The sequence below is a fragment of the Hyunsoonleella aquatilis genome, assembly GCF_014270105.1.
GTDB classification, from domain to species: domain Bacteria; phylum Bacteroidota; class Bacteroidia; order Flavobacteriales; family Flavobacteriaceae; genus Jejuia; species Jejuia aquatilis.
Map to the genome: position 1 here is coordinate 805,535 of NZ_JACNMF010000001.1, position 53,252 is coordinate 858,786.

Here is a 53,252-nt window from a genome sequence, read left to right on the forward strand (position 1 = left end):
GGTCTTTCTTTAATTGTGGGACTGTTCTTCTTTGTATTTTCGAGATATTTGAGTACTTCTGTTTTAAAGGACGATTCGCTCAGGTTTGTTTTTAAATATTTAGCCATTCTTTTACCGTTGATTTCATTAAGCTTTTTAATGGTATATATTGCCAATGGTCTGCAAAAGTTTAGGCTTTATACCGCTTTGATTACCATTTCCAACCTTCTAAATGCCGGACTCACATTTGTTCTGATATATTTTTACAATTTGGAAGGCGCGCTCATGGCCAGTATTGTGGTGCCGAGTTTGAGCTTTATTTCAAGTTTGTTTTTTAAGGATATTAGGGATGTATTCCTGGAAGCAGTTGCAAACTTAAAGAGGTTTTCGTCAAAATTTATGAAGTCTATCGGAACGTATGTTGCAATGGCCACCTATTCCTCAATTTTGCTAAGTTTGGTATATCTTTTTATTCGGAACAAAATTATTGCTGACATTGATACGGATACTGCTGGCCTTTGGGAAGCCATGAACAAAATATCATCATTTTATATGATATTCTTTTCATCCTTATACACCTTGTATTTGTTACCACAGTTATCAATAAACAAAACTGTTTCAGGATATTACGGCATAATGAAAACCTATTTTAAGTATTTGATACCGATTGTTTTGGCATTGTTTTTAGGTTTGTTCCTCTTTAGGAATTTGGTCATACAGATATTTTTAACGGATGCCTTTAGCACCATTGAACAATTCTTTTATTTGCAGTTAATTGGTGATTTTATAAAAATTATGGCCTTTTCGATTGCATACCAATTTCATGCAAAAAAAATGGTGAGGTTTTATGTGATAACGGATGCCATTTTATACCTGTCGTTTTATGTGTTAAGCCTGTATTTTATCAATTTGTACAGCCTCCATGGTGTGTTTTACGCCTATATTTTAAGTACAATACTGTATTTGGTTGCTGTAGCCCTTTCTGTATATTTTAACAATTCAAAATACCTTAAAGCCCATGTTTAAAAAACACCACAGCATTTTGATTTTGGGAATGCCAATGTTACTTAAATATGCATTCCAACTGTTGTTTATGGATTGGGCTTTGTTTGATGTTGAGGATATTATTGAAGATGTATTTTTCTTTTGGGTGATTCTTTTTCTGCTGTACAGCAATCTGGTTAAAAAACAGTTCTATAAGGATTTAATTTGCTTTGTTTATGTCCTGTATGTCGTTTTGGAAACCACTTCGTATTTAGCCGTATCATCCAATTTTTCGTCGTCCTTTATGTACTTGCTGTTGGAGTCTAATCCTCAGGAATTTAGCGAGTTTACAAGTTCTTATGTGAGCGTGCCCATCGTTCTTTTCATTGTTTTGAATATTATTTTGTTTTTCGTTATTCGAAGGCATAGTTTCAGAGCATATCATAAATATCACAAATTGATGGGAGTTTTAGGAGTTCTTTTAATAACGGCTGGCTTAAAGTTTACCGGTGCAATTGAAAGCAACGCCTATCATAATACTGTAAGGGGCATTTACGGTTATATCGATCTGCAAAATAGCATGCAGTTTAGTACGACGATTAAAAAAGAAGATGTCATTATAAGTTCGGATAACGAACTGCTGGTATTTGTGTTGGGCGAATCCACTGCTAGGGGTCACATGCAATTGTATGGACATCATAGGGAAACTACCCCGCTATTGAGTGCAATGAAAGACAGTCTGTATGTTTATAATGAGGTAATTTCCACCGACGTGCTTACGTTGAAATCCACGCCTAAAATAATTAGTTCACTTGATATAGATTCGAAGGATGAAGAGTTGATCCATATTGTAGAATTGTTCAATATAGCAGGATTTGATACCTATTGGCTGTCCAACCAACGAGCCATTAGCTATCACGATAATGCCATTAGTAAAATCGCTTCAGCTTCAGATTGGTTTAAGTTTTATAATCATTTGATAGATAAACACACGCTGGTTACGGATGATGTATTGTTGCCCGATTATACAGAAATTTTAAAAAAACCAGGTAAAAAATTGATTGTGCTACGGTTGATTGGGACACATTTTGATTATAGCAAACGATATCCAGAAAAGTTCAATGTTTTTGCCAAAGAAACTGAGGGGCTTTCCGAAGCTGAATTGGCTAATAGATATTACGACAATGCAGTACTGTACAACGATTTTATCGTGTCATCTTTAATTGATAAGCTGAAACAGGAACAACAAAAAAGTGCCCTATTTTATATCTCGGACCACGGCGAAAATATTTATGATGAGGGTACCGATTTTTTCGGACGCTCCGAGGAGATTTTGACTAAGCCGATGTTTGAGATTCCATTTTTGTTGTGGGCTTCCAATGCTTTTGAATTGCCTTCTGATTTTGAATATGTACCGAATAGGAAATTCATGGCCGATCATACCTTTGAAAGCATTTGCCACGTTTTTGGAGTGTCCCATAAGAGTACGGATTTAAAACGGAGCATCTTTAGCGATAGTTTTGTCGAAAGAAAAAGAACGGTCCTGGACAAAGTAGATTTTGATACCTATTTCGAAAGCAATCCTTAATATGAAAATTTGTTTACTTGCCGATTGTTTAAGTTTAGGGGGTGCCGAAAAAATGGCTGCGAATATGTCCGTTTCCTTAAGCAAAAGAGGCTATGATGTTTGGATTGTTTCCATGAAGGATGAAATAGATTACGAATATGCCGGGACACTCTATAATTTTGGAAAAGTAAAGGCGCAACATAATAGATTTCAGGCCTTTTTAAAGTTTAGAGCTTTTTTTAGGCAACACCAGTTTGACGTGATTATTGACCATAGAGTGCGGGACAAATTTTTAAAGGAATTTTTGTTTGCGAAGGTTGTATTTAATGGTTTAAAAGTTGTTTATTGCTGGCACAATGATTCCCAATACCTGTCTGTTTCAAATATTTTTTTGGCGCGCCAAACCATGGCAAAGAAAAATAAAATTGTAGTTGTGAGCAAGGATATAAAGCAACAAATAAAGCAACTATATAATTTTGAAAGCGATGTCATTTATAATTATGTAATTCTAAAAAAGAAGAGGCTCGAAATTGTTCCTGAGCATAATTACGCAATAGCAGTTGGCCGGTTGGAAAAAGTAAAGCAATTCGATGTACTGATTAAATCCTATTTTAATTCTTCGCTGCGTGAAAAAAATATAAAGCTACTTATTTTGGGTGAAGGTTGTGAACGGAAATATTTAGAGCAACTTATCTTAAAGTTGAATTTGCAAGACTATATAGAACTTCTTGGCTTTAGAAATGATGCCGATACATACATACAATATTCTAGAGCATTGATAATGTCTAGTAAATCTGAAGGCTTTCCGATGGTGCTGATTGAGGCTTTGGCTTTAAAAACACCAGTAATATCTTTTGATTGCAAAAGTGGCCCCAGTGAAATCATTCGGCACAATATTAACGGCCTTTTGGTGGAAGACCAAAATAGTGAAAAGCTAACGGAAGCAATGGACAAAATGATTTTAGACAAGGATTTTTACGCGTCTATCAAAGCAAATTTGGAGGAAAGGCCAAATCCGTTTTCAGAAGAAAAAATTATAGCTCAATGGGAGCAGTTGTTTTGAAATAGTCCATTTTAGACAGTTTTCCTTGGCTTAAAGACCCCTGCGGCATTTAGCTTAAGTTTTGTTTTAATGTTGAACAAGATTTTGAGCAATCCAATAGGTAGTTTGATTAATGTGCGCTGCACTAAAGTTAGGTTTTTAAAATCAATATCATGTAGTAGTTCCTTGGCTAACTTTTTATTGGATGACAGTTTTAGGTAGATATAATTAGAGAACCTATTGTAGTCCAAAAACCGTTTTAAATGAGGGTCTTTTGACTCTTCTTGCTTATAAGCATGCAACAATTTGGGGATTTCTTTTTTTTGCGAAAAATTGGACATGTTGTCTTCCATGGTTCTATTGTATATAGCCGTAACCATAGTGTCGTCTAACGCTACTTCATATTTCAGTGCTATCCTTATATATAAGTCGGTGTCCTGTTCTGAGTAGATTTCAGTATCATAATCACCAACATCATCAAACACTCTTTTAGGTATCGCAATAGAATCCGTTAAAGCGATACAACTTTGGAGCGAATGTTTAAAAAAATTAGGGACTATGCCTTTAAAGTTATTTGGCAGACCATTAAACTGAGCTCTATGAGAAATGGTGTCGGATTTTTTCAAGGTATAGCCAGAAGCGTAGATTCCCATATTTGGGTATAGCTTAATCAAGTCGTAAAGTTGCTCTAAATGTCTTTCTGTCCAGAAATCATCGGCATCAATAAAAGTAATGAAGTCGGCCGAAGCATTTTTTATGCCCGTATTTCTGGCTCCAGAAAGCCCCTGGTTTTTTTGGTTTATTAAAATGATCCGGTTGTCCGAAAAACCATCTACTATCTGGACACTGTTGTCCGTACTCCCGTCGTTGACAATGATTACCTCAAAATCCTTAAAGGTTTGGTTTAAAACTGTTAGGAGGGTGTCTTTGATGTAGTTTTCCTTGTTATACAAAGGGATTACAACCGAAAAAAAAGGCATGATTGTTCTAGTTTAATTGGGTAAAATATGATTAGTTCTATATAGTATTAAAAATTAGCTTAGCCGAGCAGGCAAATGTTTTCAAAGATCTATTGTGTAGCTGTACGATATTGATGGCGGATATTCAATTCAACTTTGATCTATACGTGCATTAGCATTTTTTTTATAATGGTCGAATAAGCGTTTAATGCCTTCGTCTAAAGGCAATAATTCCCTTTCCAAAATAGTTTTCATTTTGGAGGTATCGGGGCAACGCCTGGCCATATCGCCTTCTTTCAATGGTGGTCTATGTATTATTTCACTTTTGGAGTTTGTGATCTTTAAAATATGTTCGGCAAGCGATAAGATAGTCTGTTCTTTGTCGCTTCCAACATTGAGCACCTGATTTTTGCACTCGATGTGATCAATGGCCTTTATACAAATGTCTATCGTATCATCAACAAAACAAAAAGTCCTGGTTTGGAGGCCATCTCCATTGATATACAATGGCTTATTTTGCATAGCGGATCTTAAAAATCTTGGCAGTACGAAATCTTCACTCTGGTTGGGGCCATATGTATTGAAGAATCTAAAAATAGTGTATTCTAATCCATATTCTCTGTGGTAAGATTTAAAGAAGGCCTCACCTACATTCTTTACAATAGCATAGGGCAGTCTTGAATTTAAGGGTGTGGTGTTTTCATTTTGGGGAATTTCAAAAGGTTCTCCATAAACTTCAGAGGAACTTGAATAAAACACGCGCTTTACCCCAGTATTTTTGGAAAGGGACAATATGTTTTTTATGCCTTCTATATCCTCCAATACACCTATTGGGTTTTCCAATGTACGAGAAACACCTACCAAGGCCGCAAAGTGAAATACATAATCAAAATCAAAACGAGAAAAAACTGGAGCAATGTCTTTATAAAAGTTTACATTGGTTTTGATAAACTTGATGTTGGGGTACTCTGGTACTTTCCGCAAAGAACCCGTAGATAAGTTATCTGCAATGACCACAAAGTTGTTTTCATCCTTAGCCAAGTTCAATGCAAGACAACTTCCTATATTTCCCGCTCCACCGGTAATTAGATATGTTGTTTTCAAAATTTTAATTTTTCAATCATGTTGTGGTTCAATTGTGGCAATTTACTATAATCTAAATTAAAATAAAGAAGAGTGGCGGTATTTTATTTTTTCGTTTTAAGGGTGCTAAAGTATCCCAATCTATAAAAATCATAAAGAAAAATCAACGGGTATGATGAGTTGAAGTTTTGGATTAATAAAGGCTTGGCTATCAAAAATAATTTTGAAATTAGACCAACTAGCCCCAATTTGAAAAACCAAAGGAAAGTTTTCGCAATTCTGTGGTGTTCCGCTTTTGTATCATTGTTTTTTATTGAAAGCATTAAATTGTCTAGTGCAGAATTCGTTTTTAATAAAAAATCATTGGCATCATCATTTCCTAAGTGTATTACCGGGTTTTTAATGGTATTAATTTGTATCCCCATCCGTCTTAGCGCATTGAAAAAAAACACATCCTCATACCCATAGGACTTCAAAGATTCGTTAAATTTATTCTGAACTATTAATTCTTTTTTTATCAAAAAATTGGCAGAGGTAATTTCGGAGCGTTCCCTTTTTTTTGTGTAAAGCCAACGCAACCTTTTAGGTTTTTTTGGTGGAGTTTTAGTTTCAACAATCCTGCCAGAAACAACATCCATCTGCTTGCAATTCACATAATTTTGTATGAAATTACTGCTCTCAGGCAAAACATCAGAATCAAGGAATAATAAATTTTCGAACCTGGAATGCTTTGCGAGTAAATTTCTTATGGCACTTCTACCTATGTTTTTTTCTAGGGACTTAAACTCACAATTATTTAAATTTTTAATGCTTTTGTTTTGGGAGTTTAAACTCGAATTGGAGCCGTCATCAAACACCAATATTTCAAATTGAATGCTACAATCGACGCATTGCTGATAAAGCTCTTCTACAAGTGCAGTAACGTCATAATTGTATGTTGGAATTAAAATTGATAGCATAATTATGCCTTCCGTTGCACCACTTCATACACTTGATTCTCATCACACTTCAAAGTTTTGCTCGGGTACTTTAAAAGTAATGCATAGTCGTGGGTGGCCATAAGAATGGTATTGCCATTTTTGTTGATATCCTGCAAAACTTCCATAACCTCTACACTAGTTTGGGGGTCGAGATTTCCCGTAGGCTCATCAGCAAGAATAAGTTCAGGGTTGTTTAGCAAAGCTCTTGCAATAGCTACGCGTTGCTGTTCGCCACCAGAAAGTTCGTGTGGGAATTTAAACCCTTTAGTTTTCATTCCCACTTTGGTCAGCACTTCTTCTACACGGGTATTCATTTTTTTCTTGTCTTTCCAACCCGTAGCTTTTAGCACAAAAAGCAAATTGTCGTTAACGGTTCTGTCAATCAGTAATTTAAAATCCTGAAAAACCACTCCCAATTTTCGTCTTAAAAAAGGGATGTCTTTTTCCTTTAAGGTATGTAGGTTGTAATCCACGATTGAACCTTCTCCCTCGGTCAATGGCAAATCGCCGTAGAGGGTTTTCATAAAACTACTTTTTCCTGTGCCTGTTTTTCCAATTAAGTACACAAATTCACCTTTATTAATCTCCACATTCACATTGGAGAGCACTAAATTTTCACCTTGATAAATGGAAGCATCCTTTAATTGTAAAATGGTTTCAGGCATGGAAAAAAGTTTCAGGCTACAAGTTTAAAGTTAAAAGCACGAAGTTCCAAATTCCAACTGCTAAATTCCAAATTATAAAAGTTGGCAAATACCATTCTTATTTCTTTGCTTAACGTATCACATTTGGAATTTAGTTTTTGTGTTTTTGGGATTTTGTAATTCTGTTTATAATTCTAGCACGATTGTTGCGTTATGGATATGATATTAAATTATCTTTGAATTTTTTCATACAAAAATTAAATACTAAATGAGTCTAAAACGTAGTATTTCAATCCTCACTTTTTGTCTTTGTCTTCAAGTTTTTTCGCAACAATCTGCTGTATATACGAATGATTTGGTGGACTTTCAAAAAGCTTTGAGTCTCTATAACAATCAGCAATATTTGGCGGCACAATCCCTTTTTGCCCAAATCAAAAAAACGGCAGAAAAGGAAAATTTAAAGTCAGACTGCACCTATTATATTGCCAATTGTGCTGTGCGGTTAAATCAACAAAATGCAGATCAATTGATTAACGATTTTGTTGATGAATACCCTACAAGTACCAAGCGCAACACGGCCTTTGTGGATGTTGGGGATTATTATTTTGCTAATGGCAAATTTGCTTATGCCAGAAAGTGGTACGATAAAGTAGATGAATATGCACTGTCCAAAAAAGAACGTGAAAAATTCTATTTCAACAACGGCTATACGGCTTTTGTTACCAAACAATATAAAGATGCAAAAAAATACTTGGCAAAGGTGGAAGACTCTTCTAAGTATGGTTCGCAGGCCAAATACTACATAGGTTTTATGGCTTACGAAGGCGATGATTACGATAGGGCTAACGAATATTTTGAACAGGTTGAAGACCAAGAGCGCTACAAGGAAAAATTGTCCTACTACCAAGCGGATTTAAATTTCAAGCTGGGAAAATTTGAAAAAGCCATTGAATTGGCAAAGGCACGATTGGATTCTAGCGATGATGAGGAAGTGTCTGAACTGTCGAAAATCATTGGAGAGAGTTACTTCAATTTAGAACAATATGCCGAAGCCATCCCATACCTGCAGGCCTACAAAGGGAAAAAGGGGAAAAGAGACAGAACTGCAAAATGGAACAATACCGATTTTTACCAATTGGGTTATGCCCATTACAAGCAAGGTGATAATGAAAATGCCATTTCTGAGTTCAATAAAATCATCGGGGGCAATAATAGTATCGCACAAAACGCCTATTATCATTTAGGTGAAAGCTACATCAAACTGGATAAAAAACAGGAAGCTTTAAATGCTTTTAGAAATGCGTCCCAAATGGATTTCGATTTAAAAATTCAAGAGGATGCTTGGTTGAATTATGCCAAGATTAGTTATGAAATTGGTAATCCTTATCAATCCGTACCGCAAGTGTTGGCAGGATATTTGGATAAATACCCGAAAACACTTTACAAAGAAGAGGTTGAAACGCTTTTGATCGATTCGTATATCACCTCCAAAAATTATGAGGAAGCACTAAATCTTTTGGAAAAAAAGAAAAGTTTTGAAAACAAAATGGCCTATCAAAAGGTTGCATTTTATAGAGGATTGGAATTATTTGCCGAAAACCAATATTTGGCGGCTGAATCCCTTTTTGATAAGTCTTTAAGTGAACCGAGGGACGAAAAATTTACGGCGCGCGCTACGTATTGGAAAGCCGAGGCAGATTATAATTTAACGAATTATGACGATGCGTTGGTAGGCTTTAAACAGTTTGTGCAACAAGCGGTCGGGATGAATCTGCCCGAGCAAGGCAACATTGATTACAATTTGGCGTATACCTATTTCAAATTGAAGAATTACGACCAAGCTTCAAAGTATTTCAACCAATTTATATCTAAATCAAAGGACGATAAAGTTCGCCTGAACGACGCTTATTTGCGTTTGGGAGACGGTCATTTTGTGTCCAGTAAATATGGTCAAGCGATTGATGCTTACAATAATGCGATTCGATTGGATGAGGTAGAATCCGATTATGCATTCTTTCAAAAAGCAATTAGTACGGGCTATGCCGGAAACCCTTCAAAAAAGATAAAAGAACTAGAAACGTTTATTGCCGAATATCCAAAATCCAAACTTCGAGATGATGCTTTGTACGAACTTGGAAACTCCTATGTAAAAGCTAATCAAACTGAAAAGGCCATGGCGAGATACGATAAGTTGAACTCTGAATACAGAATGAGTTCCTTTGTGCCAAAATCCCTATTGCGTCAAGGTTTGATACACTATAATGGCGGTAAAAATGAGATGGCTTTAAAAAAGTTCAAAAATGTGGCTAGCGATTACCCCGGTACTCCGGAAGCTGTGCAAGCAGTTTCTACGGCAAGATTGATTTATATCGATTTGGGCAGAGTGGACGAATATGCCAATTGGGTAAAGCAGTTGGATTATGTTGAGGTGACCGATGCCGATTTGGATAATACTACTTACGAGGCTGCAGAAAAGAAATATTTGGATGGGGATACCGATGTGGCCATCAAGCAATTTAATGGTTATTTGAATAATTTTCCCAATGGTATCCACAATTTGCAAGCCCATTTTTATTTGGGGCAACTTTACTACAGAAAGGATTTAATTGCCAATGCAGCGCCTCATTATAAGTATGTAGTGGAGGCTTCGCAAAGCGAGTTTACAGAGGAAGCATTGTCGCGATTGTCTCAATACCATTTGGAAAATAAAAATTGGAATGAGGCGATACCGTTGTTAAGACGATTGGAGGCTGAGGCTAACTATCCTCAAAATGTGGTGTTTGCCCAATCCAATTTAATGAAGGCCAATTATCAGTTGGAGCAATATGATGACGCCGTAGCCTATGCCGAAAAGGTGTTGAAAAGCTCAAAAATTGATAATAAAATCAAAAGTGATGCACACATCATCATTGCCCGTTCGGCCATAAAAACGGGTGATGAAGCCAAAGCCAAATCAGCATATAAAAATGTACAAAAAGTGGCTACCGGTGAGACGGCGGCGGAAGCACTTTACTTTGACGCTTATTTTAAACATGAGGACGGAAAATTTAAAGCTTCCAATACAGCGGCACAGAAATTGGCAAAGGATTACTCGGGTTATAAATATTACGGCGCCAAAGGCTTAGTAGTAATGGCAAAAAACTTTTATGCTTTAGACGATGCCTATCAGGCAACTTACATTTTAGAAAGTGTGATAGAAAACTTCGGTCAATTTGATGATGTGGTGGACGAAGCTCGAACAGAATTAAATCGAATTAAAAAGGAAGAAGCCAAGACGAATTCATCAATCGTACCTCAGGATTAGTAACAGTAAGCAGTCTCAGTATACAGCAATAAACTGATGTCACACTGAGCGCAGTCGAAGTGCAATAAAATTGTTTTAATAATAAAAAGAAAAAATAAATCAAAAATCGTAAATCAAAAAATCGTCAATCGTAAATAAAAAAATATGCGAAAGCAAATCAAACATATCCCAATTCTACTTTTAATATTTTGCAGTTGTATAGCCATGGCGCAACAGAAAGGTAAAGATACCCTCAATACTGGAGTCATTGATGTGGTAAAACCCTATACGCCCTCAATTTCGGATGCCTTTAAGGTAAAAGAGGTTCCTTCGACCGAAGATGACGAGGAGATCCAAAAAAAGGAGATACAATACAATATTTTCTCATTTCCTGTGGCTTCAACGTTTACCCCGGCAAAGGGAAAGGCGGCAACGGTTGAAAAGGCTAAGCCAGTAAAGCTGTTTGATAACTATGCCACATTGGGTGTGGGAACGTATACTACCATTTTGGGCGAAGTGTATCTCAACCATGCCATCAACAGAACCGAAAGTGTGGGCGGTTATTTTAGTCATCATTCCTCTGGTGGCGGTATTGATGAGGTGCAGTTTGATGATCATTTTTCAAACTCCAAAATCAATATAAACTACGGGTCTCATCAGCGTGATTATTCTTGGAATGTTGAGGGTGGTTTTCAGTACCAAATTTATAATTGGTATGGTGTGCCAGCATCCCAAACGGCTCAGGCAATGGCGGATGCTTTGGATGTGGACCATGCTTTTTCTACCGCACATTTTGGCGGGGATATCTCCTTTGAGGATACTTATATTAATTCGGGGGGCTTTGTTTTTAGGCGTTTTAGCGACAATCAAGGTTCGGGGGAAAATCGATTTGTGGCTAAAGCCAAAGTGGATGTGCCTATCAATGACGAGGAGATTTCTACCGAATTTGTATTCGATTATCTTGGCGGTGCTTTTGATAGAAGTTACAACATAAATAGCGAACTCAATTATGGGAATTTTATCATTGCATTATCGCCGACGTATCAGTTAAGACAAGACGATTTAACAGTAAATCTTGGTGCGACGCTCACCTATTTAAACGATAATGAAGGCGGGAAGAATAAGTTTTTTATCTACCCGAATGTTACGGCAACCTATAGACTTGTGGATGAAATTTTAATCGCCTTTGGAGGTGTTCAAGGCGGACTAATACAAAATTCCTATCATGGATTTGCATCTGAAAACCCCTTTGTGTCTCCAACTTTAATGGTGACGCCTACCGATCAATTGTATAATGCATATGTGGGGCTAAAAGGAAAGCTATCCAGCAATATGAGCTACAGCGTTAGCGGTATGTTTAAGGCAGATAGGGATAAAGCTTTGTTTCGAAATAATGACATTACTTTGATGACCGATCAGCACTATTCCTATGGGAATTCCTTTGGAATTGTATATGATGACGTCAAAACCTATGGTGTGGCCGGGGAATTGAATGTGGACGTAAACCGAAATTTCACCTTGGGCATTAAGGCGGAATATTTTGGCTATAGTACCGATGATGAGGCTGAAGCTTGGAATCTACCGGATATAGTCGGTTCCTTGTTTTTGGATTACCAAATTGACGAACATTGGTTTGCCGGTGCCAATCTGATTTATACAGGCGAGCGCAAGGACCGTATGTTTGTAGTAGACCCTTTTGTGCCGACAACCCCGGTTACGGTAAACTTGGATAGCTTTTTTGATGCCAACGCCCATTTGGGGTATCATATTAACGACCAGTTTTCGGTATTCGCCAAGGCCAACAATATTGCCAATAATGCCTATCAGCGTTGGCAAAATTTCCCAGTACAAAGTATTCAGTTTTTGGTTGGGGCTACTTATAAGTTTGATTTTTAAATGAGATTTTTTGTCGTCACTTTTTTAGCATTCCTTTGTTTTAGTTGTTTTGCAAGAAAGGATAAAAACAAAATGGTTGCTTTCTCATGTGAGGAAGGTGTACGTGATGCTGTTTTAAATGCACATAAAGGAGACTATCTTTTGATTTCTTACGGTTTGGTAGTAACTATTGGAAATAACCCAGATAACGAATTTTATGATTTTAAAAATCGCTATTTCAGGGAAAAATATGGAGTTCAATTTGAAAGTGGAGGTTGTGTAAGTACTCAATATGATGAATGCTTTAAGAATAAAACAAAAGAGCTACTTGCCATAAGGTATGGTGATAGTATCCTTGAAAAAGCTAAGCAGGAGGCTATCGATGGATTTATAAAGACAGAGATTTATAAAAAGGAATATAAGAAGAGGGTCGAATCGGATAGTATTTTTTCTACTTATCGGGTTCACGAATACCCTAAATTCAAAGGTGGTGTAAAAGCATTAGAAGATTATTTAGGAGCGAGCACCAACCCTTACCAATTTGAATGGGGCACAGAATATTTTATCACGTATTTTGTCATTGAAAAAGATGGTAAGGTATCAAATGTTCGAATAAAGCGTCCTGAAAAAGGTCAAATGATTACTCAAGAAGTAAGGGATAAGATTTTGTATTTATTTGATAAAATGCCTAATTGGAAACCTGCGGTTTATTTTAACCAAAATGTAAGAACGTCAGAATCTATAAGTGTTGTTTTTGAACCTTAAGCTACGCGCCAAGTAATCAAAATGTACCCTTCCAAAAACCGAGCTATGTGCCAAAATCTTTCCGGTATGGAATTTTAATTTTTAGGACGAACTATTTTGGAGTAGGATTTTTAACTATTCAAAAAGCTTTACCTTATATTTGAATTAACATAAGTGAATCCGTACATGAAAAACTTTATATTCCTCCTATTTTTGGCTTTTGCAATTCATAGTGGCTGTGCACAAAGTAAGGATTGGATAAAAGCTAAAATCTATTTAAAGAATGGGGAAATCCTCGACGGGCATGCTAAAGTGTTTATTTCTTCATCGAATCAGGATGGTTTTTTTAATCCATCGGGAAAAGATCATTTGCGATATATTAATTTTGATCTAAAACAAAAAAAGAGCAAAAAAATTTCCCCTGAAGAAATCATTAAGGCCATTTTGGATGAAAGCTACAGAAGTAAAGGCAGAAGATTAACAAGAAAAACAACTTACATACCGGTAATTGTTCTAAAGAAAAAAAAAGGTAAAATTGGGTCTTGCGGAACTGATAATTGATGGACCAATTCAATTAGTTGAAAGGCCCGTTGTAAGTAGATCTACCAATGCTATTTATGGTGGGGAATTTGTTGTAAGGGCTAATGAAGCAGTATTTCTTTTATTTAACAATGGGTTTAAGCCGTTTAAAAAGAGAGCTTCAGAGTATTTCAAGGATTGCCCTAGTTTAGTTTCTAAAATTGAAAACAAAAGGTACACGAGAAAAGACGTAAAGGCGATTGTAAATTTTTATAACGACAATTGCGTCAAATAATCAAAATGCGCGCCCTCTAAAACTAATTCACATTGTAAACTAACCGTTTCGCAAGCTAGTTTTAAAGTCTGAAAATCCAAATACAACCATTTCAGTGGAATTTCTTTTTCACCTTTATAGCTGATAAAATAATCGAGCTCGCCATAATAATTGGCATTGGCGTCTATCCAATCCCGATAGCTATCGGGACCACCGTCTTCATCCCGATAGCTATCGGGATCATACATATATTTGATATCTGAAGAATCAATTAGTATCTGTCCGTTTGGGTTCAATATTGATTTAAGATGTTTTAGGTATTTGGAAACTTGTCGTAATTCCTGAAAAATACCAGTGCCGTTCATCAACAATAAAATGGTGTCAAACCTTTCGGTTTCTTCCAAAATATTCAAAACTTCAGTACGCAAAACACCTCTTTGTTTGGCTACTTCAATGGCTCCCTCTGAAATATCGATTGCTTTTGCTTCAAACCCTTTTTTCTGCAGATATAAACTATGGCTACCAGCACCACAACCAACATCCAAAACTTTGCCTTTGCACAATTCCAACGCTCTTTGTTCCAATTTAGGCATTTCGGAAAAGTCCCGAAACAAATAGGGAAGGGGCAATATATCTTCACCGGAAATACTGGTAGAGGTAATGATATCCTCTGAATAATTTCCGTTATGGTAATCCAATAATGCTTTTCCAAAAATATCTTTCAAAATTGCGTGTATAATGTCATGTTGAGCGCAGTCGAAACATCTCAATTTTTAAGATTCTTCACTTCGTTCTGAATGACAAAGTTTGTGTATTTTTAAGCCATGCAAGATGTCATCAAAAACCTCCCAAAGCTCGCCAAAGATAAACATAACGAGAACAAAAAATTCTTTCAGAAATTAAAAAAGAAACCGCCAAAAGATTTGGATTACATGATGCAGGACCTGCATGAGCAAGAATTTAAACGGACCGATTGTCTAGAATGTGCCAATTGTTGCAAAACCACTGGGCCATTATTTACGGGTAAGGATATTGAGCGCATTTCAAAATTTTTCAAACTAAAACCACAACAGTTTATAGAACTATACCTAAGAATGGATGAGGATAACGACTATGTTTTGCAGAGTGTGCCGTGTACATTTTTAGGTGCGGATAATTATTGCTCTATTTACGAAGTTCGTCCCAAGGCCTGCCGGGAATTTCCGCATACGGACAGAAAGAAGTTCCAGCAGATTTCAAACCTAACACTGAAAAACGTAGCCATTTGCCCAGCGGCTTTTAATATTGTTGAGGCTATGAAACAACGGATTAAAATTTAGTTTACAATCTCAGTCTCAGTTATGGGTTTCTCGACTTCTGACGATTTTCCTCTGCGTCTTCGCGCCCCTGCCTACCGGCAGGCAGGTTTGCGAGAGATTACACTTTTCTTTATCTTTAAAGGAAAATTTCACTTTGGAAAACCTACTAAACTACTTCGAAACCATCCCGTCCCTTCACCGTGGCCTGCTCATCGTTGGAGGCCTCATCTTTTTTTGGTTTTTGGAAGGGATTGTGCCATTGTACGGTAAGCCCTATAAAAAATGGAGGCATGCAGTACCCAATATATTTTTTACTATTACCACCATACTGATAAACATTCCTTTAGCCTTTCTATTTGTGGCCTCATCAGAGTGGGTAATGGCAAACAATTTTGGGATTTTAAACTGGTTGCCCGAAACGCCCATGTGGCTATACGTTATAGTTGGTCTATTTCTAATGGATTTAATCGGAGCGTACCTACCCCATTTAATCGAGCATAAAGTAAAACCTCTATGGATGATTCACCTGGTCCACCACACCGATCACAATGTAGATGCCACCACGGCCAATCGTCACCATCCCTTTGAAAGTGCAATTCGCTTTGTGTTTACCTTGGCCGGAATATTTATTGTTGGCACACCTATAGCCCTGATTCTTTTGTACCAGGCACTGTCTGTCAGCGTATCGCAATTCAGCCATTCCAACATTAAACTGCCAAAACGCATAGATACCATGTTAAGTTACGTTGTTGTTTCCCCCGATATGCACAAGGTACATCACCACTATAGGCTACCCTATACGGATTCCAACTATGGCAATATTTTTTCCGTTTGGGATCGCTTGTTCGGTACTTTTATGACCATGAATACCGACGATATAGTTTACGGCATTGATGTGTTCCCAGATGAAAAAAAGAATGGTAATATTGGCGAATTGTTGAAACAGCCTTTTCAGAAATATGAAAAGCCCACTATGGGGGCTGAGAAGTAAATTCTGTTATTTTATTGGGGCGTTACCCAAAGGGTCGGGCTTTCGGCAGTCGCTCTCTCCTACGTCGAGGAGCTTCAACAAATGCCTCAATCCCTAACGCAAAGCCTATTATGGGTAAATCAAATATTTTGTTCTAATAAGTTTGAAAGCTTCCAAATCCTTCTGCCAAGTCGCTTTAATATCCGTTTCAGACATCCCGGATTCAATTTGCTTTTGAAGCTCTGTTGTGCCGGCGTGTGTAGTGAAATTATCGGTATTAAAAAATTTTGATTTGTCTTTTGAATTTTGGTAAGCTTTAATTATCCATTTTAAGGTCATTTCACCATTAACGACTTCATTTTGTAAATCTTCACCATAACAAAGTGTCCCTTTGTGTTTTGGGTATTTTGCTCCAAAATTTGCAACAGGAGTATAGGTAAAAGACATCTCATTTTTATCTAAAAAAGGAGCTCCGTAACGCTGAAATTGAAACTCCGTACCTCGGCCTGCATTGATATTCGTGCCTTCAAACAAACCTAGGCTTGGGTACAATTCAATAGACTTGTCATTGGGTAGGTTAGGTGAAGGTCTTATCGGTAAACTATAAGACGTTTGATGCGTATAATTTTTAACGGGAATTACAGTTATCTCGCATTGCAAATTATCAGCTAACCAATTTTCACCATTAATCATTTGCGCATATTCCCCAATGGTCATCCCGTGCACTAATGGGATGGTATGCATTCCTAAAAAACTTCTGTGTTCTGGTTTCATTGTTGGTCCATCGATATAATGCCCGTTCGGGTTTGGCCTGTCAAAAATTAAAACAGGGATTTTAGCTTCAGCACAGGCCTCCATTACATTGTGCAACGTAGAGATATAAGTATAAAATCTAACCCCCACATCTTGAATGTCAAAAAGAACAATATCCAAATCTTTCAACGATTCTTGTGTGGGCTTTCTGTGCTTTCCATGTAGCGAGACAATAGGTAAATTCGTTCTGGTATCAACACCATCCTTAACGTGTTCCCCAGCATCCGCTTTTCCCCTGAAGCCATGTTCTGGAGCGAATACTTTTACAATGTTTATACGTTTATCACTATTCAGAAAATCAACTAAATGATAGCTAGTTTCAGTCCTTATTTCCGGGTTATCAATATTCTGTAAATTCCTTGTAACAATAGAAGTTTGGTTTGCAACAATTCCAACGCGTTTTCTAGACAATAATGGCAGATAAACATCAGTTTGGTCAGCACCAACTACCAATGCGCTATCACCCTGTCCCGAAAGCTTTCGGGATTGTTTCAGGGTCTCATCATTCTTGGCAACTTCCGTCTTCCGTCTTCCGTCTTCCGTCTTCTTCCCATTCTCACAGGAAATCATCACGAAAACAAGCCCAATTATTATCGGGAAAACCCTATTTTTGAAACAGCTAAATCGCATAAAAAAGTTTGAATTACGAGTATTTTATAGCTAAACGCATTATTGGCAGTAAAGCGTATAAAAGTAGCATTTCGGCACCAATAATAAAAATTGGAATCATGGCCATTGCCATCGGCATGGTGGTGATGATGATTTCCATTGCGACAGGCATTGGACTTCAGCAAAAAATACGTGATAAGGTGGTGGCATTTAACGGCCATGTTTCTATTACCAACTACGATAGCAATGCCTCCCAAGAAAGTATAGTCCCCATTGCTTTAGATGAAAAAACCGAATCGTTCTATCCTAAATTTGAAACGGTTGACGGTGTAAAACACATCCAGGCGGTGGCTACAAAATTCGGGGTAATCAGAACAGAAACCGATTTTGAAGGCGCTGTATTAAAAGGAGTGGGGAGCGATTATAATTGGCAGTATTTTGATGAATTTCTGGTTAAGGGACGAGTACCAAGTTTTGATACCAAATGGAGTGAGGAAGTGTTGATTTCAAAATATTTGGCTGACCGATTGGGCTTTGCTTTAGGCGAAAAATTCCAAATGTATTTTTTAAAGGATGATACCGAAAAACCACCGAACATTGTAAGTTTCGAAATCGTGGGCATTTACAGTTCGGGGTTTCAGGATTTTGATGCTACCTATTTGGTGGGGAATTTAAGACATATCCAAAGAATGAACCGCTGGAAGGAAAATGAAGTTGGAAATTTTGAAGTGTTTATTGACGATTACGATGACATTGAACGGATGGGCATCGAAATTTTCCAAAATACACCGTCCACTTTGGATGTTAATACCATCGACCAAAAATTTGCCTCCATCATCGAGTGGGTCAAGATTTTTGATAAAAACATTTACGGCATTATCGGCATTATGATTTTAGTGGCGGGCATCAATATGATTACGGCACTGCTAGTTTTGATTTTGGAGCGTACACAAATGATAGGGATTTTAAAAGCCTTGGGCAGTTCCAACTGGAGCATCAGAAAACTGTTTTTATACAACGCTTCCTACTTGATTCTTTTGGGCCTATTTTGGGGCAACGTTCTGGGATTAGGTCTTCTTTTGATCCAAAAATATTTTAAACCCATCGCGATGAATCCAGATACCTATTATGTGACCGAAGCTCCGGTGTATCTAAATTGGACTTATGTGGTTGGCCTTAATGTGGGAACGTTGCTACTCTGCTTGTTGATGCTTTTGGTGCCATCGTATATTATTACCAAGATTTCTCCTGTGAAAGCTATTCGGTTTGAGTAGGTTTCGTTACCGGTGTAGTATTAAAATAGTAACGGGTTTCTATAAACTAATTTTTCGGATTACTACAGACTCTAAATTTATGTAATCCACGTATTGTGGCATCTGCTTTTGAGATGAAGCTTGTGAGTAATGATTATGATTTTTACGATGGCTACAGTCTTCATTTGTTGTAAAGAATTCCTATTTTCAAATTTCAAATCAATTATTTTCCTAAGCCTTCCATTATAACGGCATTGAATACTCCGGATGAATGTCTTAGTGCTTTTAATGTTTTATAATCGTCAGAATCGTACCATTTATTGGCTTGTTCTAAACTAGGGAATTTAATCATTACCAGAGATTGAGGTTTCCATTGGCCTTCAAGAGTTTTTGGATTTCCTGCAACAATGTATTTTCCACCAAATTTCTCTACGATAGTGGATACACTTTTCTCATACGTATCAAATTTTACAGAATCTGTAATTTTTACATTTTCGAATAAACAATACACAGGTTTTGATGTATTTGAGGTACATGAAGCTAACATTATAATAGTACTTATAGCAAATGGGACGAAAAAGAAGCGGAAAATAGTTCTTAAATTCATAAATATAGTTTTTGATTATCTCTATCTTATTTATCATTTAAAACTTGTTCAAATAGATGAACCTTATCGATCAATTCTATTTTTAATCCGACATTGGTAATTTGATTTTCTAAAAAGTTTTCATAAAAGTTGGGCAAAGAAAAATCCGCGACTACCTGTCCTCCTAAAAAAGAAAAATAGGTTTTAGCAGATTCTAAAACAATAGTTCCACCTCTAGCACCTGGAGAAGTTGCTAAAAGCAATATGGGTTTATCTTTCCATACTTTAATATCAATTCGAGACATCCAGTCTAGGGCGTTTTTGAAAGCGACCGTGTAAGAACCATTATGCTCTGCTAATGACATAACTAACCCATCTATATCTTCTATTTGATGACTTAGTTTTTCTGCATTTTCAGGAATTCCATGTTCTGTTTCATAATCGATTCCATAAAGAGGTAATTCGAAATCGTTTAAATCGATACTACTTACTTCTGCATTTTCAATTTTGTTAGCCACATGAATAGCCAGTGTCTTATTTATAGAGTTTTTACTATTACTTCCTCCTAAAGCTATTATTTTTTTCATCTTATTTGTTGTTTAAGTATTTTAAAATTTGATTATCTACTGAAAGTTTACCTGCGCCATTTATTACCGCAGTAATTGCTAATCCAATAATTAGGAGCGAGTATTCATAACCTTCTCCTTTTTGGGCACCAAACCAATTCATGAAAAATCCATGCTCAAATTGTGCTGTAAAAATGATACCTATGAATAGAAACACTATCGCTAATGACCAGACTCTGGTAGCAAAACCTAGGATTAAGAGAATTGCTCCAAAAAACTCTATTATGATAACCAAAAATGCTATGATTGATGGAAGTTGCATTTGATTGGTTAAAGCATCCATAGTTGCGGTATATCCATATCCTCCAAATAGCCCAAGCATTTTTTGTGCACCATGAGGAAATAGGACGAAGCCTAGTGTTAAACGAGCAATTAATTGCCCCCAATTTTCATTTGTTTTTAAAATTTCACGTATCATTTTTATGAGTATTTATGGTTTGTTTATAAATAGTTTTCTAACAAAAAGCGCTATCGAGGTTTTTGTAATTGGTATTTTGCCGTATTGGTCAAAATCAACAGCTAAACCGAATTGTGTTGACTTAAAGGAAAGTCCAGTTCTTACTTGTTGAAAACTTCTGGCGTGTATTGAAAATTTATCCCAGTGGGTAAGCGCAAGAGCACTCAATAATGCGTTCCAATCATTTTTTAAAGGTTGGGTAAATTGCATTTGAAGAAACAACTCTCCATTAATAAAATTAGTTAACTCCATATGAGCGATAGAAGGAATAGCAGCTATGGAAAATCGTTTTGTTTTTGTAGAAAAGAATACAGAGATTCTTTCAGAAAAACCTGCAACACTATTATAATATAGAGAAGGACCTATTGCTATGGATTTACTAAAATTCCATAGTGCAGTTGTTTGCACACCCAGCTCATCAAAAACTTCATTTTCTTTTTCATGGTACTTTTGAAAAAAAGCCAATGTTGCGATAGAAAATGTTCTCTTATCGTCTATTGGTCGAATTGAAAAAGAAGTAAAATCGGTTTTCGCAATTCCAGAAGCAAATTCTATTTGTGCGATTTGGGCGCATATCTTTTGACTAAAAATCAAAAGAAAGAGCATTAAAACAGCATTTGTTTTTTTCATACTACAAAGAACATACTACTTGTAGTAGAGAAAAATAATGTACATTAAGAAAATTACATCGAGGCCATTTTTTTTCGCAGTACACTCAAAAATTCTGGAGTAACCCCTAAGTATGCAGCAATGTTTTTTTGAGAAATTCGATTAATTAAGGTTGGATATTTTTTAATGAAATTACGATAACGCTCTTCGGCGTTTAATGAAATATTTTGATCCAATTGTTGGATGTATGAAACTAATGATCTTTGGTATAAAATTCTATAAAAACGCTCAAACTTTGGTATTTTTTCAAATAGTAAATCAAAATTTTCTTTTGACATTAATAGCACTTCAGAGTCTTCAAGTGCTTGTATAAAATAATTCCCTGGTTTTTGGGTTAAGAAACTTGCCATATCTCCAGACCACCAGTCCTTAATGGCAAACATAGAAATATGTTCTGAGCCACTATCGTCTATTTTATAGATTTTTAAACAGCCTTTAGTTGTAAAGTAGTCATATCGTGCTATTTCTCCTTGTCTTAGTAAAAACTCTTTCTTCTTGAGTTTTTTCCTTGTCAATAAAGAAGTGTATAAGGCTTCTTCTTCTGTATTTAAATCTATAAACCGACTAATGTTTTTTAAAATTAGTTCGTATTCCATATTTCTTTAGAATTTCAATGCTTGGCTTGAACTTGATTTTTTCTAATTGTTGCTTACAATGAGATATTTGCCGTTTTAAAGGCTTATAGCTGACAATAATTTACGCTTTAAATGAGGTAAATTAAACTACTTCCCCTCAATATCACTAATATGATGCTCCAGAGCCTTTACTGAAATCTGGATTTCCAAGATCAAAAATCCCAAAGAGGCAATCAGCAAAATCAGCGCAATACCAAATACCCAAACTGCAATAACCTGTTGCTCGATATAAATAAGAAACATAGTGAGCACACAAAGTAACAAGCTTGAAATGCCCAAGATCTGCATGGAGCGCGTCAAGTACAATCGCTTTTTCAAGTTTTCAATCTGGGCAATCAGTATGGAATCTTTGTTTTTAATATACTTATCATGCAAATTTCTAATAGTTGCGGCATAGGCTATAAATCGATTGGTATAGGCCAGCATAATTAATGAAATGGCCGAGAACAACAATGCGGGAGTGGTTAGGGTTAGTGCTTCCATGGGTTACTGTTTTGTTAGTGGTTGGGATTTTTTAATGTCTTTTCTGTATTTGAACCAAATTTTTATCAAGTGGTACGGGACATTCAAAAAATGACGCTTTTTTATTTTTGAGCCTTTGATGCCCCGCCATTCTTCAAGAGGGTGTTCTAAAATCACATGGTCTGGCTGGCCCGAAAATAGTATCTTGAATCTTGCAATGAGCTCTACATCAAAAAGCCATTTACTTATAAAGGCTTCTTCAAAAAGTCTTGGGGCAACGGATGTATGAATAAGTTTTGCACCACATTGTGTGTCAAATAGGGATTCATTAAGTACAAGCCCGGCCAGGTTTGCAAATATGCGACTAAGATAATAGCGGATTCTGTTTTGTTCTATAATGGCACCAAGGCGTATCACACGTATGCCCAAAACAAATTTGATATTTTCGAGTAGCGCGATAGCTGAAATAAAGTTGTTGATTTCAAAGAGGGGCGTAGAAAGATCAGCGTCCAAAAAACCTATAAAATCATATTGGTCCAGTTCGTTTTGTGCAAATAAAACACCCTGTCTTACTGCTTCGGCCTTACCTCGGTTCGCATCAAAGCTTATATAATTCAAGCTGTGGTTTTCTTGGCACAGATCCCGCAATATTTGGGCTGTATTGTCGGTGCTACCATCGTTTACAAAAAGAAAATGGATATTCGGATTGTCTATAGAGAATCTTAAAAATGCCTCTGTTTTTAAGCGATGCTCCTCATTGAAACATGGCACAACGATGAGTACGGCAATGTCTTTTTTCCTATTCATTCGCCTCTAACGCTTTTGAAAATTCTTTGGCTAAGATATCCCTTAAATTAATAACGATTTCATTCTCCATACTTTTGTCAAGACTTTCGTTGTAAGGCTCGACGGATACCGAAAAATTATGAATGTCTCCATTTTGGATAATGCCTTCTTCTTTTAATATCTGATAGAAAAAATGATTTGGTACCCAAATCCTTGAGCTTGAGGTTTGAACAAACTCCCCCATATAGTCTTTTTGATAAAACCCCTTATTGATCAAAAAATGTTGCTCTGGAATTTTGAAGATGATGTTTTTATACTTGTTGGTGTTAATAGCGCCCATCGTTCCTCTTAAAACAGTGTATTCCTTGTGCTGAATATTACAGATGTAGTGGTTTAAATTTACATATGAAAGGCTTACCACAACCGCAAAACCTGCCAAGGCTAATGCTTTATATATTTTGCTGTTTTCGTATAACTGTTTTATAAAGTAAAATTGATAGAAAAAAATAATTACCGCAGTAGGCCCTAGGGCTCTATTGCATAACCAATTTGAAGCGGATAACAAATTTGGTAAATAGCTCAAAGGAGCTACACTAATAAGAAATATAAAGAGCAGGATTTTTCCATGTTTTGCCTCTTTGAAAAACAAATACATAAACCCTAAAAAGGGTATGGATCCCAACAATAAAAAAAGTTTGGACCAAAGTATGATCCCACTGGCTTTAACTAATGCGAAAATTTCTCTAAAATAAAACTTGACAAAGCGGTATGGTAATTTTATGGGACTGATTTCCGTCCTGTTATGAGCCGGTATTTCAGAGAAAAACAGGTGCAGTTTAAAAATTAAAAAGTATAAGCCAAATGAAGCTCCTAAAAACAGTAAAATGGCAATAAAGTTTCTTTTGGATAAGTACCTTGTAAGAGTTGCTTTAAATACAAATGGAAGTAGAAAGGCCGTTCCTGCAGTTTGATAGAGCATCAACGACGCTATCACTAATACCAAAGGAATGACACTTGATATAATCCTTTTACTTTCCTGCTCAAAAACCTTTACTAAAATGACTCCAGACAGAAAGGACAGGTTGGTGGCCAACGTTACCTGATACGTAGCACTCCAACCAATATAAACAGAAAAAGAAGGCAAAGCCAAAATAGAAAAAGAGAATAGGCTAGCTTCTATTGCCTTTAATTTCAGCTTCAATAAATACCGAAAAACCTGTACTGAAAATAACACTGCCCAAAACATCGAGAATAACCGCATCCACTTTAAATCGGCAATGGTATCAGAAAAAGTGCCATACGCCAATTGATTTAAAAACGCATAAAATGGTCGGCCGTGTGTTATGAATTGGTGCTGAAAATTCGGGTCGTAATCTGCAGTCCAAATAAACTCATAGGAATCCGCAAAAGCATAAGTTTTAAAAATACCGTGGTACAATGCCAAACAGCCCACAAACGCCAAAACACTATAAATTAAAGTGGTTTTTATCGAAACCGATGGACTAATTACTGATTTTTGCATTTACGCCTGTGCAATAGTTTGGTAGATAAGGCAAATGTAAAATTTTTTTACGGAGGCAAAAGATGTGTACGATTTATTTTATATTTTCGGGAGGTGCAAGAGGACTTCCTACATTACATTTGGAAATACAGAAAATACGAGTCTCAGGATTTAATGACTTCTGATATGCAAAACATTGATGTTGTTGCAACTGGAGAGCACAACCTGAATGCCGGCCCGGATTTTTTCAACGCACAAATCAGGATCGGCGAGCAACTTTGGGCAGGCAATGTGGAAATACACATCAAATCCTCGGATTGGTTTTTGCACAACCATGAACTGGACAAAGCTTACGACAATGTGATTCTGCACGTGGTTTGGGAACATGATGCCGAAGTATTCCGAAAGGATAATTCTGTTATCCCCATTTTAGAATTAAGAGATTGCGTATCGCCTTCATCTTTAAATAATTATACGAAACTACTCAATGGCAAACAGCAATGGATTAATTGTGAAAATGACTTTCCAGAAATGGATGGTTTTACGATTCAAAATTGGTTGGAGCGTTTGTATTTTGAACGTTTAGAGCGAAAATCTATCGAAATTTTCAAATTGTTGGAAATCTCTAAAAATGATTGGGAAGCTGTGTTGTTCAAAATGCTGGCCAAAAATTTTGGGTTAAAAGTGAATGGGGAATCCTTTTTGAGTTTGGCCAACTCCTTCGATTTTTCGGTTTTAAGAAAATCGCAACCTAAGTTGGAACAAATAGAAGCTTTGCTGTTCGGTCAATCCAGAATGTTGGAAACGGCAGTTGAAGAGCCTTATTTTCAATCCCTTCAAAAAGACTATCAGTTTTTAAAACAGAAATTCAAGTTGGAAACTGCTATGGTTTCACCATCATTTTTCCGCCTGCGACCACCAAACTTCCCAACCATTCGATTGTCTCAATTAGCCAATCTATACCATAAACACCAAAATCTATTTTCAAAATTAATTGATAGTGGTTCTATTGATGATATTTACCAACTGTTTTCAGTTGAAGCTTCTGCCTTTTGGAAGAGGCACTACACGTTTTCAAAAGCTTCAAAGGTTTCAAAAAAGAGGCTTTCAAAAGCGTTTATCGATTTGCTGATTATCAATACTATCGTCCCGCTAAAGTTTAGTTATGCCAAACACCAAGGAAAATCTTCCGAAGAAAGCATCATTAATTTGCTTGGAAACATCTCGTCGGAAAATAACAGTGTTGTTAATAAATTCAATGCATTACAAAAGGTTTCGGAGAACGCTATGCAGTCTCAGGCATTAATTCAATTGAAAAATGAATACTGTGATAAAAATTTGTGCTTAAAATGTGCCATTGGCAACAAACTTTTAAACCGTTAAACTTTTAAACTAAAAAAGTAAAGTTTAAATTGCGCTTATGAACGCATTTTACAAAATCCTCTTGTTTTTACAGAAGCATGGCTACCATGTATGCCAACGGATTGCGGACAGAATTGGGATTCGTGCCAAGGTGGTACGCACCTCGTTTATGTACCTCACATTTGTAACCGTAGGTTTCGGTTTTGCGTTGTATTTGTTTCTCGCATTCTGGATGCGTATTAAGGATTTAGTATACACCAAACGCTCCTCAGTATTCGATTTATAGCCTATGAATCCAATTGTAAGACTCTTTAGGTCAAGAATATACACCGCAATGCTTTTGCTGGTTGTCATCATGCTAATAGGTGTTTTTGGCTATCGATTTATTTCGGATTATTCATGGGTGGATGCGCTTTACATGACCGTGATTACAATGACAACCGTTGGTTTTGGAGAGGTTATGCCACTGGATGAACAATCCAAAATATTTACTATATTTTTAATATTGGCCAGTGTAATTATTGTGGGTTATGCGCTGTCCATCATTACGGAATATATTTTGAGCAAAAACGATATTGAAGAATTAAAACAAAAAAAGATGCAAAAGAAAATTGACAGCTTTAAAGACCATGTGGTCATTTGTGGTTACGGACGAAACGGTAAACAGGCCGCTCGCAAGTTGCAGGCCCACAACAAATCTTTTGTAGTTATAGAAAGGGACAAGGAAGTAGAAGAACGTCTAAAACACGACGACGTATCATACGTTATCGGGAACGCCAATGAGGATGAAACTTTGCTTTTGGCTGGAGTGGATAGGGCTTCGAGTTTTATTTCGGCCTTGCCGGATGATGCCGATAATTTGTTCGTGGTATTGTCTACAAGACAGCTAAATAGCAAGATTAATATCATCAGCCGTGCATCACAGGAGTCGTCTTATGAAAAGTTGAAGTTTGCTGGAGCCAACAACGTGATTTTGCCCGACATGATTGGAGGCGACCACATGGCATCTTTGGTGGTGGTGCCCGGTTTGATGGAATTTATTGATAATCTCGCTATCGTTGGCGATTCGAATATCAATATTGAAGAGGTTGCTGTTGAAAAATTGTTTGATACAAATAAGAAAAAGAAGCGCACCATCAAGGATTTGGATTTAAGGAAGAAAACAGGTTGCACCGTGATTGGCTATAAGGACGAAAATGGGGAATACACCGTAAATCCAGAAGCAGAATTACCGCTAGCACCAAAATCCAAGATTATCGTTTTAGGCCGACCTGAGCAAATTGAAGAACTAAATTCTGAATACGATATCGAGCTAGAGGAATAGGCATATTTGGGGCATTATGTTTTAAAAACCCGTTTTTTTTTAGCATCTTGCTGACTTCTTATGACAATTTTTCAATAAAAATTAACGAACACTTACAATTATGAAGAAATATCTTCTAGGATGTCTTGCATTGATTTTGCCGATTTTTACCTTTGCCCAAGACGCACAGCAAATGGGGATTGACCAAAAGATCGATCAGGTTTTTGGTGATCTGACGGGATGGTTTGTTCAAGCGATATTTTATCAAATTCCGTTTACCGATGAAGTCAGTGTTTACTGGGTGCTGTTCCCCTTAATTTTTGGAGCCACCTATTTTACCTTCTATTTCAACTTGATAAACTTTAAGGGATTTTTTACTTCTATTAATATTGTTAGAGGTAAATATGACGATTTAGAGGGTAGAAAAGATCATAAGGTAGAAATGGCAAAATTACCTTTTACTGATGAAGAAGATAACCCTGATACCATTCGAGTTGAAGGGCATGAAGGAGAAGTTTCGCATTTCCAAGCTTTGACGGCAGCTCTATCTGCTACCGTTGGTTTAGGGAACATTGCCGGTGTGGCCATTGCAGTTTCCATTGGTGGCGCCGGTGCTACATTTTGGATGATTGTTGCAGGATTTTTAGGCATGGCTTCAAAATTTGTGGAATGTACTTTAGGTGTTAAATATAGGGATATTGAAGATGATGGAACAGTGTATGGAGGTCCGATGTATTACTTAAGAAAAGGATTGAAGTCCAAAGGATTGGAAGGCCTGGGAAAAGTATTGGCTGTGCTATTTGCCATTTTCGTTATTGGCGGTTCTTTCGGTGGCGGTAATATGTTCCAAGTGAACCAAGCTTTTCAGTTGGTTGAAAATATTACTGGTGGAAGTGAATCTTTTCTTCATGGAAAGGGCTGGTTGTTTGGAGTAGTAATGGCCATTTTAGTGGGTATTGTGATTATAGGAGGTATAAAATCTATCGCCAAAGTAACAGATAAAATTGTGCCGTTTATGGTGGCAATTTACGTTGCGGCTTCGTTGTTTGTGATTTTTGCCAATCTAAGTATGGTTGGTGATGCATTTGCACAAATCTTTAATGGGGCGTTTAGTCCTGAAGGAATTGCCGGTGGTTTCGTAGGCGTTTTGGTGCAAGGGTTTAGAAGAGCGGCATTTTCAAACGAAGCCGGTGTAGGTTCTGCATCTATTGCCCATTCCGCGGTAAAAACCAGATACGCTGCCAGCGAAGGAATGGTAGCATTATTGGAGCCCTTTATTGATACGGTTGTGGTGTGTACCATGACGGCTTTGGTTTTGATAATTACTGGAAATGTGACTTCGGCTAATGCAGGTTTGGATAATGCGCAAGCCATTCTTTTAACGTCTGGAGCATTTGAATCCGTGATTTCGTGGTTCCCCTATGTGCTTACTATTGCCGTAATATTATTTGCCTTTAGTACGATGATTTCTTGGTCCTATTATGGATTCCAAGGTTGGGCATTTTTGTTCGGAAGATCCAAGAAAATGGAGTATGCATACAAATTGTTGTTCTGTCTGTTCGTTGTCGTTGGGGCGGCCGCAAGTTTAGGCGCGGTTATTGATTTTTCAGATGCTATGATCTTCGCCATGATGGTACCCAATATGATTGGTTTGGTATTATTGGCGCCTAAAGTGAAAGACGAGCTGAATAAATATATGAAAGCCATTAAAGAGCTTAAAGCATAAATTACCATGCGTAATTTGAAATCCCATTTTGTGTTTACGAGAGAACAACGAAATGGGGTTTTTTTGTTGCTGTTCATTATTGTCGTGTTGCAATGCATATATTTTTTTGTGCTCCCTAAAACTAGTGAAACGGTGGAAATTGATGATGCCGAACTAAAAACATACCAAGCCGAAATCGATTCATTGAGGCAAGTGAAAATTGCCAATAGTCAACCCAAAATCTATCCTTTCAATCCAAATTACATCACCGACTACAAAGGCTCAGTTTTAGGGATGAGCAATGAGGAAATCGATCGGCTATTAGCCTTTCGGAAACAAAATCAATGGATCAATTCCGCAAAGCAGTTTCAGGAAGTCACCAAAGTTTCAGATGCTTGGCTGGATAGTATCAGCCCGTATTTTAAGTTTCCTGAGTGGGTGACCAACCCCAAGCCAAGGTCTTCATTTTCCAATTCATACAATAATGCCCCAAAAACATTCGCTCAAAAAAAGGATTTGAATACAGCCACGGCCCAAGAATTACAAAAGGTAAATGGCATTGGAAAAGTACTATCGGAACGTATCATAAAATTCAGAAACAGCACCAAGGGTGGTTTTATAGCCGATGTACAATTAAATGACGTGTACGGCCTATCGCCCGAAGTGATTGAAAATGTCACCAAACATTTCACTGTAAAGACCCCACCAAAAATCACCAAAATCAATTTGAACACGGCTACGGTGGACGAATTGGTCACCATCCAGCATATCGACTACGAAATTGCCCATCACATTATAGAATACCGTCAGTTGCACGAAGGCTTTCGCTCTTTGGACGAATTGAGCAAAGTAAAAGGCATTCCGCTGAGCAAAATCGAGATAATTAAATTATCTTTGTCGCTTGATTAGAATTGCACATTAAAATTTCCTGCCGAACAAACCAAACCAATTTTAATGTTTATCAAATTATTGCATCTATGACGAGTATGTATTTTACTGAAGAGCACGAGCTTTTTAGAAAAAGCCTTCAACATTTTTTAAAGAAAGAAGTGGTCCCATATATCGATACTTGGGAGAAAACAGGCGAAATTGATAGGTTTATTTGGAAGGAGTTTGGTGATATGGGTTTTTTCGGCATCAACTACCCGGAAGCCTATGGCGGTATGGATTTGGATATTTTTTATACCGTAATTCTTTTGGAGGAACTACAAAAAATTAATTCTGGTGGATTTGCGGCGGCTATTTGGGCCCATGTCTATTTGGCGATGACCCACATCAATGCCGAAGGCGACGAAGCCATCAAGCAGCATTATTTATCAAAAAGTATAACCGGCGAAATGATCGGTTGCCTTTGCATAACGGAACCTTTTGGAGGAAGTGATGTGGCAGGTATGCGCACCACCGCGGTAAAAAAGGACGACCACTACATCATCAATGGTTCAAAAACCTTTATAACCAATGGGGTGAGTAGCGACTATTTGGTGGTAGCGGCCAAAACCACGCCCGAGTTGGGCAATAAGGGCATCAGTATGTTTGTGATTGATAGGGATGCGGAGGGTGTTTCGGCCACCAAGCTGGATAAGTTGGGCTGGCGTGCTTCCGATACTGGAGAAATTGCATTCGATAATGTAAAAGTACCGTTGGGTAATTTGATGGGAAACGAAAACCAAGGCTTTTCCTATATTATGCAACACTTTTCTTTGGAACGCCTGATTATGGGGATTAATGCCCATGCGCGTGCAGAGTTTGCTTTGGAATATGCCCTGCAATATATGAGCGAGCGCCACGCCTTTGGAAAAAGCATCGACAGATTTCAGGCCTTGCGCCATAAAATATCTGATTTACACGCGGATTTGGAACTCTGCAAAACCTTTAATTATGCTGTAGCACATGCCTTAGGCAAGGGCGAATACGTGGTAAAGGAAGCTACCATGTCCAAGCTAAAATCCACCAAAATGGCGGACGAAGTGGTGTACGAATGCCTACAATTTTTGGGCGGTTATGGCTATATGGAAGAGTATCCTATGGCTCGCCTGTTTAGGGATAGCAGACTAGGGCCAATTGGCGGAGGTACTTCTGAGATACTTCGTGAAATTTTGGCCAAGATTATTATTGATAAAAAGGTTTATAAGCCGGCGACTTAATTTAAGTCCCTGTCACTTCGTTTGATTTCGTCCCGATAACTACCGGGATTCATCGAAATTGTATTGAGAAGTTGGGCGTTACCCACAAGGGGTCGGGCTTTTACTACTCAATCTTTTTTAAAGCGTCATTGCGAAGGAGGAACGACTGTGGCAATCTCCTAAATTTAGTTTCCTAATAAACTTAAGAGGTCTTATAGTATTAAAAAAGGATTTCAAACATGTCGTTCAACCCCTAACGCGAGTTTGTTTGTTGCATTTGGGACGGGGCTCAATTCTTTTTGTATGTATAGATTTCTTTGTCTTTTAAATATTCAATACTTAGCTGATTGCTATTAATATTTCTTATTTCATACAAATTCACTTCACCATCACTTTCCGTAAGCTTTAGGCTTGTTGAATTAGTCAATTCAAAAGTTCCATTTATAGTACCGTCTTCAATACATCCGTTATTTGGATGCAGATAATAAAATTTTTCCAGAAATGCGCCATTGGCAGTGAACTGGATAAAACGGTTTTGCTCACATTCATTTGCAAAATACTCCTGCTGTCCTTCGGGCAGACGCAAATCTTTAGATTCAATAAAAAACCATTGATTAACTAAAAGTTCAAGATTGGGGGTAACATTTTCAAACTCTGAATCATTTGATGAACAGGAAAATACTAGAACCAATGAAATAAGTAGTAAGGTGTTTTTCTTCATAATATTATTTGGTTCGCAAATCCTTTGAAAGCGCATTAAGTTGTTAATGATATGTGAAAGTTATTCCAAAAACAGACATTTTTTCTCACGAATTCAAAAATGTTGTTTTATTAAAAATACTATAATGAAAAAGGTTTATCTCTAAGTCGGGTAAAAAATCCCAAATCTTAAATCGTAAATCAAAAATTGTTTTATATTTGCACCCGAAAAATTCTAAAAGAGAGGAGGTTAAGACACTATGTTAATAATTCCAATAAAAGAAGGAGAGAATATAGATAGAGCGCTAAAGCGTTTTAAAAGAAAGTTTGATAGAACGGGAACAAAGCGTGCATTGCAGACTAGAAAGCAATTTGTAAAGCCTTCCGTAAAGCGTCGGGCCCAAATCCAAAAAGCGCAGTATATTCAAAAACTTAGAGATGCAGAAGACATTTAATTGTTTTGCAACCAGATATAAAGTCTCGCAATTTGCGGGACTTTTTTTATGCGCTCTTATTTTGTCATTTCGCCTGGAAGGAGAAATCTCATTATTTATGCTTTTCATTATGTGATGTCTCACTTCGTTCGACATGACTTAGGCTTTGTTATTTAGGCATTGGATTGGTTTTGTAAATTGCATGGAGGTTTTAAGGTTCGCGGAATAAATCGTATATTCACTTCAAGCTTCGGGCTTAAAACTCCAAACTCAAAACATGCCTTTCAACAAATTTACAGACTACCTGTTTTTAGAAAAAAACTACTCCAAGCTTACGGTGCAGGCCTATCAAAAGGATTTGGAATCGTTTGAGGCATTCATTTCTGAGGAATACGGTTCAAAATCCATTAAAAAAGTCAACTACGCGCAAATTCGAACGTGGATTGTCGCTCTAGTAGAATCGGGACTGACCAACCGAAGCATCAACCGTAAAATATCTTCTTTAAGTACGTATTATAAGTTTCTATTGAAAGTGGGGGACATTGAGGTGAATCCCCTGGCCAAACACCGCGCCCTAAAAACCAGTAAAAAAGTGCAGGTGCCGTTTTCTGAAGCCGAAGTGTCCACGGTATTGGACAAATTGCATTTTGAAGATTCCTTTGAAGGCTGGCGCGATAAGCTCATCATCGAACTGCTGTATTCCACAGGTATTCGCCGTATCGAACTGATCGAACTAAAACGCTCCAGTTTCGACATGGGCAATAAAACCATTAAAGTTCTTGGAAAAAGAAATAAGGAGCGCATTGTGCCGTTGTTGAAATCGGTGGAACAAACCTTGCAAAGGTATTTGGAAAACCGCAACCAGCTGGAGAACATCCAAGATTCCGAACATTTATTGTTGACGAAAAAAGGCGTTAAAATATACGAAACACTTGTTTACAGGCTAATAAATGACTATTTTAGTCAGGCCTCCTCTAAGGTAAAAAAGAGTCCGCATATTCTCAGGCATTCCTTTGCGACCCATTTACTGAACCAAGGGGCCGATCTTAACGCTGTTAAGGAGCTTTTGGGCCATACCAGTTTAGCAGCAACACAGGTATATACGCACAATAGTATAGCCGAGCTTAAAAAAGTACATTTAAAGGCGCATCCCAGAAGTAAAAATTAGCGCTTTTAAATCAATGTCTAACCAAAAAATTAGAATATGGAATAAGCCTTGAATGAAAGTGAGTTATACCAATCCTAATTAATCAAGGCGAATTTTATACTTGCACGAAGTGTAGCTGATTTTTTAAAAACCTAAAAAACAGATGAAAGTAAACCTGCAATCCGTTAATTTTAATGCTGACCAAAAATTGATAGACTTTATTCAAAAGCGTATGGACAAGTTGGATATGTTTTATGATAAGGTCATCAAATCCGATGTGTATTTAAAGGTTGAAAATACTAGCGACAAAGAGAATAAGATTTTTGAGGCTAGAGTAAGCGTTCCGGGAGACAGCTTTGTGGTAAAAAAGCAATGCAAAACCTTTGAGGAAGGCACGGATACTGCCGTAGCATCCTTAGAACGACAGCTCTTAAGGCGAAAAGAAAAGTTAAGAACGCATTCCTAATAATTTTTTTCAAAAAATGTTTTGAATAACTAAAAATATCTATACATTTGCAGTCCGTTAGAAATAACGGGCTTTTTTTATGTGGAAAAAGGTCAAAAAAAGGCCGATATAGCTCAGCTGGCTAGAGCAGCTGATTTGTAATCAGCAGGTCGTGGGTTCGAGTCCCTCTATCGGCTCTTTAAAAGGAAAATACTAAGTTCTTTAAAATACTGTATTTGTTTGGAATTTTGAGTTTATAACTTGGGATTTCAGACGGTTTGGGAAGATACTCAAGCGGCCAACGAGGACAGACTGTAAATCTGTTGGTTTTCACCTTCGCAGGTTCGAATCCTGCTCTTCCCACATATGATTTCTAATAAGGAACTGTCAAAAGTTCACTTTTGTAAGGTTGCGTTTAGAAATTATTTGGATTGGGTCACCAATCCAGGATCATCGAGCAAAGCGAGATAATCCTTAAAAACCAAGCAAGTTTTTAGACTTGCAAAACGCGGGAGTAGCTCAGTTGGTAGAGCGTCAGCCTTCCAAGCTGAATGTCGCCGGTTCGAACCCGGTCTCCCGCTCAAAACTATTTACGAGTTACGATATGCGAATTACTAATCGTAAATCTGGAATCGGCAATCGTAAATAAAATTGCCGGTGTAGCTCAGGGGTAGAGCGTTTCCTTGGTAAGGAAGAGGTCACGGGTTCAAATCCCGTCATTGGCTCTAAAAAATTGAATAGAATACACTAATATTATTATATAACTAAGATTTAAATTATTTAAAACATGGCAAAGGCAACTTTTGATCGTTCAAAACCACACTTAAATATTGGTACTATTGGACACGTAGATCACGGTAAAACAACTTTAACTGCTGCTATTACTAAAGTATTAGCTGATGCAGGTTTATCAGAGGCTAAGGATTTCGACCAAATCGATAACGCTCCAGAAGAAAAAGAAAGAGGTATTACAATTAATACATCTCATGTAGAATATCAAACAGCTAATCGTCACTATGCTCACGTTGACTGTCCGGGTCACGCGGATTACGTAAAGAACATGGTAACTGGTGCGGCTCAAATGGACGGCGCTATCTTGGTTGTTGCTGCAACTGATGGTCCAATGCCACAAACTCGTGAGCACATCCTTTTAGGACGTCAGGTAGGTATTCCTCGTATCGTTGTGTTCTTGAACAAAGTTGATATGGTGGATGATGATGAGCTTTTAGAGCTTGTTGATATGGAAGTTAGAGATTTGCTGAACTTCTACGAGTATGATGGAGATAACGGTCCTGTAATTTCAGGTTCTGCTTTAGGTGCACTTAACGGTGAGCAAAAGTGGGTGGATACTGTATTGGAATTGATGGAAGCTTGTGATACTTGGATTGAAGAGCCAGTTCGTGATATGGACAAGCCTTTCTTGATGCCTATCGAAGACGTATTCTCTATAACAGGTCGTGGTACTGTTGCAACTGGTCGTATCGAGACTGGTGTAGCTAACACCGGAGACCCTGTAGAAATCATCGGTATGGGTGCTGAGAAGTTAACTTCTACTATCACTGGTATTGAGATGTTCCGTCAAATATTAGATAGAGGTGAAGCTGGAGATAACGCTGGTATCCTATTAAGAGGTATTGAGAAAACTCAAATCTCAAGAGGTATGGTTATCACTAAGCCAGGTTCTGTAACACCACACGCCAAGTTTAAGGCTGAGGTGTATATCCTTAAAAAAGAAGAAGGTGGACGTCACACTCCGTTCCATAACAACTACCGTCCACAGTTCTACGTTCGTACAACTGACGTTACTGGAAACATCGCGCTTCCTGATGGAGTTGAAATGGTGATGCCTGGAGATAACTTAACGATTACTGTTGAGTTGATTCAGCCAATTGCAATGAACGTAGGTTTACGTTTCGCTATCCGTGAAGGTGGTAGAACAGTTGGTGCTGGTCAGGTAACTGAGATTTTAGACTAAACACTAGTTTAATATAATATGACTCATAAGGTATTACGCTTTTGGCGTGATGCCTTTTGACTTATATTTACGGGTTTAGCTCATCCCGATAGTTATCGGGAGCTAGAGCACCAACCCAAACACGGGTTTAGCTCAGTTGGTAGAGCACAGGTCTCCAAAACCTGGTGTCGGGAGTTCGAGTCTCTCAACCCGTGCTAAGAACATTTGGTATTTTTTACCTTGATAGATAAATCAGGTTAACTCCTGAAAAAAAGAAATAAAATGGCTGGAATCGTAACATACGTAAAAGAATCGTTTGAAGAACTAAAGAACCATGTGTCTTGGCCAACTTGGGCCGAAGCGCAGAATTTAACAGTTATCGTAGCTGTGTTCTCCATTATCTTTTCATTGGCTATTTGGGGAGTAGATACAGTTTTGAGCAAGGTTGTTACACTTTACTTTGATTGGATTAACGGATAAAAGCAAGCGGTATATGTCTGAAGTAAGTGAAAAAAAATGGTACGTTGTTAGGGCTGTAAGCGGTCAGGAAAACAAAATCAAAACCTATATCGAGAATGAAATTGCTCGTTTGGGTATGCAGGATTATGTAGACCAAGTGCTGGTACCGACTGAAAAAGTGATTCAAATTCGGAATGGAAAGAAAATTCAAAAGGAAAAAGTATTCTTTCCGGGATATATTATGATTCAAGCGAATTTAACAGGTGAAGTACCACATATTATCAAAGGTATAACCAATGTTATCGGTTTTTTGGGTGAAACTAAAGGAGGAGATCCTGTGCCATTGAGACAATCTGAAGTTAACAGAATGTTAGGTAAAGTGGACGAATTGGCTGAGGATGATAACATCCATGTGGCTATTCCATTTACAAAAGGCGAAACCGTAAAAGTTATCGATGGGCCGTTCAACGGGTTTGATGGTACTATCGAAAACATAAACGAAGAAAAGCGTAAGCTTGAGGTGATGGTTAAGATTTTCGGAAGAAAGACACCATTGGAACTGAGCTATATGCAGGTTGAGAAAATTTAATAATTGTTACATATACCAGATAAGTTTAGAGCTTCCAAAACTAAATCTTATCACATTTAAATTTTAAAACATGGCAAAAGAGTTAGGAAAAGTAGTTAAGCTACAAGTTAGGGGAGGTGTTGCGAATCCATCGCCACCGGTCGGACCCGCTCTAGGTGCTGCTGGGGTAAACATTATGGAGTTCTGTAAGCAATTTAATGCTAGAACCCAAGATAAACAAGGTAAAGTATTGCCTGTGGTTATCTCCGTTTACAAGGACAAGTCTTTCGATTTCGTAATCAAGACACCACCAGCTGCAGTACAATTATTAGAAGCGGCCAAGGTGAAGAAAGGTTCAGGCGAGCCAAACCGAAAAAAAGTAGCTAAAGTATCTTGGGACCAGGTAAAAGCAATAGCAGAGGACAAAATGCAAGATTTGAATGCATTTACTGTTGAATCTGCTATGAAAATGGTAGCTGGTACGGCAAGATCAATGGGAATCACTGTAACAGGGAAATTCCCTTCTTAATCTATAAAGACATTAGAAAATGGCAAGATTAACAAAAAAGCAAAAAGAGGCTTTAGCTAAAATTGAAAAAGGGAAGCTTTATTCTGTTGATGAAGCGTCTGCACTAATCAAAGAAATTACCAATACTAAATTTGATGCGTCTGTTGACTTAGCTGTGCGTTTGGGAGTTGATCCTCGTAAAGCAAATCAAATGGTGAGGGGTGTTGTATCGCTTCCTCATGGTACTGGTAAAGACAAGAAAGTATTAGCATTAGTAACACCGGATAAGGAAGCCGAAGCTAAAGAAGCTGGAGCGGATTACGTTGGTTTGGACGAATACCTTGATAAAATTAAAGGTGGGTGGACCGACGTAGATGTTATCATTACAATGCCTGCCGTTATGGGTAAATTGGGGCCTTTAGGACGTATCCTTGGACCTCGTGGTTTAATGCCAAACCCTAAAACAGGTACGGTAACTATGGATGTGGCCAAAGCGGTTAGCGAGGTAAAAGCTGGTAAAATCGACTTTAAAGTTGATAAAACTGGAATCGTTCACGCGGCTATAGGCAAGGCATCTTTCAGTGCTGATAAAATTGCGGGTAACGCAAATGAATTATTACAAACATTATTAAAGTTGAAACCAACTACTGCAAAGGGTACTTATGTGAAGAGTATTTTTATGTCTTCTACCATGAGTCCAAGCGTTGCTGTAGATCCTAAAATTGGTTAATCAGTTAAATACCTTTTATTATGACAAGAGAAGAAAAATCGCAAGTAATTCAAGACTTAACTGCACAATTGGCCGATAATACGAATATCTATTTGACTGATATTTCAGGATTGAACGCAGGGTCTACTTCAGACTTACGTCGTGCTTGTTTCAAAGCCAACGTAAGCATGTCAGTAGTGAAAAATACATTACTTGAAAAAGCTATGGAAGCTTCAGACAAAGAGTTTGGAGACCTTGCCACAGTTTTGAAAGGAAATACTTCCGTAATGTATTCTGAGACTGGTAATGCGCCAGCCAAAGTCATCAAAGCTTTCAGAAAAAAATCAGAGCGTCCAGTGCTGAAAGGAGCTTTTATTGAGGAAGCAATTTACATTGGCGACGAGCAATTGGATGCATTAGTAGACATCAAGTCTAAAGATGAGTTGATTGGAGAAATCGTAACGTTGCTTCAATCTCCTGCTAAAAATGTTATTTCTGCACTTAAATCAGGTGGAGGAACATTGGCAGGCATCATTAAAACATTATCCGAAAAAGAAGGATAATCTAACAAGTACGCACTTTTTACAATTATATTATTATTAAAACATTTTTAAAACGATAGAAAAAATGGCAGATTTAAAAGATTTCGCAGAACAATTAGTTAACTTAACAGTAAAAGAAGTTAATGAGTTAGCTACTATATTAAAAGATGAGTATGGTATCGAGCCTGCTGCTGCAGCCGTAGCTGTTGCTGCTGGTGGAGGTGCTGCTGCTGGTGGTGAAGCTGCTGAGGAAAAATCAGAATTTGATGTAATCCTTAAAGCTCCAGGTGGATCTAAATTGGCAGTTGTAAAATTAGTTAAGGAATTAACTGGTCTAGGCTTGAAAGAAGCTAAAGGATTAGTTGATGAGGCGCCATCTCCAATCAAGGAAGGTGTTGCTAAAGACGAAGCTGAAGCTCTTAAAGCTCAATTAGAAGAAGCAGGAGCTGAGGTTGAGCTTAAGTAAGCTTAATTACTCAACAATACAAAGGTTTAGGCCTGTTCCGCAATACGCGGAACGTGGCCTAGACCATTTTGCGTCTATAAACATAGGCACAAAAAAATTGCTAAAACAGCCTTTTTAAGTAGGTGAAAAATTAGGCTGAATTACTAGTGTTTTAAAGCACTATCATCATATTTTTTTAATCAAAATTCCGTCCATTGATGTTGTCAACACAAGCTGAAAGATTAAATTTTTCCTCTATTGTAAATAGAACGGAATATCCTGATTTTTTGGATATCCAGATTAAATCCTTCCAGGATTTTTTCCAACTTGAAACTAAATCTGAAGAGAGAGGTGATGAAGGGTTATACAATACCTTCATGGAAAACTTCCCAATTACAGATTCTCGTAATCAATTCGTTTTAGAATTTTTAGATTACTTCATCGACCCGCCACGTTATGCCATTGAAGAGTGTATAGAAAGAGGGTTAACTTATTCTGTGCCATTAAAAGCACGCTTAAAATTATATTGTACTGATCCCGAGCATGAAGATTTTGAAACTATCGTTCAAGATGTTTATTTGGGGACTATACCGTACATGACACCGAGTGGTACGTTTGTGATCAATGGTGCTGAACGTGTTGTGGTGTCTCAGTTACACCGTTCACCAGGGGTGTTCTTTGGTCAGTCTTTCCATGCCAATGGTACAAAGTTATATTCAGCAAGGGTAATTCCGTTCAAAGGATCTTGGATAGAATTTGCCACAGATATCAATCAGGTGATGTACGCCTACATTGATAGAAAGAAAAAATTACCTGTAACTACTTTATTCCGTGCGATTGGTTTCGAACGCGATAAGGATATTTTAGAAATTTTCGATTTAGCTGAAGAGGTGAAAGTTTCTAAGACAGGTCTGAAGAAATATTTAGGACGAAAGTTAGCGGCACGTGTGTTGAACACATGGCACGAGGATTTTGTGGATGAAGATACAGGTGAGGTAGTATCTATCGAGCGTAACGAAATTGTATTGGATCGTGATACTATCCTTGATAAAGAGAATATTGAAGAAATTCTTGAAGCCGGTGTAAAAACCATTTTGTTACACAAAGAAGATCAGGATAAAGGCGATTATGCTATTATTCACAATACGCTTCAAAAAGACCCAACCAACTCCGAAAAAGAGGCTGTTGAGCATATCTATAGACAATTACGTAATGCAGAACCGCCAGATGAGGAAACTGCCCGTGGTATTATAGATAAGTTATTCTTCTCAGACCAACGTTACTCACTTGGAGAAGTAGGTCGTTACAGAATGAACAAAAAATTAGGGTTGGATATCGGAATGGACAAGCAAGTTTTGACCAAAGAAGATATCATTACCATCATAAAATATTTAATCGAGCTGATCAATTCTAAAGCAGAGATTGATGATATCGATCACTTATCCAACCGTCGTGTACGTACAGTAGGTGAGCAATTGTCATCTCAGTTTGGTGTTGGTTTAGCGCGTATGGCACGTACCATTCGTGAGCGTATGAATGTTCGTGATAACGAAGTTTTTACCCCGATCGATTTGATTAATGCGAAGACGTTATCTTCAGTAATTAATTCGTTCTTTGGTACAAACCAGCTATCTCAGTTTATGGATCAAACCAATCCATTAGCAGAGATTACTCACAAGCGTCGTTTATCGGCTTTAGGCCCTGGAGGACTTTCAAGAGAAAGAGCAGGTTTTGAGGTTCGTGACGTTCACTATACGCACTATGGCCGTTTATGTCCTATAGAAACACCAGAAGGTCCGAACATTGGTTTGATTTCTTCATTGTCAGTTTTTGCCAAAGTGAATTCAATGGGATTCATTGAAACACCATATCGAAAAGTTGAAAATGGTGTTGTGGATATCAAAAACGCACCAACGTATTTAAGTGCTGAAGAAGAAGAGGAAAAACTGATTGCCCAGGCTACTATTGAAGTGGATGGTGATGGAAAAATACAGCATGATAAGGTAATTGCGCGTATGGAAGGTGATTTCCCAGTGATTGATCCAAATGAGTTACATTATACTGATGTTGCACCAAACCAAATTTCATCGATTTCAGCTTCTTTGATTCCATTCTTGGAGCATGATGATGCAAACCGTGCACTGATGGGATCAAACATGATGCGTCAAGCGGTACCTTTATTGAGAGTGGATTCTCCAATAGTTGGAACAGGTTTAGAGCGTCAAGTGGCCTCAGATTCCAGAGTATTGATTAATGCTGAAGGTTCAGGAGAGGTACTTTATGTGGATGCCAATGAAATTAAAATTAGGTACGACCGTACTGAAGACGAAGCTAAAGTTAGTTTTGATTCAGATATTAAATCGTATCCATTAGTAAAATTCAGAAAGACCAACCAAGGAACCTCTATCAACTTGAAACCTATTGTTACAAAAGGAGATAAGGTGTCAAAAGGACAAGTGTTGTGTGAGGGTTACGCCACTCAAAAAGGAGAATTGGCACTTGGTAGAAATATGAAAGTGGCGTTTATGCCTTGGAAAGGGTATAACTTTGAGGATGCGATTGTAATTTCTGAAAAAGTGGTTCGCGAAGATATTTTCACCTCAATTCATATTGATGAATACTCACTCGAGGTTAGAGATACAAAACTAGGTAACGAGGAGTTAACGAATGATATACCAAACGTTTCCGAAGAGGCTACTAAAGACTTGGATGAGCACGGTATGATTCGCGTTGGTGCCGAAGTAAAGCCTGGTGACATTTTAATTGGTAAGATTACACCAAAAGGTGAATCTGACCCAACACCTGAGGAAAAATTATTACGTGCCATCTTCGGTGATAAAGCTGGTGATGTAAAAGATGCATCATTAAAAGCATCGCCTTCATTGAATGGTGTTGTAATTGACAAGAAATTATTCGCCAGAGCGGTAAAAGATAAGCGTAAAAGAGCTCAGGATAAAGATGATATTTTAGCTCTTGAAGCACAATACGACAGAAAGTTTGATGAGCTTAAAGATGTTTTAGTTGAAAAACTATTCGCTATCGTTAATGGAAAAACTGCTCAAGGTATCTTTAATGATTTAGGTGAAGAAGTTCTACCAAAAGGTAAGAAGTTTACACTTAAAATGTTAAACGCTGTTGATGATTATGCGCACTTGGTGTCTGGTAAATGGACGACTGACGATCATACCAATCAATTAGTTTCTGAATTAATTCACAACTATAAGATTAAGGAAAATGATTTACAAGGAAACTTGCGCCGTGAGAAGTTTACCATTTCTGTTGGTGACGAATTACCTGCAGGTATCATCAAATTAGCTAAAGTTTATATCGCTAAGAAACGTAAACTGAAAGTAGGTGATAAAATGGCGGGACGTCACGGTAACAAAGGTATTGTAGCACGTATCGTTCGTCAAGAAGATATGCCGTTCTTGGAAGATGGAACCCCTGTGGATATTGTATTGAACCCGCTTGGTGTACCTTCTCGTATGAACATCGGTCAGATTTATGAAACTGTTTTGGGATGGGCCGGTCAGAAATTGGGTCAAAAATATGCGACTCCAATTTTCGATGGTGCTAATATTGATCAAATCAACGCTTTAACTGATGAAGCTGGAATTCCAAGATACGGTCATACGTATTTATATGACGGTGGAACTGGAGACCGTTTTGATCAGCCAGCGACTGTAGGTGTAATTTACATGTTGAAATTAGGCCACATGGTTGACGATAAAATGCACGCACGTTCTATTGGGCCTTACTCATTAATTACGCAACAACCCCTTGGTGGTAAAGCCCAGTTTGGTGGTCAGCGTTTTGGTGAGATGGAAGTTTGGGCACTTGAGGCTTATGGGGCATCAAGTACCTTACGTGAGATCTTAACTGTAAAATCTGATGATGTAATTGGTAGAGCCAAAACTTACGAAAGTATCGTAAAAGGCGAACCAATGCCAGATCCAGGTTTACCAGAATCTTTCAACGTATTAATGCACGAATTGAAAGGTTTAGGATTAGACATCAGATTAGAGGAGTAAAACTTAAAGTTGGCAGTCGCAGTATGCAGTTTACATCAACTGAGTACTGAGACTGAGACTGAAAACTAAAAAAACATGGCAAGAAAACAAGATAAACATACAGTTAAGAGGTTTAATAAAATCTCAATTGGTTTAGCATCACCAGAGTCTATTTTAGCAGAATCTAGAGGTGAGGTTTTAAAACCGGAAACTATCAATTATCGAACTCACAAACCAGAACGTGATGGTTTGTTCTGTGAGCGTATTTTTGGTCCTGTAAAGGATTACGAATGTGCCTGTGGAAAATATAAAAGAATCCGCTACAAGGGTATTGTTTGTGACCGTTGTGGTGTTGAAGTAACGGAAAAGAAAGTACGTCGTGATCGCGTAGGACACATCAACTTGGTGGTGCCTGTGGCGCATATATGGTATTTCCGTTCGTTACCAAATAAAATAGGATATTTACTAGGGTTGCCGTCTAAGAAATTAGATATGATAATTTACTACGAGCGTTACGTAGTAATTCAACCGGGTAATGCCAAAAACGAAGAAGGCGAGCCGTTACAAAAAATGGATTTCCTTACAGAAGAGGAATATCTTAATATTCTAGAGGAATTACCTCAAGAAAATCAATATTTAGAAGACACGGACCCTAACAAGTTTATCGCAAAAATGGGGGCTGAGTGTTTGATAGATTTATTGGCGCGTATCGACTTGGAAGGTTTGTCTTATGAATTACGTCATAAGGCAAATACCGAAACTTCTAAACAACGTAAAACTGAAGCGTTAAAGCGTTTACAAGTTGTTGAGGCCTTAAGAGAGTCTAATAACAATCGTGAGAACAGACCAGAGTGGATGATTATGAAGGTGATTCCAATCATCCCACCTGAATTGCGTCCTTTAGTACCGTTAGATGGTGGTCGTTTTGCTACTTCTGATTTGAACGATTTATACCGTCGTGTAATCATCAGAAACAACCGTTTGAAGCGTTTGGTTGAAATCAAAGCACCTGAAGTAATTTTACGTAACGAAAAGCGTATGTTGCAGGAATCGGTAGATTCATTGTTTGATAACACACGTAAATCTTCAGCAGTAAAAACAGATTCTAACAGACCATTAAAATCATTATCAGATTCATTAAAAGGTAAGCAAGGACGTTTCCGTCAAAACCTTTTAGGTAAGCGTGTTGATTATTCTGCGCGTTCGGTAATCGTTGTTGGTCCAGAATTAAAATTATTCGAATGTGGATTGCCAAAGAACATGGCGGCTGAATTATACAAGCCTTTCGTGATTAGAAAATTAATCGAAAGAGGTATTGTAAAAACGGTAAAATCTGCAAAGAAAATTATAGATAAAAGAGAGCCTGTGGTTTGGGATATCTTGGAAAACGTCCTTAAAGGACATCCGGTATTGCTGAATCGAGCGCCTACGTTACACCGTTTGGGTATCCAAGCGTTCCAACCGAAATTAATTGAAGGTAAAGCAATCCAGTTACACCCGTTAGTGTGTACCGCATTTAACGCGGATTTCGACGGTGACCAGATGGCAGTACATTTACCATTAGGGCCAGAGGCGATTCTGGAATGTCAATTATTAATGTTGGCATCACATAATATTTTGAACCCTGCAAATGGTTCTCCAGTTACCGTACCTTCTCAAGATATGGTGCTTGGTTTATATTATATGACCAAAGAGCGCAAGTCCACTCCTGAACTGCCTATCAAAGGTGAAGGGTTGACGTTCTATTCTCCTGAAGAAGTAGAAATTGCTTTTAATGAAAAGAAAGTGGATTTGAATGCCGGAATCAAGGTAAGAACCATCGACATTAATGAAGATGGTAAATTGGATAGAATGATCGTTGAGACTACTGTTGGTCGTGTGTTATTCAACCAACATGTACCTCAAGCTGCCGGATATATCAATCAGGTATTGACTAAGAAGTCTTTGAGGGATATTATCGGTCAAATCCTTAAAGTAACATCTGTTCCTGAAACGGCTGAATTCTTGGATGCGATTAGAACTTTAGGGTTCAATTTTGCATTCCAAGGCGGTCTGTCTTTCAGCTTAGGTGATATTATCATCCCACCAGAAAAGCAAGGTATGATCGATGCTGCAAATAAGCAGGTGGACGGTATTATGGGTAACTATAATATGGGATTGATTACCAACAACGAGCGTTACAACCAAGTAATTGATATTTGGACATCTACGAATGCCGAGCTGACAGAGCTTTCGATGAAGCGTATCCGTGAGGATCAACAAGGATTCAACTCTGTATATATGATGTTGGATTCTGGAGCTCGTGGTTCTAAAGAGCAGATTCGTCAGCTGACCGGAATGCGTGGTTTGATGGCCAAACCTAAAAAATCCAACGCAGGTGGTGGAGAAATCATTGAAAACCCAATTCTTTCTAACTTTAAGGAAGGGCTTTCAATTTTGGAATACTTTATTTCTACGCACGGTGCTCGTAAGGGTCTTGCCGATACGGCACTTAAAACTGCGGATGCGGGTTACTTAACGCGTCGTTTGGTGGATGTGTCTCAAGACGTTATTATTAATACAGAGGATTGTGGTACCCTTAGAGGTGTTGAAGTAGAACCTTTGAAGAAAAACGATGAGGTAGTTGAAACACTTGAAGAAAGAATTGTTGGCCGAGTAGCACTAAACGATACTTACGATCCTCAAACCGATGAGTTATTGGTTGCTGCTGGGCAGTTGATTGACGACGACATCGCGAAGGCTATTGAAGACTCACCAATTGAAACGTTGGAGGTGCGTTCACCATTAAGTTGTGAGGCTACCAAAGGTATCTGTGCTAAATGCTACGGACGAAACCTTGCTACTGGTAAGATGGTTCAAAGAGGAGAGGCTGTTGGTGTTGTTGCTGCGCAGTCTATTGGTGAACCAGGTACACAGTTGACATTGCGTACCTTCCATGTAGGTGGTATTGCAGGTAACATTTCTGAGGATAACAAATTAGCTGTGAAGTTTGATGGAATTGCCGAAATCGAAGATCTTAAAACTGTTAAAGGTGAAGATAGCGAAGGTAATGAAGCTGATATTGTTATTTCCAGAACTTCTGAAATCAAATTGGTTGATAAGAAAACAGGAATTACGTTAAGCACGAACAACATTCCTTACGGTTCCATCATTTTTGTCAAAAATGGTCAGGAATTGAAGAAAGGTGATGTGGTATGTCAGTGGGATCCATATAATGGTGTAATAATTTCGGAATTTGCCGGTAAGGTGAAGTATGAAAACATCGAGCAAGGTGTGACTTACCAAGTTGAAATTGATGAACAAACAGGATTCCAAGAAAAAGTAATTTCTGAATCTAGAAATAAAAAGTTGATCCCGACCCTTCATATTGAAGATGGAAAAGGTGAAACCATTCGTTCGTACAACTTACCAGTTGGTGCACACTTAATGATTGACGATGGAGAGAAAATTAAAGTAGGTAAAATCTTGGTGAAAATACCGCGTAAATCTGCTAAAGCAGGTGATATTACGGGTGGTTTGCCACGTGTAACGGAGTTGTTCGAAGCGCGTAACCCATCCAACCCTGCGGTGGTTAGTGAGATTGACGGAGTAGTGTCCTTCGGAAAAATCAAGCGTGGAAACCGCGAAATTATCGTAGAATCCAAGTTAGGCGAGATTAAGAAATACCTAGTTAAGCTTTCAAATCAAATCCTTGTTCAGGAAAACGATTACGTGAAAGCTGGTATGCCTTTATCTGATGGTTCTATTACACCAAACGATATCTTGAATATCAAAGGGCCTTCTGCGGTACAGCAATATTTGGTGAACGAAGTACAAGAGGTTTACCGTTTACAAGGTGTGAAAATTAATGATAAGCATTTTGAAGTTGTTGTAAGACAAATGATGCGTAAAGTAAGAATCATCGATTCTGGTGACACCATCTTCCTTGAGGATCAATTGGCGCATAAAGATGATTTCATTAAAGAAAATGATGAGATTTTCGGAATGAAGGTAGTTGAAGATGCAGGGGAATCTACCAACTTAAAAGCGGGTCAAATTGTATCACCTCGTGATTTAAGGGACGAAAATTCTATATTAAGAAGAGAGGATAAGAAGCTTGTGGAAGCAAGGGATGCCAAGCCTGCAACGGCGGCACCTATTCTACAAGGTATTACAAGAGCCTCGCTTCAAACTAAGTCGTTTATTTCAGCGGCATCATTCCAGGAAACCACGAAAGTATTGAACGAAGCAGCAGTAGCAGGTAAAGTGGATTCTCTTGAAGGATTAAAGGAAAACGTAATTGTTGGACATAGAATTCCAGCAGGTACGGGTATGAGAAATTATACGGACATCATCGTTGGTTCTAAAGAAGAATTTGACGAAATGATGCAAGTAAAGCAGGAAATGAACTTTAATTAAATGAGACTCAGGCTTCGCAATTCATAGACGCAGTGAAACCTATAAGTCGAATTTACACTGAGCGCAGTCGAAGTGTCTCAAAAAACAAAGGCCTTCAATCTAGATAGTATTGAAGGCTTTTTTATTAAAATAATATATATTATGGCAGACGAAAAAGACAATCAAAAGCAAGGTCAAATCAATATTGAACTGGATGAAAAAGTTGCTGAAGGCACGTATTCGAACTTAGCCATCATCAATCATTCTGTATCTGAATTTGTAGTGGATTTTGTAAACATTATGCCGGGCGTACCAAAAAATAAGGTAAAATCCAGAATAATTTTAACACCACAACATGCCAAGCGGTTATTGAAGGCTTTGGGTGACAACGTGGCAAGGTTTGAAAATGCTCATGGGGAGATAAAAGACTATGAACAACCTCCAATTCCGTTAAACTTTGGCCCAACGGGGCAAGCATAAAACAAAAAATCCTTTGAACCATGTTCAAAGGATTTTTTGTTTCAATTCGGAATTGAATTATATAGCTTGTTTCTGGTTTTTTCTATAATACTGCAAGGCTCCGGATGGGCATTTTTTAATTTGCTTGATAATTTCATCTGTTTTGCCCTCGTCTAAATTTACCCAGGGGATTATCGTATCACTAAATACGTGAGACAATCCTCGAGCACAAGTTTTTGAAAGCGTACAGAGACAAGGATCATAAGTTACGGTAATATCCTTGTTGCTAAATTCTTTAGATTCTATTTCCATGGTGTCATCAATTTGGGGTTGATTTCTGAGATACAATTTATAAAGAGTTGATTTTTATGTCCTAAAAATTCGTTCAATCGCGAAAAAAAATATGCCAAATACGCTTTTTCCGATGAAATGCATATTGATTTTACTCAAATTCCGAAGTATAGTGAAATTTGATACTTGGGTATTTTTGCTGAGTCATTTGGAGTGAAAAGGCCGAATCCGCTAAAAACACCAATTGGTTTTGCTTGTCCTTGGCCAAAAACCGTTGTTTCACCCTTAAAAACTCTTCGAATTCTTCATTTTTTTCATCTTCCGGATCTACCCAACATGCTTTGTGCACGTTCAGGTTTTCATAAGTACATTTTGCACCGTATTCATGTTCCAGTCTATACTGAATGACTTCATATTGAAGCGCTCCAACTGTGCCAATAACCTTTCTGCCATTTAATTCCAAAGTAAATAATTGGGCAACACCTTCATCCATCAACTGGTCAATACCCTTGTATAACTGCTTTGATTTTAATGGGTCAGCATTGTTGATGTACCTGAAATGCTCTGGTGAAAAACTTGGGATGCCTTTATAGTTCAATACTTCACCTTCCGTTAGCGTATCTCCTATTTTGAAATTTCCCGTATCTTGAAGTCCAACGATATCACCTGGATAGGAAACGTCTACAATTTCCTTTTTTTCAGCAAAAAAAGCATTCGGACTTGAAAATTTAACCTTTTTGTTATGTCTCACATGTAAATATGGTGTGTTCCGTTTAAATTCGCCTGAAACAATTTTAACGAAAGCCAACCTGTTTCTGTGATTGGGATCCATATTGGCGTGTATTTTAAATACAAAGCCACTGAATTTGTCCTCATTGGGCTTTACCAAGCGCTCTTCACTGTTTTTTGGTCTTGGCTTTGGTGCTATCTCCACAAAGCAGTCCAATAACTCCCGAACTCCAAAATTGTTTAGGGCCGAACCAAAAAATACAGGCTGTAAATTGCCTTCCAAATAGGTATTTTTATCAAACTGTGGATAAATTCCCTCAACCAATTCTATTTCTTCGCGTAGCGTATTAGCAGAAGATTCACCAACCAATTCGTCCAATTCTGGGGAGGATAAATCCGAAATTTTGATAGTTTCCTCAATATCTTTTCGGCTATCTCCACTAAACAAATTGATGTTTTTCTCCCAGAGGTTGTAAATCCCTTTAAATTCATAACCCATTCCGATAGGGAAACTCAAAGGTGTGACTTTCAAGCCTAACTTTTGCTCAACTTCATCCAATAAATCGAATGCATCTTTTCCTTCCCTATCCAGTTTATTGATAAAAACAATCATAGGAATATTACGCATACGGCACACTTCTACCAATTTTTCAGTTTGCTCCTCAACACCTTTGGCTACGTCAATCACAACAATTACGCTGTCGACAGCAGTAAGGGTTCTAAAAGTGTCCTCGGCAAAATCTTTGTGCCCAGGTGTATCCAGAATATTGATTTTGATACCGTCATATTCAAAGGCAAGCACAGAAGTCGCAACGGAAATACCACGTTGGCGCTCAATTTCCATAAAATCACTGGTGGCTCCTTTTTTAATTTTATTGCTTTTTACGGCGCCAGCTTCTTGTATGGCACCACCAAAAAGCAACAGTTTTTCTGTTAAAGTAGTCTTACCCGCATCTGGATGGGAAATAATTCCGAAGGTACGTCTGCGCTCAATTTCCTTAATAAAAGACATAAAAATAAATTTCGGCAAAGATAAATTTTAAAAGGCATTCTGCTATACATAGTGACTTATCTTTTTGATATGTGAATGTATTTGATTTGTTGGTTTTTTTTAAGTTTTATTGTTTAAAATCAAATTCGCGTACTCATTGCGTAGTTATGCACAGCACTTAGACGGCAATAATTTTAATAATTTGCAGAAAAGCACATTATACAAACTGACTTATGAATTTAATTATTCCGCAACTATTTGCATGTTTGTTAACAAATGTTAATTTTACAAAAAAATACTCTCAAATATCCACTGTACAGTCTCTCAATATAAATAATCTCATTTTTTTTCACATCTAAGTTAAAAGTTGAATTGAAAATTAAAGCATAGCTCAACACTATTATGGCAAATCTTTACCAAACTAAAAACAAATATTTTAAGTTACTCCTTTTAATAGGCCTTTTTTTAGGGTCATTAACTGTTTTTTCTCAGGCAGCACCAACATTTGGTGGAACTCAAGGACCAACACTGCTTTCGGGAACTTTAAATCAGCAGGGCTCTCGTTATTTATATACTGATGTTGTAGTAAACGTAAACGGGACTGCCTCTAACGCGGATGCTGTTGTTACCATAATAGAGTTAAATAATATCACCGTAAATAATGTGGATACTACGCTGGGGGTAGATAATCGATTTGAGCCTTCAACGACGACCACAGCCGCTGGGGGGTATGTAGAATGGGAAATACAGTTTGTTGAAGATGGAACAGCCAATGCGTCTTCTAATGGAACACCAATACTAGTTGATTCATATACCCTAGAAGCTATCGATGTGGATGGTAATGAATTTTTTGAGGTCGCCGTACCTGAAAGTTATACTTTGGAGGCAGGAAATAGCCCTACACCAGGTGGATGTCCTCAAGGATCGGGTGCAACTAATAATAATATTGGGTGTCCTACGGATTTGGTAGTTTCTTCCAATGGAATTTTTACGCGTTTTCAAAGTGATTCTGATTTTTCTGCAGGTATAAATGCCGCTAGAACAGAGTTTGTGGTTGCTGTGGTCTACAATAATATTAGTACGGTTAGGTTTAGAAATGGTCGATCAACAAGTGGTGGGCAAAGACAAAACTCCGTAAGTTTTTTAGGTGAAGTTAATTTTATAAACCCGTCTATTACTACACTTAATGGTCCTCCAGTAGTAGTTGATAATTTAGGTAATACCGTGGTTCAAAATTCCACTGGAAATCCCGCAATTAATGTGCTAACAGGTTCCTCTGATCCAGATGGGAATTTGGATCCGAATACAATCGTTTTAATTGATCCCAATAACTCTTCAAATATTGGTACTGTTGGAAATGATTTGGTAATTCCTGGGGTAGGGACATATTCTGTTGATAATACAGGAAATGTAGTTTATACACCTGCGACTGATTATTTAGGAGTCGCAGATATTAATTTTCGAGTAGAAGACGATACTGGTGCAAATTCTAATTTAGCTACTCTAGGCATTCTTGTTTTGCAAGATTCCGATGGAGATGGTGTAGATGATGTTACTGATTTAGATGATGACAATGATGGAATATTGGATACTGATGAAGGATTTTCTACAACTACAGGTTCAGCTCCAGCATGTGGATCGCACACAGTGTTAAATTTTAATAATGCCTTTACAGAAGAACCAGGTGGTGATGGTAATAATAGTACGTTTTTACAAGGTGAAACTTTTAGGTTCCCTAATGTTGCCACAGGAATTGATGCATTGGTAACAATAGTTACATTAAATGGAACAACCATACCGACTTTAGATGACAATGGGTCAAACCCAAATTCGTTTCAACCTCAATCTGCATTCAATTTAAGTGCGCCAGGAGATCAGGCCTACACTGAATTTAGATTTGACTTTGTGACGACTGGCGGGACAGTTGGTGTAAATGATGTTGTGCTTACAGAGTTTTTTGTGAATTTTAATGATGTTGACGGGAATAGTACTTATGGTGAACAAAATTGGTCTCAATTACCCGTAGGATATTTTGTTGATGACCCTACAGAGTTAAATATTGATACAGTCGATAACTTTGTTGTTGGGACCGCAGGAACTACAGAATACCCTGGTGTAACGAATACCTTTCCTCAAGTAAATTATGCTACAGAACATCAAGGAAAATCATCTTATACTATTCGTTTAGGAGTTATAGCAAGAGTTGCAGGAGCTTCAGCGGGAGGTAGACAGCACAATGTTGAATTTGATTGTGCCGCAAATTTTAATAACCCTTTAAGTACTACAACAGTTGATACAGATAACGACGGAATTGCCGATCATTTGGATACTGATAGTGATGGTGATGGTTGCCCAGATGCAGTTGAAGGAACAGCCAATATATCATCAGCACAACTTGACGCAAACGATAGTGTGCCAGGGCCATTTAATTCAAGTGGAGTTCCAACAGCAGTAAATGGTGGGAGTGGACAAGGAGCTGGAAGTTCTACAAATGCTGGTGTCTCTGCATGTGAGCCAACAGCCGTGGACGATACGGCCACGGTAGACGAGGACGACACGGTGAACATCGACCCGCTGGCAAACGACGATTTCGGAGGCGACGGCCCGAGTACCGGTACCATTACCATTACGACACCGCCCACCAACGGCACCGCCACGGTGAACGACGGCGGTACGCCCAACGACCCTACCGACGATACGATAGACTACACGCCCAACGGGGACTACAACGGCCCGGATACCATCACCTATGAGATCTGTGATGCCGATGGCGACTGTGCCACGGCGGACATAGACGTTACGGTAAACCCGATAAATGATACACCAACAGCTGTGGACGATACGGCAAGTGTCGACGAGGACGACACGGTGAACATCGACCCGCTGGCAAACGACGATTTCGGAGGCGACGGCCCGAGTACCGGTACCATTACCATTACGACACCACCGGCCAACGGTACTGCCACGGTGAACGACGGCGGTACGCCCAACGACCCTACCGACGATACGATAGACTATACGCCCAACGGGGACTACAACGGCCCGGATACGGTCACCTACGAGATCTGCGATGCGGACGGGGACTGTGCCACGGCGGACATAGACGTAACGGTGAACCCGATAAACGATACACCAACCGCAGTAGACGACACGGCCAGTGTCGACGAGGACGACACGGTGAACATCGACCCATTAGGAAACGACAATTTCGGCGGGGACGGCCCGAGCACAGGCACCATTACCATTACGACACCACCGGCCAACGGTACTGCCACGGTGAACGACGGCGGTACGCCCAACGACCCTACCGACGATACGATAGACTATACGCCCAACGGGGACTACAACGGCCCGGATACGGTCACCTACGAGATCTGCGATGCGGACGGGGACT

The 53,252-nt window shown here is 38.1% G+C and carries 47 protein-coding genes and 5 tRNA genes (1 of these 52 cut by a window edge); 35 read left to right on the forward strand and 17 right to left on the reverse strand.

Features of this window, described 5'->3' with window-relative positions; all coding sequences use genetic code 11:
* The 3 genes in view from H7U19_RS03460 to H7U19_RS03470 are tightly spaced (at most 1 nt apart) and all read left to right on the forward strand, a layout consistent with a single transcriptional unit that may run on beyond the window.
* Positions 1-1,005 carry the 3' portion of an O-antigen translocase gene (locus H7U19_RS03460; protein WP_186558847.1) on the forward strand. 285 nt of this gene lie to the left of the window's left edge, so only the last 1,005 of its 1,290 coding nucleotides appear in the window; its start codon lies beyond the left edge, outside the window; its stop codon occupies positions 1,003-1,005.
* Entirely contained in the window at positions 998-2,551 is a 1,554-nt protein-coding gene (locus H7U19_RS03465; protein WP_186558850.1) for a phosphoethanolamine transferase, read from the forward strand. The genes H7U19_RS03460 and H7U19_RS03465 overlap by 8 nt, the downstream gene beginning before the upstream one ends.
* A gap of 1 nt (position 2,552) precedes the next feature.
* On the forward strand, positions 2,553-3,593 hold the full coding sequence (locus H7U19_RS03470; RefSeq protein ID WP_186558853.1) for a glycosyltransferase: 1,041 nt from the start codon (positions 2,553-2,555) through the stop codon (positions 3,591-3,593).
* Positions 3,594-3,604: 11 nt separating this feature from the next.
* On the opposite strand, the gene H7U19_RS03475 is transcribed toward H7U19_RS03470, so the two are convergent.
* From H7U19_RS03475 to H7U19_RS03490, 4 genes are all read right to left on the reverse strand, one after another.
* Complete coding sequence (locus H7U19_RS03475) at positions 3,605-4,552, reverse strand: glycosyltransferase family 2 protein (RefSeq protein WP_186558854.1); 948 nt, start codon at positions 4,550-4,552, stop codon at positions 3,605-3,607.
* 129 nt (positions 4,553-4,681) lie between these two features.
* Complete coding sequence (locus tag H7U19_RS03480; protein ID WP_222597368.1) at positions 4,682-5,635, reverse strand: NAD-dependent epimerase/dehydratase family protein; 954 nt, start codon at positions 5,633-5,635, stop codon at positions 4,682-4,684.
* A gap of 83 nt (positions 5,636-5,718) precedes the next feature.
* Positions 5,719-6,573, reverse strand: a complete 855-nt coding sequence (locus tag H7U19_RS03485; protein WP_186558857.1) for a glycosyltransferase family 2 protein — start codon at positions 6,571-6,573, stop codon at positions 5,719-5,721.
* A gap of 2 nt (positions 6,574-6,575) precedes the next feature.
* Entirely contained in the window at positions 6,576-7,259 is a 684-nt protein-coding gene (locus tag H7U19_RS03490) for a cell division ATP-binding protein FtsE (protein WP_186558870.1), read from the reverse strand.
* Positions 7,260-7,506: 247 nt separating this feature from the next.
* On the opposite strand from H7U19_RS03490, the gene H7U19_RS03495 reads away from it, so the two are divergent.
* The 4 genes from H7U19_RS03495 to H7U19_RS03510 all read left to right on the forward strand — a co-directional run bounded on the left by H7U19_RS03495 (position 7,507) and on the right by H7U19_RS03510 (position 13,701).
* Positions 7,507-10,542 (forward strand): tetratricopeptide repeat protein, encoded by a 3,036-nt coding sequence (locus H7U19_RS03495; RefSeq protein WP_186558873.1) that lies wholly within the window; start codon positions 7,507-7,509, stop codon positions 10,540-10,542.
* A gap of 144 nt (positions 10,543-10,686) precedes the next feature.
* On the forward strand, positions 10,687-12,417 hold the full coding sequence (locus H7U19_RS03500; protein ID WP_186558876.1) for a TonB-dependent receptor: 1,731 nt from the start codon (positions 10,687-10,689) through the stop codon (positions 12,415-12,417).
* Between the two features lie 72 nt (positions 12,418-12,489).
* The gene (locus H7U19_RS03505; RefSeq protein ID WP_186558877.1) at positions 12,490-13,161 is read left to right on the forward strand and encodes a hypothetical protein; all 672 of its coding nucleotides are present in this window, start codon (positions 12,490-12,492) and stop codon (positions 13,159-13,161) included.
* A gap of 165 nt (positions 13,162-13,326) precedes the next feature.
* On the forward strand, positions 13,327-13,701 hold the full coding sequence (locus H7U19_RS03510; RefSeq protein ID WP_186558880.1) for a hypothetical protein: 375 nt from the start codon (positions 13,327-13,329) through the stop codon (positions 13,699-13,701).
* 228 nt (positions 13,702-13,929) lie between these two features.
* Here the strand turns inward: H7U19_RS03510 and H7U19_RS03515 are convergent, their stop codons facing one another.
* Positions 13,930-14,658, reverse strand: coding sequence for a class I SAM-dependent methyltransferase (locus H7U19_RS03515; protein ID WP_186558883.1), 729 nt, complete (start codon positions 14,656-14,658; stop codon positions 13,930-13,932).
* 99 nt (positions 14,659-14,757) lie between these two features.
* Between H7U19_RS03515 and H7U19_RS03520 the strand changes: the two genes are divergently transcribed.
* Positions 14,758-15,252 (forward strand): YkgJ family cysteine cluster protein, encoded by a 495-nt coding sequence (locus H7U19_RS03520; protein ID WP_186558886.1) that lies wholly within the window; start codon positions 14,758-14,760, stop codon positions 15,250-15,252.
* 133 nt (positions 15,253-15,385) lie between these two features.
* Positions 15,386-16,222 carry a sterol desaturase family protein gene (locus H7U19_RS03525; RefSeq protein ID WP_186558888.1) on the forward strand — a complete coding sequence of 279 codons (837 nt, stop codon included), beginning with the start codon at positions 15,386-15,388 and terminating at the stop codon, positions 16,220-16,222.
* Positions 16,223-16,330: 108 nt separating this feature from the next.
* Here the strand turns inward: H7U19_RS03525 and H7U19_RS03530 are convergent, their stop codons facing one another.
* Positions 16,331-17,644, reverse strand: a complete 1,314-nt coding sequence (locus tag H7U19_RS03530) for an exo-beta-N-acetylmuramidase NamZ family protein (RefSeq protein ID WP_186558890.1) — start codon at positions 17,642-17,644, stop codon at positions 16,331-16,333.
* 8 nt (positions 17,645-17,652) lie between these two features.
* Here H7U19_RS03530 and H7U19_RS03535 point away from each other — a divergent pair, with 8 nt between their 5' ends.
* On the forward strand, positions 17,653-18,897 hold the full coding sequence (locus H7U19_RS03535; RefSeq protein ID WP_186558893.1) for an ABC transporter permease: 1,245 nt from the start codon (positions 17,653-17,655) through the stop codon (positions 18,895-18,897).
* Positions 18,898-19,099: 202 nt separating this feature from the next.
* Here H7U19_RS03535 and H7U19_RS03540 read toward each other — a convergent pair whose 3' ends face one another.
* From H7U19_RS03540 to H7U19_RS03575, 8 genes are all read right to left on the reverse strand, one after another.
* Positions 19,100-19,423: a DUF1330 domain-containing protein gene (locus H7U19_RS03540; RefSeq protein ID WP_186558895.1), complete on the reverse strand. Its 324-nt coding sequence runs from the start codon at positions 19,421-19,423 to the stop codon at positions 19,100-19,102.
* A gap of 86 nt (positions 19,424-19,509) precedes the next feature.
* Positions 19,510-20,049: an NADPH-dependent FMN reductase gene (locus H7U19_RS03545; RefSeq protein WP_186558898.1), complete on the reverse strand. Its 540-nt coding sequence runs from the start codon at positions 20,047-20,049 to the stop codon at positions 19,510-19,512.
* A gap of 1 nt (position 20,050) precedes the next feature.
* Complete coding sequence (locus H7U19_RS03550) at positions 20,051-20,506, reverse strand: DoxX family protein (RefSeq protein WP_186558903.1); 456 nt, start codon at positions 20,504-20,506, stop codon at positions 20,051-20,053.
* 12 nt (positions 20,507-20,518) lie between these two features.
* Positions 20,519-21,175 carry a hypothetical protein gene (locus tag H7U19_RS03555; protein WP_186558905.1) on the reverse strand — a complete coding sequence of 219 codons (657 nt, stop codon included), beginning with the start codon at positions 21,173-21,175 and terminating at the stop codon, positions 20,519-20,521.
* Positions 21,176-21,228: 53 nt separating this feature from the next.
* Positions 21,229-21,810, reverse strand: coding sequence for a Crp/Fnr family transcriptional regulator (locus H7U19_RS03560; RefSeq protein ID WP_186558907.1), 582 nt, complete (start codon positions 21,808-21,810; stop codon positions 21,229-21,231).
* Between the two features lie 126 nt (positions 21,811-21,936).
* Positions 21,937-22,332, reverse strand: a complete 396-nt coding sequence (locus tag H7U19_RS03565) for a DUF2721 domain-containing protein (RefSeq protein WP_186558908.1) — start codon at positions 22,330-22,332, stop codon at positions 21,937-21,939.
* Between the two features lie 3 nt (positions 22,333-22,335).
* On the reverse strand, positions 22,336-23,118 hold the full coding sequence (locus H7U19_RS03570; RefSeq protein ID WP_186558910.1) for a glycosyltransferase: 783 nt from the start codon (positions 23,116-23,118) through the stop codon (positions 22,336-22,338).
* The gene (locus H7U19_RS03575) at positions 23,111-24,619 is read right to left on the reverse strand and encodes a glucosyltransferase domain-containing protein (protein ID WP_186558911.1); all 1,509 of its coding nucleotides are present in this window, start codon (positions 24,617-24,619) and stop codon (positions 23,111-23,113) included. The genes H7U19_RS03570 and H7U19_RS03575 overlap by 8 nt, the downstream gene beginning before the upstream one ends.
* 93 nt (positions 24,620-24,712) lie before the next feature.
* Between H7U19_RS03575 and H7U19_RS03580 the strand changes: the two genes are divergently transcribed.
* The 6 genes from H7U19_RS03580 to H7U19_RS03605 all read left to right on the forward strand — a co-directional run bounded on the left by H7U19_RS03580 (position 24,713) and on the right by H7U19_RS03605 (position 31,112).
* The gene (locus tag H7U19_RS03580) at positions 24,713-25,981 is read left to right on the forward strand and encodes a DUF2851 family protein (protein WP_186558913.1); all 1,269 of its coding nucleotides are present in this window, start codon (positions 24,713-24,715) and stop codon (positions 25,979-25,981) included.
* A gap of 37 nt (positions 25,982-26,018) precedes the next feature.
* On the forward strand, positions 26,019-26,246 hold the full coding sequence (locus tag H7U19_RS03585; protein WP_186558915.1) for a PspC domain-containing protein: 228 nt from the start codon (positions 26,019-26,021) through the stop codon (positions 26,244-26,246).
* A gap of 3 nt (positions 26,247-26,249) precedes the next feature.
* Positions 26,250-27,284, forward strand: a complete 1,035-nt coding sequence (locus tag H7U19_RS03590) for a potassium channel family protein (protein WP_186558928.1) — start codon at positions 26,250-26,252, stop codon at positions 27,282-27,284.
* Positions 27,285-27,384: 100 nt separating this feature from the next.
* Complete coding sequence (locus tag H7U19_RS03595) at positions 27,385-28,989, forward strand: alanine/glycine:cation symporter family protein (protein ID WP_186558931.1); 1,605 nt, start codon at positions 27,385-27,387, stop codon at positions 28,987-28,989.
* A 6-nt stretch (positions 28,990-28,995) separates the two neighbouring features.
* Positions 28,996-29,877, forward strand: coding sequence for a ComEA family DNA-binding protein (locus H7U19_RS03600; RefSeq protein WP_186558934.1), 882 nt, complete (start codon positions 28,996-28,998; stop codon positions 29,875-29,877).
* A gap of 68 nt (positions 29,878-29,945) precedes the next feature.
* Positions 29,946-31,112, forward strand: a complete 1,167-nt coding sequence (locus tag H7U19_RS03605; RefSeq protein ID WP_186558944.1) for an acyl-CoA dehydrogenase family protein — start codon at positions 29,946-29,948, stop codon at positions 31,110-31,112.
* Between the two features lie 268 nt (positions 31,113-31,380).
* On the opposite strand, the gene H7U19_RS03610 is transcribed toward H7U19_RS03605, so the two are convergent.
* Positions 31,381-31,812: a lipocalin-like domain-containing protein gene (locus H7U19_RS03610; RefSeq protein ID WP_186558946.1), complete on the reverse strand. Its 432-nt coding sequence runs from the start codon at positions 31,810-31,812 to the stop codon at positions 31,381-31,383.
* A 238-nt stretch (positions 31,813-32,050) separates the two neighbouring features.
* Between H7U19_RS03610 and rpsU the strand changes: the two genes are divergently transcribed.
* The 18 genes from rpsU (at position 32,051) to H7U19_RS03700 (ending at position 47,868) form a co-directional block, all read left to right on the forward strand.
* Positions 32,051-32,245, forward strand: a complete 195-nt coding sequence (rpsU, locus tag H7U19_RS03615; RefSeq protein WP_186558948.1) for a 30S ribosomal protein S21 — start codon at positions 32,051-32,053, stop codon at positions 32,243-32,245.
* Positions 32,246-32,501: 256 nt separating this feature from the next.
* Positions 32,502-33,392 (forward strand): tyrosine-type recombinase/integrase, encoded by an 891-nt coding sequence (locus tag H7U19_RS03620; RefSeq protein WP_186558950.1) that lies wholly within the window; start codon positions 32,502-32,504, stop codon positions 33,390-33,392.
* Positions 33,393-33,534: 142 nt separating this feature from the next.
* Complete coding sequence (gene hpf / locus H7U19_RS03625) at positions 33,535-33,837, forward strand: ribosome hibernation-promoting factor, HPF/YfiA family (protein WP_186558952.1); 303 nt, start codon at positions 33,535-33,537, stop codon at positions 33,835-33,837.
* 102 nt (positions 33,838-33,939) lie between these two features.
* Positions 33,940-34,013, forward strand: a tRNA-Thr gene (locus tag H7U19_RS03630).
* 83 nt (positions 34,014-34,096) lie between these two features.
* Positions 34,097-34,179: transfer RNA gene (locus H7U19_RS03635), tRNA-Tyr, on the forward strand.
* 145 nt (positions 34,180-34,324) lie between these two features.
* Positions 34,325-34,397: transfer RNA gene (locus H7U19_RS03640), tRNA-Gly, on the forward strand.
* Between the two features lie 72 nt (positions 34,398-34,469).
* Positions 34,470-34,541 (forward strand) — tRNA-Thr (locus tag H7U19_RS03645).
* Between the two features lie 62 nt (positions 34,542-34,603).
* Complete coding sequence (tuf, locus tag H7U19_RS03650) at positions 34,604-35,791, forward strand: elongation factor Tu (protein WP_186558954.1); 1,188 nt, start codon at positions 34,604-34,606, stop codon at positions 35,789-35,791.
* Between the two features lie 121 nt (positions 35,792-35,912).
* Positions 35,913-35,985 (forward strand) — tRNA-Trp (locus H7U19_RS03655).
* 67 nt (positions 35,986-36,052) lie between these two features.
* Positions 36,053-36,250 (forward strand): preprotein translocase subunit SecE, encoded by a 198-nt coding sequence (secE, locus tag H7U19_RS03660; RefSeq protein ID WP_186558956.1) that lies wholly within the window; start codon positions 36,053-36,055, stop codon positions 36,248-36,250.
* Positions 36,251-36,263: 13 nt separating this feature from the next.
* Positions 36,264-36,818 carry a transcription termination/antitermination protein NusG gene (nusG, locus tag H7U19_RS03665; protein ID WP_186558964.1) on the forward strand — a complete coding sequence of 185 codons (555 nt, stop codon included), beginning with the start codon at positions 36,264-36,266 and terminating at the stop codon, positions 36,816-36,818.
* 70 nt (positions 36,819-36,888) lie between these two features.
* On the forward strand, positions 36,889-37,326 hold the full coding sequence (gene rplK / locus H7U19_RS03670; protein ID WP_186558966.1) for a 50S ribosomal protein L11: 438 nt from the start codon (positions 36,889-36,891) through the stop codon (positions 37,324-37,326).
* 19 nt (positions 37,327-37,345) lie between these two features.
* Positions 37,346-38,035: a 50S ribosomal protein L1 gene (gene rplA / locus H7U19_RS03675; RefSeq protein ID WP_186558968.1), complete on the forward strand. Its 690-nt coding sequence runs from the start codon at positions 37,346-37,348 to the stop codon at positions 38,033-38,035.
* A 20-nt stretch (positions 38,036-38,055) separates the two neighbouring features.
* Positions 38,056-38,577, forward strand: a complete 522-nt coding sequence (rplJ, locus tag H7U19_RS03680) for a 50S ribosomal protein L10 (protein WP_186558970.1) — start codon at positions 38,056-38,058, stop codon at positions 38,575-38,577.
* 64 nt (positions 38,578-38,641) lie between these two features.
* Positions 38,642-39,022, forward strand: coding sequence for a 50S ribosomal protein L7/L12 (rplL, locus tag H7U19_RS03685; RefSeq protein WP_186558972.1), 381 nt, complete (start codon positions 38,642-38,644; stop codon positions 39,020-39,022).
* 197 nt (positions 39,023-39,219) lie between these two features.
* Positions 39,220-43,032 carry a DNA-directed RNA polymerase subunit beta gene (gene rpoB / locus H7U19_RS03690; protein ID WP_186558974.1) on the forward strand — a complete coding sequence of 1,271 codons (3,813 nt, stop codon included), beginning with the start codon at positions 39,220-39,222 and terminating at the stop codon, positions 43,030-43,032.
* Positions 43,033-43,107: 75 nt separating this feature from the next.
* Positions 43,108-47,409 carry a DNA-directed RNA polymerase subunit beta' gene (rpoC, locus tag H7U19_RS03695; protein WP_186558976.1) on the forward strand — a complete coding sequence of 1,434 codons (4,302 nt, stop codon included), beginning with the start codon at positions 43,108-43,110 and terminating at the stop codon, positions 47,407-47,409.
* Positions 47,410-47,550: 141 nt separating this feature from the next.
* Positions 47,551-47,868, forward strand: coding sequence for a DUF3467 domain-containing protein (locus H7U19_RS03700; protein WP_130938142.1), 318 nt, complete (start codon positions 47,551-47,553; stop codon positions 47,866-47,868).
* 57 nt (positions 47,869-47,925) lie between these two features.
* On the opposite strand, the gene H7U19_RS03705 is transcribed toward H7U19_RS03700, so the two are convergent.
* The gene (locus H7U19_RS03705) at positions 47,926-48,159 is read right to left on the reverse strand and encodes a (4Fe-4S)-binding protein (protein ID WP_186558978.1); all 234 of its coding nucleotides are present in this window, start codon (positions 48,157-48,159) and stop codon (positions 47,926-47,928) included.
* 130 nt (positions 48,160-48,289) lie between these two features.
* Positions 48,290-49,879, reverse strand: a complete 1,590-nt coding sequence (locus H7U19_RS03710; RefSeq protein WP_186558980.1) for a peptide chain release factor 3 — start codon at positions 49,877-49,879, stop codon at positions 48,290-48,292.
* A gap of 381 nt (positions 49,880-50,260) precedes the next feature.
* Between H7U19_RS03710 and H7U19_RS03715 the strand changes: the two genes are divergently transcribed.
* Positions 50,261-53,252 (forward strand): Ig-like domain-containing protein (locus tag H7U19_RS03715; RefSeq protein WP_222597369.1); only part of this gene is annotated, 2,992 nt, incomplete at its 3' end.

Excerpts from the sequence above, each read along its gene's own strand:
- H7U19_RS03470 (WP_186558853.1), top strand. The coding sequence starts at position 2,553 with ATGAAAATTTGTTTACTTGCCGATTGTTTAAGTTTAGGGGGTGCCGAA.
- hpf (WP_186558952.1), top strand. The coding sequence starts at position 33,535 with ATGAAAGTAAACCTGCAATCCGTTAATTTTAATGCTGACCAAAAATTG.
- H7U19_RS03575 (WP_186558911.1), bottom strand. The coding sequence starts at position 24,619 with ATGCAAAAATCAGTAATTAGTCCATCGGTTTCGATAAAAACCACTTTA.
- H7U19_RS03595 (WP_186558931.1), top strand. The coding sequence starts at position 27,385 with ATGAAGAAATATCTTCTAGGATGTCTTGCATTGATTTTGCCGATTTTT.
- H7U19_RS03490 (WP_186558870.1), bottom strand. The coding sequence starts at position 7,259 with ATGCCTGAAACCATTTTACAATTAAAGGATGCTTCCATTTATCAAGGT.
- H7U19_RS03560 (WP_186558907.1), bottom strand. The coding sequence starts at position 21,810 with ATGGAATACGAACTAATTTTAAAAAACATTAGTCGGTTTATAGATTTA.
- H7U19_RS03500 (WP_186558876.1), top strand. The coding sequence starts at position 10,687 with ATGCGAAAGCAAATCAAACATATCCCAATTCTACTTTTAATATTTTGC.
- H7U19_RS03550 (WP_186558903.1), bottom strand. The coding sequence starts at position 20,506 with ATGATACGTGAAATTTTAAAAACAAATGAAAATTGGGGGCAATTAATT.
- rplL (WP_186558972.1), top strand. The coding sequence starts at position 38,642 with ATGGCAGATTTAAAAGATTTCGCAGAACAATTAGTTAACTTAACAGTA.
- H7U19_RS03585 (WP_186558915.1), top strand. The coding sequence starts at position 26,019 with ATGAACGCATTTTACAAAATCCTCTTGTTTTTACAGAAGCATGGCTAC.
- rplK (WP_186558966.1), top strand. The coding sequence starts at position 36,889 with ATGGCAAAAGAGTTAGGAAAAGTAGTTAAGCTACAAGTTAGGGGAGGT.
- H7U19_RS03475 (WP_186558854.1), bottom strand. The coding sequence starts at position 4,552 with ATGCCTTTTTTTTCGGTTGTAATCCCTTTGTATAACAAGGAAAACTAC.
- H7U19_RS03590 (WP_186558928.1), top strand. The coding sequence starts at position 26,250 with ATGAATCCAATTGTAAGACTCTTTAGGTCAAGAATATACACCGCAATG.
- H7U19_RS03540 (WP_186558895.1), bottom strand. The coding sequence starts at position 19,423 with ATGTTAGCTTCATGTACCTCAAATACATCAAAACCTGTGTATTGTTTA.
- H7U19_RS03565 (WP_186558908.1), bottom strand. The coding sequence starts at position 22,332 with ATGGAAGCACTAACCCTAACCACTCCCGCATTGTTGTTCTCGGCCATT.
- secE (WP_186558956.1), top strand. The coding sequence starts at position 36,053 with ATGGCTGGAATCGTAACATACGTAAAAGAATCGTTTGAAGAACTAAAG.
- rplJ (WP_186558970.1), top strand. The coding sequence starts at position 38,056 with ATGACAAGAGAAGAAAAATCGCAAGTAATTCAAGACTTAACTGCACAA.
- H7U19_RS03465 (WP_186558850.1), top strand. The coding sequence starts at position 998 with ATGTTTAAAAAACACCACAGCATTTTGATTTTGGGAATGCCAATGTTA.
- H7U19_RS03505 (WP_186558877.1), top strand. The coding sequence starts at position 12,490 with ATGGTTGCTTTCTCATGTGAGGAAGGTGTACGTGATGCTGTTTTAAAT.
- tuf (WP_186558954.1), top strand. The coding sequence starts at position 34,604 with ATGGCAAAGGCAACTTTTGATCGTTCAAAACCACACTTAAATATTGGT.
- rplA (WP_186558968.1), top strand. The coding sequence starts at position 37,346 with ATGGCAAGATTAACAAAAAAGCAAAAAGAGGCTTTAGCTAAAATTGAA.
- H7U19_RS03705 (WP_186558978.1), bottom strand. The coding sequence starts at position 48,159 with ATGGAAATAGAATCTAAAGAATTTAGCAACAAGGATATTACCGTAACT.
- H7U19_RS03485 (WP_186558857.1), bottom strand. The coding sequence starts at position 6,573 with ATGCTATCAATTTTAATTCCAACATACAATTATGACGTTACTGCACTT.
- rpoB (WP_186558974.1), top strand. The coding sequence starts at position 39,220 with ATGTTGTCAACACAAGCTGAAAGATTAAATTTTTCCTCTATTGTAAAT.
- H7U19_RS03555 (WP_186558905.1), bottom strand. The coding sequence starts at position 21,175 with ATGAAAAAAACAAATGCTGTTTTAATGCTCTTTCTTTTGATTTTTAGT.
- H7U19_RS03605 (WP_186558944.1), top strand. The coding sequence starts at position 29,946 with ATGACGAGTATGTATTTTACTGAAGAGCACGAGCTTTTTAGAAAAAGC.
- H7U19_RS03530 (WP_186558890.1), bottom strand. The coding sequence starts at position 17,644 with ATGCGATTTAGCTGTTTCAAAAATAGGGTTTTCCCGATAATAATTGGG.
- H7U19_RS03600 (WP_186558934.1), top strand. The coding sequence starts at position 28,996 with ATGCGTAATTTGAAATCCCATTTTGTGTTTACGAGAGAACAACGAAAT.
- H7U19_RS03495 (WP_186558873.1), top strand. The coding sequence starts at position 7,507 with ATGAGTCTAAAACGTAGTATTTCAATCCTCACTTTTTGTCTTTGTCTT.
- H7U19_RS03710 (WP_186558980.1), bottom strand. The coding sequence starts at position 49,879 with ATGTCTTTTATTAAGGAAATTGAGCGCAGACGTACCTTCGGAATTATT.
- rpsU (WP_186558948.1), top strand. The coding sequence starts at position 32,051 with ATGTTAATAATTCCAATAAAAGAAGGAGAGAATATAGATAGAGCGCTA.
- H7U19_RS03620 (WP_186558950.1), top strand. The coding sequence starts at position 32,502 with ATGCCTTTCAACAAATTTACAGACTACCTGTTTTTAGAAAAAAACTAC.
- H7U19_RS03520 (WP_186558886.1), top strand. The coding sequence starts at position 14,758 with ATGCAAGATGTCATCAAAAACCTCCCAAAGCTCGCCAAAGATAAACAT.
- nusG (WP_186558964.1), top strand. The coding sequence starts at position 36,264 with ATGTCTGAAGTAAGTGAAAAAAAATGGTACGTTGTTAGGGCTGTAAGC.
- rpoC (WP_186558976.1), top strand. The coding sequence starts at position 43,108 with ATGGCAAGAAAACAAGATAAACATACAGTTAAGAGGTTTAATAAAATC.
- H7U19_RS03700 (WP_130938142.1), top strand. The coding sequence starts at position 47,551 with ATGGCAGACGAAAAAGACAATCAAAAGCAAGGTCAAATCAATATTGAA.
- H7U19_RS03570 (WP_186558910.1), bottom strand. The coding sequence starts at position 23,118 with ATGAATAGGAAAAAAGACATTGCCGTACTCATCGTTGTGCCATGTTTC.
- H7U19_RS03610 (WP_186558946.1), bottom strand. The coding sequence starts at position 31,812 with ATGAAGAAAAACACCTTACTACTTATTTCATTGGTTCTAGTATTTTCC.
- H7U19_RS03510 (WP_186558880.1), top strand. The coding sequence starts at position 13,327 with ATGAAAAACTTTATATTCCTCCTATTTTTGGCTTTTGCAATTCATAGT.
- H7U19_RS03545 (WP_186558898.1), bottom strand. The coding sequence starts at position 20,049 with ATGAAAAAAATAATAGCTTTAGGAGGAAGTAATAGTAAAAACTCTATA.